Annotated in this window: 53 protein-coding genes, 2 tRNA genes and 1 riboswitch (2 of these 56 cut by a window edge); of the genes, 6 read left to right on the top strand and 49 right to left on the bottom strand. The window is 39.6% G+C overall.

Annotation, left to right across the window (positions count from 1 at the left end; translation table 11 throughout):
* Together FF105_RS04995 and FF105_RS04990 are read left to right on the top strand one after the other, a co-directional pair.
* Positions 1 to 971, top strand: the 3' portion of a protein-coding gene (locus FF105_RS04995) for an MFS transporter (protein ID WP_010295888.1). It extends 310 nt beyond the left edge of the window; 971 of the gene's 1,281 nt are visible here — the last part of the coding sequence; its start codon lies beyond the left edge, outside the window; it ends in the stop codon at positions 969 to 971.
* Positions 972 to 976: 5 nt separating this feature from the next.
* Complete coding sequence (locus FF105_RS04990; RefSeq protein ID WP_010295891.1) at positions 977 to 1,309, top strand: VOC family protein; 333 nt, start codon at positions 977 to 979, stop codon at positions 1,307 to 1,309.
* A gap of 42 nt (positions 1,310 to 1,351) precedes the next feature.
* Here FF105_RS04990 and adhP read toward each other — a convergent pair whose 3' ends face one another.
* The 27 genes from adhP to alr form a co-directional block, all read right to left on the bottom strand.
* On the bottom strand, positions 1,352 to 2,404 hold the full coding sequence (gene adhP / locus FF105_RS04985) for an alcohol dehydrogenase AdhP (protein WP_004911634.1): 1,053 nt from the start codon (positions 2,402 to 2,404) through the stop codon (positions 1,352 to 1,354).
* Between the two features lie 169 nt (positions 2,405 to 2,573).
* On the bottom strand, positions 2,574 to 3,476 hold the full coding sequence (locus FF105_RS04980) for an NADP-dependent oxidoreductase (RefSeq protein WP_010295897.1): 903 nt from the start codon (positions 3,474 to 3,476) through the stop codon (positions 2,574 to 2,576).
* A 252-nt stretch (positions 3,477 to 3,728) separates the two neighbouring features.
* On the bottom strand, positions 3,729 to 5,579 hold the full coding sequence (locus FF105_RS04975; RefSeq protein WP_010295900.1) for an ABC transporter substrate-binding protein: 1,851 nt from the start codon (positions 5,577 to 5,579) through the stop codon (positions 3,729 to 3,731).
* A 124-nt stretch (positions 5,580 to 5,703) separates the two neighbouring features.
* Entirely contained in the window at positions 5,704 to 6,600 is an 897-nt protein-coding gene (locus FF105_RS04970; RefSeq protein ID WP_010295902.1) for an ABC transporter permease, read from the bottom strand.
* A gap of 10 nt (positions 6,601 to 6,610) precedes the next feature.
* Positions 6,611 to 7,576, bottom strand: coding sequence for an ABC transporter permease (locus FF105_RS04965; RefSeq protein ID WP_139967610.1), 966 nt, complete (start codon positions 7,574 to 7,576; stop codon positions 6,611 to 6,613).
* A gap of 2 nt (positions 7,577 to 7,578) precedes the next feature.
* Complete coding sequence (locus FF105_RS04960; RefSeq protein WP_010295910.1) at positions 7,579 to 8,568, bottom strand: ATP-binding cassette domain-containing protein; 990 nt, start codon at positions 8,566 to 8,568, stop codon at positions 7,579 to 7,581.
* Positions 8,565 to 9,578, bottom strand: coding sequence for an ABC transporter ATP-binding protein (locus FF105_RS04955; protein WP_010295912.1), 1,014 nt, complete (start codon positions 9,576 to 9,578; stop codon positions 8,565 to 8,567). Before FF105_RS04955 ends, FF105_RS04960 begins: the two co-directional genes overlap by 4 nt.
* Positions 9,579 to 9,798: 220 nt before the next feature.
* Complete coding sequence (locus FF105_RS04950) at positions 9,799 to 11,016, bottom strand: phosphoglycerate kinase (protein WP_010295915.1); 1,218 nt, start codon at positions 11,014 to 11,016, stop codon at positions 9,799 to 9,801.
* A gap of 93 nt (positions 11,017 to 11,109) precedes the next feature.
* Complete coding sequence (locus FF105_RS04945) at positions 11,110 to 11,955, bottom strand: glycosyl transferase (protein ID WP_010295918.1); 846 nt, start codon at positions 11,953 to 11,955, stop codon at positions 11,110 to 11,112.
* Positions 11,952 to 13,400, bottom strand: coding sequence for a glycosyltransferase (locus FF105_RS04940; protein ID WP_168441509.1), 1,449 nt, complete (start codon positions 13,398 to 13,400; stop codon positions 11,952 to 11,954). Before FF105_RS04940 ends, FF105_RS04945 begins: the two co-directional genes overlap by 4 nt.
* Before the next feature lie 79 nt (positions 13,401 to 13,479).
* Positions 13,480 to 13,551: transfer RNA gene (locus FF105_RS04935), tRNA-Gln, on the bottom strand.
* Positions 13,552 to 13,590: 39 nt separating this feature from the next.
* Positions 13,591 to 13,673 (bottom strand) — tRNA-Tyr (locus tag FF105_RS04930).
* Positions 13,674 to 13,842: 169 nt separating this feature from the next.
* A complete protein-coding gene (locus tag FF105_RS04925) occupies positions 13,843 to 15,735 on the bottom strand; it encodes a M13-type metalloendopeptidase (protein ID WP_010295921.1) in 1,893 nt (630 codons plus the stop codon).
* A 101-nt stretch (positions 15,736 to 15,836) separates the two neighbouring features.
* Complete coding sequence (locus FF105_RS04920) at positions 15,837 to 16,772, bottom strand: ABC transporter ATP-binding protein (protein WP_010295924.1); 936 nt, start codon at positions 16,770 to 16,772, stop codon at positions 15,837 to 15,839.
* A 2-nt stretch (positions 16,773 to 16,774) separates the two neighbouring features.
* Complete coding sequence (locus FF105_RS04915) at positions 16,775 to 17,824, bottom strand: ABC transporter ATP-binding protein (RefSeq protein ID WP_010295928.1); 1,050 nt, start codon at positions 17,822 to 17,824, stop codon at positions 16,775 to 16,777.
* A 15-nt stretch (positions 17,825 to 17,839) separates the two neighbouring features.
* Positions 17,840 to 18,865 (bottom strand): ABC transporter permease, encoded by a 1,026-nt coding sequence (locus tag FF105_RS04910; RefSeq protein ID WP_010295931.1) that lies wholly within the window; start codon positions 18,863 to 18,865, stop codon positions 17,840 to 17,842.
* Positions 18,866 to 18,876: 11 nt separating this feature from the next.
* Complete coding sequence (locus FF105_RS04905) at positions 18,877 to 19,794, bottom strand: ABC transporter permease (RefSeq protein WP_139967604.1); 918 nt, start codon at positions 19,792 to 19,794, stop codon at positions 18,877 to 18,879.
* A gap of 84 nt (positions 19,795 to 19,878) precedes the next feature.
* Entirely contained in the window at positions 19,879 to 21,510 is a 1,632-nt protein-coding gene (locus FF105_RS04900) for a peptide ABC transporter substrate-binding protein (RefSeq protein WP_010295934.1), read from the bottom strand.
* A gap of 204 nt (positions 21,511 to 21,714) precedes the next feature.
* Positions 21,715 to 22,374 carry an amino acid ABC transporter permease gene (locus FF105_RS04895; RefSeq protein ID WP_010295938.1) on the bottom strand — a complete coding sequence of 220 codons (660 nt, stop codon included), beginning with the start codon at positions 22,372 to 22,374 and terminating at the stop codon, positions 21,715 to 21,717.
* A 10-nt stretch (positions 22,375 to 22,384) separates the two neighbouring features.
* The gene (locus FF105_RS04890) at positions 22,385 to 23,026 is read right to left on the bottom strand and encodes an amino acid ABC transporter permease (protein ID WP_010295941.1); all 642 of its coding nucleotides are present in this window, start codon (positions 23,024 to 23,026) and stop codon (positions 22,385 to 22,387) included.
* Positions 23,026 to 23,892 (bottom strand): transporter substrate-binding domain-containing protein, encoded by an 867-nt coding sequence (locus FF105_RS04885; protein ID WP_010295944.1) that lies wholly within the window; start codon positions 23,890 to 23,892, stop codon positions 23,026 to 23,028. The genes FF105_RS04890 and FF105_RS04885 overlap by 1 nt, the downstream gene beginning before the upstream one ends.
* Positions 23,893 to 23,971: 79 nt before the next feature.
* Positions 23,972 to 24,709, bottom strand: a complete 738-nt coding sequence (locus FF105_RS04880; RefSeq protein WP_031941379.1) for an amino acid ABC transporter ATP-binding protein — start codon at positions 24,707 to 24,709, stop codon at positions 23,972 to 23,974.
* Between the two features lie 172 nt (positions 24,710 to 24,881).
* Positions 24,882 to 26,681, bottom strand: coding sequence for an ABC transporter ATP-binding protein (locus FF105_RS04875; RefSeq protein ID WP_010295950.1), 1,800 nt, complete (start codon positions 26,679 to 26,681; stop codon positions 24,882 to 24,884).
* Positions 26,674 to 28,449 (bottom strand): ABC transporter ATP-binding protein, encoded by a 1,776-nt coding sequence (locus FF105_RS04870; RefSeq protein ID WP_010295953.1) that lies wholly within the window; start codon positions 28,447 to 28,449, stop codon positions 26,674 to 26,676. Before FF105_RS04870 ends, FF105_RS04875 begins: the two co-directional genes overlap by 8 nt.
* A 72-nt stretch (positions 28,450 to 28,521) precedes the next feature.
* Entirely contained in the window at positions 28,522 to 29,520 is a 999-nt protein-coding gene (locus tag FF105_RS04865) for a YdcF family protein (protein WP_031941380.1), read from the bottom strand.
* A gap of 92 nt (positions 29,521 to 29,612) precedes the next feature.
* Complete coding sequence (locus FF105_RS04860) at positions 29,613 to 30,710, bottom strand: aspartate-semialdehyde dehydrogenase (RefSeq protein WP_010295958.1); 1,098 nt, start codon at positions 30,708 to 30,710, stop codon at positions 29,613 to 29,615.
* A 9-nt stretch (positions 30,711 to 30,719) separates the two neighbouring features.
* Positions 30,720 to 31,832: an alanine racemase gene (gene alr, locus FF105_RS04855; protein WP_010295960.1), complete on the bottom strand. Its 1,113-nt coding sequence runs from the start codon at positions 31,830 to 31,832 to the stop codon at positions 30,720 to 30,722.
* 109 nt (positions 31,833 to 31,941) lie between these two features.
* A riboswitch (Lysine riboswitch) is annotated at positions 31,942 to 32,109 on the bottom strand.
* A gap of 115 nt (positions 32,110 to 32,224) precedes the next feature.
* Between alr and FF105_RS04850 the strand changes: the two genes are divergently transcribed.
* Positions 32,225 to 33,046 (top strand): serine hydrolase, encoded by an 822-nt coding sequence (locus tag FF105_RS04850; RefSeq protein ID WP_010295962.1) that lies wholly within the window; start codon positions 32,225 to 32,227, stop codon positions 33,044 to 33,046.
* Between the two features lie 58 nt (positions 33,047 to 33,104).
* Positions 33,105 to 33,788 carry an NAD(P)H-hydrate epimerase gene (locus FF105_RS04845; protein WP_031941381.1) on the top strand — a complete coding sequence of 228 codons (684 nt, stop codon included), beginning with the start codon at positions 33,105 to 33,107 and terminating at the stop codon, positions 33,786 to 33,788.
* A gap of 39 nt (positions 33,789 to 33,827) precedes the next feature.
* Here the strand turns inward: FF105_RS04845 and rlmH are convergent, their stop codons facing one another.
* The 15 genes from rlmH to FF105_RS04770 all read right to left on the bottom strand — a co-directional run bounded on the left by rlmH (position 33,828) and on the right by FF105_RS04770 (position 50,527).
* A complete protein-coding gene (gene rlmH / locus FF105_RS04840) occupies positions 33,828 to 34,307 on the bottom strand; it encodes a 23S rRNA (pseudouridine(1915)-N(3))-methyltransferase RlmH (protein ID WP_010295966.1) in 480 nt (159 codons plus the stop codon).
* Positions 34,308 to 34,936: 629 nt separating this feature from the next.
* Complete coding sequence (locus FF105_RS04835; protein ID WP_010295968.1) at positions 34,937 to 36,070, bottom strand: S1C family serine protease; 1,134 nt, start codon at positions 36,068 to 36,070, stop codon at positions 34,937 to 34,939.
* A 63-nt stretch (positions 36,071 to 36,133) separates the two neighbouring features.
* Complete coding sequence (gene yycI, locus FF105_RS04830; RefSeq protein WP_139967595.1) at positions 36,134 to 36,931, bottom strand: two-component system regulatory protein YycI; 798 nt, start codon at positions 36,929 to 36,931, stop codon at positions 36,134 to 36,136.
* A gap of 77 nt (positions 36,932 to 37,008) precedes the next feature.
* The gene (locus tag FF105_RS04825) at positions 37,009 to 38,307 is read right to left on the bottom strand and encodes a hypothetical protein (protein WP_010295972.1); all 1,299 of its coding nucleotides are present in this window, start codon (positions 38,305 to 38,307) and stop codon (positions 37,009 to 37,011) included.
* On the bottom strand, positions 38,297 to 40,162 hold the full coding sequence (walK, locus tag FF105_RS04820; RefSeq protein ID WP_010295976.1) for a cell wall metabolism sensor histidine kinase WalK: 1,866 nt from the start codon (positions 40,160 to 40,162) through the stop codon (positions 38,297 to 38,299). Before walK ends, FF105_RS04825 begins: the two co-directional genes overlap by 11 nt.
* A gap of 64 nt (positions 40,163 to 40,226) precedes the next feature.
* Entirely contained in the window at positions 40,227 to 40,934 is a 708-nt protein-coding gene (yycF, locus tag FF105_RS04815; protein WP_004911084.1) for a response regulator YycF, read from the bottom strand.
* Positions 40,935 to 41,165: 231 nt separating this feature from the next.
* Entirely contained in the window at positions 41,166 to 42,146 is a 981-nt protein-coding gene (locus tag FF105_RS04810) for a ribose-phosphate diphosphokinase (protein WP_010295979.1), read from the bottom strand.
* Positions 42,147 to 42,306: 160 nt separating this feature from the next.
* Positions 42,307 to 42,807 carry a thiol peroxidase gene (gene tpx / locus FF105_RS04805; protein ID WP_010295983.1) on the bottom strand — a complete coding sequence of 167 codons (501 nt, stop codon included), beginning with the start codon at positions 42,805 to 42,807 and terminating at the stop codon, positions 42,307 to 42,309.
* A gap of 44 nt (positions 42,808 to 42,851) precedes the next feature.
* Positions 42,852 to 43,667, bottom strand: a complete 816-nt coding sequence (locus FF105_RS04800) for a Cof-type HAD-IIB family hydrolase (protein WP_290046377.1) — start codon at positions 43,665 to 43,667, stop codon at positions 42,852 to 42,854.
* Between the two features lie 79 nt (positions 43,668 to 43,746).
* Positions 43,747 to 44,979 carry an MFS transporter gene (locus tag FF105_RS04795; RefSeq protein ID WP_290046376.1) on the bottom strand — a complete coding sequence of 411 codons (1,233 nt, stop codon included), beginning with the start codon at positions 44,977 to 44,979 and terminating at the stop codon, positions 43,747 to 43,749.
* Positions 44,980 to 45,042: 63 nt separating this feature from the next.
* Entirely contained in the window at positions 45,043 to 45,564 is a 522-nt protein-coding gene (locus FF105_RS04790) for an NUDIX hydrolase (RefSeq protein WP_010295990.1), read from the bottom strand.
* Positions 45,557 to 46,213 carry an HAD family hydrolase gene (locus FF105_RS04785; protein WP_010295993.1) on the bottom strand — a complete coding sequence of 219 codons (657 nt, stop codon included), beginning with the start codon at positions 46,211 to 46,213 and terminating at the stop codon, positions 45,557 to 45,559. Before FF105_RS04785 ends, FF105_RS04790 begins: the two co-directional genes overlap by 8 nt.
* Positions 46,210 to 47,019: a histidinol-phosphatase HisJ gene (gene hisJ / locus FF105_RS04780; protein ID WP_010295995.1), complete on the bottom strand. Its 810-nt coding sequence runs from the start codon at positions 47,017 to 47,019 to the stop codon at positions 46,210 to 46,212. The genes FF105_RS04785 and hisJ overlap by 4 nt, the downstream gene beginning before the upstream one ends.
* Before the next feature lie 116 nt (positions 47,020 to 47,135).
* Positions 47,136 to 49,589 (bottom strand): phosphoketolase family protein, encoded by a 2,454-nt coding sequence (locus FF105_RS04775; protein ID WP_147651151.1) that lies wholly within the window; start codon positions 49,587 to 49,589, stop codon positions 47,136 to 47,138.
* Positions 49,590 to 49,798: 209 nt separating this feature from the next.
* The gene (locus FF105_RS04770; RefSeq protein WP_010296092.1) at positions 49,799 to 50,527 is read right to left on the bottom strand and encodes a GntR family transcriptional regulator; all 729 of its coding nucleotides are present in this window, start codon (positions 50,525 to 50,527) and stop codon (positions 49,799 to 49,801) included.
* 75 nt (positions 50,528 to 50,602) lie between these two features.
* On the opposite strand from FF105_RS04770, the gene FF105_RS04765 reads away from it, so the two are divergent.
* Together FF105_RS04765 and FF105_RS04760 are read left to right on the top strand one after the other, a co-directional pair.
* Positions 50,603 to 51,103: an aminoacyl-tRNA deacylase gene (locus FF105_RS04765; protein ID WP_010296095.1), complete on the top strand. Its 501-nt coding sequence runs from the start codon at positions 50,603 to 50,605 to the stop codon at positions 51,101 to 51,103.
* Positions 51,096 to 51,644, top strand: a complete 549-nt coding sequence (locus FF105_RS04760) for a hypothetical protein (protein ID WP_147651150.1) — start codon at positions 51,096 to 51,098, stop codon at positions 51,642 to 51,644. The genes FF105_RS04765 and FF105_RS04760 overlap by 8 nt, the downstream gene beginning before the upstream one ends.
* 21 nt (positions 51,645 to 51,665) lie before the next feature.
* Here FF105_RS04760 and dnaB read toward each other — a convergent pair whose 3' ends face one another.
* The 7 genes from dnaB to pepV form a co-directional block, all read right to left on the bottom strand.
* Entirely contained in the window at positions 51,666 to 53,129 is a 1,464-nt protein-coding gene (gene dnaB / locus FF105_RS04755) for a replicative DNA helicase (RefSeq protein WP_010296097.1), read from the bottom strand.
* 1 nt (position 53,130) lies between these two features.
* Entirely contained in the window at positions 53,131 to 53,583 is a 453-nt protein-coding gene (gene rplI / locus FF105_RS04750) for a 50S ribosomal protein L9 (protein WP_010296101.1), read from the bottom strand.
* A gap of 10 nt (positions 53,584 to 53,593) precedes the next feature.
* Positions 53,594 to 55,621 carry a DHH family phosphoesterase gene (locus tag FF105_RS04745; RefSeq protein WP_010296104.1) on the bottom strand — a complete coding sequence of 676 codons (2,028 nt, stop codon included), beginning with the start codon at positions 55,619 to 55,621 and terminating at the stop codon, positions 53,594 to 53,596.
* A gap of 127 nt (positions 55,622 to 55,748) precedes the next feature.
* Complete coding sequence (gene rpsR / locus FF105_RS04740; protein WP_139968539.1) at positions 55,749 to 56,033, bottom strand: 30S ribosomal protein S18; 285 nt, start codon at positions 56,031 to 56,033, stop codon at positions 55,749 to 55,751.
* Between the two features lie 32 nt (positions 56,034 to 56,065).
* Positions 56,066 to 56,629: a single-stranded DNA-binding protein gene (gene ssb, locus FF105_RS04735; protein WP_139968538.1), complete on the bottom strand. Its 564-nt coding sequence runs from the start codon at positions 56,627 to 56,629 to the stop codon at positions 56,066 to 56,068.
* A 31-nt stretch (positions 56,630 to 56,660) separates the two neighbouring features.
* The gene (rpsF, locus tag FF105_RS04730; RefSeq protein WP_004911142.1) at positions 56,661 to 56,957 is read right to left on the bottom strand and encodes a 30S ribosomal protein S6; all 297 of its coding nucleotides are present in this window, start codon (positions 56,955 to 56,957) and stop codon (positions 56,661 to 56,663) included.
* Positions 56,958 to 57,136: 179 nt separating this feature from the next.
* Positions 57,137 to 57,671: the 3' portion of a dipeptidase PepV gene (gene pepV / locus FF105_RS04725; protein WP_290046375.1), read on the bottom strand. The gene runs 911 nt beyond the window's last position; 535 of the gene's 1,446 nt are visible here — the last part of the coding sequence; its start codon lies beyond the right edge, outside the window; it ends in the stop codon at positions 57,137 to 57,139.

The following is a 57,671-nucleotide window of genomic DNA, read 5'->3' as shown; positions in this document are numbered from 1 at the left end:
TTATCGCGCTACTAGTACTTATTTTTTTCGCTGATACCATTGGCTCATACAGTAATCTATTAATGACCCCCGTATCACGATATATTTTAAGCGATGATCAATTACAAAACGCAATGGGATTGGAGCAGGCGGTCAGTATCACGGTGAGTTTAATTGGCGGTTTTGCCGGTGTCGGATTATTGGGATTACTACATCAGGATTATGCCGCTTTTAGCTTGATCAATGCGTTCATGTTCATCGTCGCTTGGTTCATTATGACTGTCAATCGTCACCACTTCAAACAAGCCGAAGCACATATTGAAACAACACAACGTCCAAAACCAACGCAACCCATGTGGCACGACTTAAAAATGACTTTTTCGTATGTTTATCAAGACAAGCTGTTCTTTCAGTTAATGCTATTAGCCACTGCAGTTAATTTTATTGGCACCTCGCTAAATGGCGTATTTAATGTCACACTTTTACACGAAAAAAGCCTGCTCATTGGTAGTTTTGGCACTACCGTCGCGATGTTTGGCGCTATCTTTTCAACCGGGATGTTGTTAGGCTCTCTTCTGCCCATGCCTTTTCTGAGTCATCTAACAACTAAGCAATTACTAGCCGTAGCGCTGACTGGCGTACTAGGCTTAGAGCTCGTACCAATCATTTATCCAAACGGCAGTGTATGGATGCTTATTTCCTTTGTCGTTGCTTATTTTAACGCGCAAGTCAATCCCAAATTTGGTGCCATTTTAATGAAACGCATTGATCAAAACAAGCTGGCAAGTGTCAGTGGTTTGCTCAATACATTTGCTTTGTCAAGCGCGCCAGTTGGTCAGTTATTGTTCCTTGGTATTGCAAATTTGATCTCACCAAATATCTCGTGGTTAATCATGGCAATTGTGACATTGATGACTGTTGTATACATCATTTTAACCCGTCAACATGACATTGAGAAGGTTGAAAAAACCACTGAAACAGCTATACTATAAGTATTATGAAACCAAGAAAACTCAACATTAAAACAATTCCAGCTCAAGATGTCAACCGCGCCTACCGTTTTTGGCGTGATGTATTCGACCTACCACAATCTGGTCACGCAAGTGGTCGCCACTTAATGATTGATGGTGATGATATTATTTTTGTAGCCGGTGAATCAACTGATCAATTAGAAATGTTGATTAGAGACCATCAAGATGAATTAAAGCAACATCTTCGCAATAATTTTATTCCAATTGTAGGCAAGCCCGAGCCACGTTTCGGCAATAAAATCGCCTTTAAAATCCATGACTCCGAAGGTAATTTAATCACACTTGAGGCAAATCAATAGTTAAAAAAACGAGATACAAATTCTGTATCTCGTTTTTTTTAATTATAATGCTGTGAAGTCAAAGACTTTACGTCCAGTAATGTTACCAGCCTTCATCTCATCAATCACATCATTCATATCCTTGAAATCAACTGTTTCGACGATTGGTTTAACTTTACCTTCAGCCCCAAATTGGAAAGCTTCTTTCAAATCGGCACGAGTACCAACAAGTGATCCTCGAACTTCAATGCCGTCTAATACTGTTTTAGCAATATTGAGTGCCATATCACCTTGTGGCAAAGCAACGGCCACTAACTTACCCATTGGGCGCAAAACATTAACAGCTTGTGAGAAAGCTGCATCATTAACAGCAGTTACTTGCGCGTTATGCACACCACCAGTTAGTTCATTAACCTTAGCAACCACATCTTCGGTCTTACGGTTGACCAACACTTCAGCACCGTTAGCCTTAGCAGCAGCCAACTTGTCATCGTTACCATCAATAACGGCTACGTGTGCACCAAATACATTATGAGCATATTGCACAGCCAAGTTACCTAAACCACCGGCACCATGAACTGACACCCATTCACCTGGCTTTGTTTCACCAACTTTAAGTGACTTATACATTGTCACACCGGCACAAGTGATTGATGTTGCTTCAACTGGATCCAAACCTTCTGGTACTTTCACTGCATATTTTGAGTTGACAACAACCTGTTGTGACATTGCACCGTCAATCGTGTAACCTGAGTTACGAACCTTACGGCAGAACGTTTCATTACCTGAAACACAGTAGTCACAAACACCACAAGCATCATAGAACCAAGCAATTGATACGCGATCACCAATTTTAAGATAATCACCGGCACCTTCGCCTAACTTTGAAACACGACCAACGCCTTCATGACCAATAACACGACGGAATTGACCGTTTCGTTCACCAATTTCGTTTGGATTACCAAAGTCACCATTAGCACAGTGCAAATCAGTGTGGCAAAGACCGACGTATTCAACATCAACCAAAGCATCACCGAAGCCTAACGCGCGTGGTTGCCAATCATCAATTAAATCAACATACCCATCATTCACTTCACGGACAACTGCTGCTTTCATATTTAACCTCTTTCATATATGTGAATTTATTTACAAGTAAATTGTAACCATAAAATTCATATTTGTAAATAGTTTTTATGTAAAATTTACATAAAATTCTTTTATAAAGTGACGTGTTTCACTAACAAATATATAGAGACCTTTAAGGTTTCTAAAAATAAAAGTTGGATTACGAGAACTTTAAAACTAACTTGCCTAAAACGTGCTGACGACTATGAAATTCTTTCAGATTAATCACATTAAATGGCGCCACTTCAGCAATATTGACTTTCACATCACCACTGGCAACCATCTGCAACAATTCCGCCAATTGCTGACCATTTGACTTCATAAAACTATGAGTGACTCTTGGGTCATCATTATCATCAACTATGGACACAAGTCGACCTTCGAATTGCAACACGCTCAAAGAATCAGTTAAGGTTTTACCACCGATGGTATCAAGCACGACGTCTACTTTATCTTTAATAACAGTCGCCAAACTTTCTTTCTTATAGTCAATAACATGTAAATGCGGATTGAACGCCTTTAAGAATACGGCTGATTCCCCACTGGCGGTTGTGTATATTTTATCCGCACCGATTGCCTGAGCAACTTGAATCGCAGTAAATCCAACTGAGCCGGCGCCACCGTGAATCAATACGCTCTCACCAGGTCGTACATCTAAATCGCTCGTCATCATTTGATAACCCGTTTGACCACCCAAAACAACTGCTGCGGCTGTTTCATAACTCACACCATCTGGAATTTTAGCTAATTGCTTACTACTGACAGCCACAAATTCAGCGTAACTTTTGAGATGCGGTGATGCAGCAACACGATCACCAACATGAAAATCACTTACTTCACTACCTACTGCAATAATGTCACCAGCCACAGACGAGCCATTAATCAGTGGTGTTGGTGCACTAGTTCCCATGACACCTGCACGAAACTTTACATCATAGGGATCAATAGCTGTTGCACGTTGCTTAACCAGTACCTGACTGGGCTTAATGTCTGGTGTTTTGGCATCTGTTACCTCTGCAAAAACATCGACGTCGCCATAATCTTTCATCTCTATTGCGTACATTTTTTCACACTTTCTTTTCTTCGAAATGTCTGAGTCGTTGTCACATACATTGTATGCTAATTAGCCAATAAAATGTTAATTTTGGTTCAAATTTTTATAAAACAATTAGAAAATGACATAAAAAAACATCACAACATTAGGAAGTCAAAAATCCATGCTGTGATGTTTTTTACTGTTTGGCTCAACTACTGCTTACGGGCTGGAAAAGTAACGTGAGCCATGGGAGGATACCAACCCGTATTTAATTTGTGATTACTTACGTGGATTACCAGAAGTAGTCAATTTGTTTGAAGTAACACTTAATTTAGCATACAAATCATTGACAGGTGCATTTGTCCATCCCTTAACACGACCATTGACCAATTGCACATCAATGTTAGTGTAAGTAGGAATTGTGTAGGCTTCTTTATCAACAACTAACTTTTGGAAGGCCTTGATATTCTTAATCAAACTTGCATCAGAAGTTGAATTCTGTGTGTCAGTCAAATTCTTAGTCAAAGCTGCTGATGTGACATGACCAAAGTTATAAGCAGCATTCTTGCTCCAAAGTTGGTCAAATGTTGGTACTGTACCTTCACCCCAACCACCATCAGTGATATCCCAATCATTGTTCTTTGCTGACAAAACAATTGACTGCCAAGTAGCTGCATCAACTAACTTGTCTTGATAAAGCTTAACTTCAATACCGGCTGCTTTCCATGCAGCGATGTAAGCTTTTGCTTCAGACTCAGCTGTTGAACGACCTGAACGAGCCAAGTAAGTCAACGTTAGACGCTTGCCATCTTTAGCATAGTAACCATCAGAATCTTTCTTATAGCCTGCCTTTTCCAACAAACTATCAGCTTTCTTGATGTCGCCATTTGCTTTTTCTTGATAACCCTTGACATTCTTATCGTAGAACAACTTCTTAGTTTCTGACTTTGAAACTAATGTGTTAGTTGTCACACGTAGACCATTACCATACTTAGCAACAACCGCACCGACGTTTTGTGCATAACCAACTGCCTTACGTACGTCGGCATCTTGCAATGGCGTTGAACGATCTTGAATACTTGTTCCCTTAGAATCTGCGTGTCCTAAGTTAAAGTAAAGTTCCCAATACCCTGCATCAGCTTGACCAGTAGCAGCATATCCCTTGGCATTGTTATATTTTGACAACACTGGCGTATTACCATTCTTCCACAATGTAGCTGGCGCTGTTGTCACAATATCAAACTTTTGCTTTGATAAGTCATTTTCAAGCTTTGACTGATCTTGGTTAACATAATAAGTGATTGTCTTCAACTTAGCTTGTTTACCCCAGTAATCAGTGTTACGCACATACTTAACTGTTGAGTCTGAAGAAACAGACGACACTTTAAACGGTCCAAATGACAGAGGTGTTTTGGTAACTTTTTTAGATGTGTCAATCGTCTTTGAACTCACATCTTTCAAATCATGATATGGCAAAGCATAGGCTGGCACACCGTCACCCCAGTTAACAGCAGCTGGTAGACTTGTATAAGATACTGTCAACTTCTTGCCATCTTCACCATCATCAAACTTGATACCTGAAATTGACTTTGACTTACCATTTTGGAAATCTGTCAAACCTTTAATCTTGGTATAGGCTTCAGTAAAGTTACCTGAAGCTACTGTGTTAGTGGACAAGGTTTCAAGTGAAAATTCAACGTCTTTGGCAGTGACAGCTTTACCATCCGACCACTTCAAGTTATCTCTCAATGTAATCGTGACAGTTTTGGCATCTTTGTCAACTTTCAATTTTGCTGGACCACTACTGATAATCTTCCCATTCTTATCGGTGTAGAACAACTGATTATTACCAGCTGGTTGTAGTTGTTGTTGAGCAGCCGCCCACTGTGCGAATTCCGTATACCCAGCAAATGTGATTGGTGAAGCAGCTTGTCCAGGATAGGTAACTGTTAAATTACCGCCCTTAATCGCTGCCTTTGAGTTAGTATAATCACCCTTAAATGAACCAACACTGACTGCCTTTGGTGTAGCGTCCTTATTGGACGTTGCTGACAATGCTGCCCAGCCACCTCCTACAACAACGACTAGGCCAACAACGCCAAAGCCAATTTTTGCACCTGTGCTTACCATATATATTCTCCCTTTTTGTGTTTCTTCATTGGAATGTTCTTTTTTAAAACACTCATCATGTTAAGCAATATATCACTTATTTATTTTGCTGTCAACATCATTTTCTCATTTTTATATTATTATTTTAAGAAACTGATTGTCGCTGGTCACTCGCACGTCGTGCAACTTGACCCAAAATCACAACACCAACTGTCAAAATAATCAACACAATAGTTTCTGGCAACCATAACCACCATTGCGTATAGATAGTTGAGGCTGAGTTCTGGCTTAACACAGTCAACATCATTCCGATTGAGTTAGTGCCTTGTTTTAAACCAAAGCCAAGGAATGTCAAACTTGTCTCAATACCAATTGAAGTAGCCAATGTTAGTGCAAAATCCGATATAATCGTTGGTGAAATATTTGGAAAAATACCTGTAAAGAGTATTTTGTACCAAGGGGTTCCCGAAATTTTGGCCGCATCAACATAATCACGATTAACTTCAGATAACGTCAATGTTCGAACCAAACGCACGCTCGCTGGCCAACTGGTTAGTCCCAAAATCAATATTAAATTCCAAATCGACAAGCCCTTAGCTGTTGAAAAAATAATTGCTAAAATCATGATAAGTGGCATAATCAACCAGAAATCAATAATACGCATTGATAACCAATCTATCCAGCCACCAAAATAGCCGATAATCATACCAGCAACAACTGAAATAACTGTAATAATGATTGCAACGCCAAAACCAATAATAATTGAGTTTTTAGCTGAGGCAATCAACGTTAAAATAAAGTCAGCACCAGAATCTGTTGTGCCTAAGATATGACCACCACTCATGGGTGGTAGATTAGCATTCAAAATATCACTCATAGTCCCAATGTTACTTGGCACAAAGAATTGACCAATGACTATAAATAAGAATAGTGCAATTAACAAGACAACTGTCACTAATGCTAAGTTATCTTTTTCGAGTTCACGCCAGAAATTTTTAATAAAGCGTGCACCAAACCGTTGTTTTTTCATTTTAGTTTCCATGGTTCACTCCTTATTTCACTCGAATACGTGGATCAACCCAAGCTGAAATAACATCAGATAGTAAGCCACCCAACAATGCTAAGAATCCTTGCAATAACATAACTGCTGTGATGACTGTATAATCACGACTAGTCAGAGCTTGGACGAATAATGCACCAATACCGGGATAACCAAAGATTGTTTCAGCAAACATTGCACCACCCAGCACACCAGTAATTGAGTAACCAATTCCCGATGCAATCGGCAGAAAGGCATTTCGTAAGATGTGTTTTCTAAAGACATCCTTAATTGTGACACCTTTAGCACGTGCAGTTCTAACATAATCTTGTGCTTGTTGATCTAATAAGTTTGATCTCAAATATTGAAAAATACTGTTCGTACTGAACAAGGCAATCGTGAACGCAGGTAAAAACGCATAACGCAAATTACTGAAAAAACTCGTCGTAAAACTCTGAGAGTCATCTATTCCCGTACCTGAAGCTGGAAAAATTGGAATCAAGTAAACAAACAAAATCATCATCAAAAAATAAAAAACAAAGGATGGTACTGCTGAGGTGATTGTATTCCACACCATCAAAATGCGGTCAATTGTTTTGTTTTCGTGTCGTGCTGATAATAAAGCTTCAGAGATTGCAAAAACATAAGTTAATATCGCTGCAATAATTCCCATTGAAATGGTTGGCCAAAGACGCGAAGCAATAATTCGCGTCACAGTCCAGCCTTTGTTAACGGCGTATGATGTGCCTAAATCACCGTGAAAAACACGATCAATCCAGTGAATATATTGTTGATATAGTGGTTGGTCCAAGCCAGCCGCATGTCGCATGCGCGCAATGGTAGCTGGATCGGAGTTAGGATTTAAATTTCCATAGAATGGATCACCAGGCATTAACTGTGCCAACATAAAAATCAGTATTGAAACCAAAAATAACTGAGGAATCATAATCAAAACACGCCGTAAAATCGTTCGCCACATAATTAAGCCTCTCCTTTCTTAAGTGCCGCAGAATGGGTTGGCGTAATTTGCTTTAAATCGTACGCACGTGCCCGTAAGCCATCCTGCTCATAATATGCAGCTTGATTTTCAGCAAATTCAGCTTCAACCCGCTTGCGATAAGCGCGGTTAGCATCACGTTTGCTAACATCTAGACTTGGAATTGCGGATAGTAATCGCTTAGTATAAATATGACGCGGATCATCGAAAATATCTGCCGTCGTACCTAACTCGACAAAACGCCCATTATGCATAATCGCAATGTTATCCGTCATGTACTTCACAACACCTAAATCATGGGAAATAAATAAGAAACTAATGCCGAAGTCACGTTGTATTTTTTTCATGAAATTCAAAACTTGCGCTTGAACTGATAAATCTAACGCTGAAACTGGCTCATCTGCCACAATTAATCGTGGATTGGTTGCTAAGGCGCGGGCCACACCAATACGTTGCCGCTGACCACCCGAAAACTGGAACGGATATTGCGTCACAGTTCGTGCTGGCAAACCCACAATTTCTAATAATTCTAATACACGTTTATCAATATCATCTTGATCAAATGAACGTTTATCTCCGGCTCCCGCACCAATTGCGTTAGGTACACCAAAGCTCTTCAAAGGTTCAGCGATGATTTCTCCGATGGAACGACGTGGGTTTAGACTAGATTGACTATCTTGAAACACCATTTGGACATCTTTGTTATAATTTAATTTCTTTTTCTGCTTGATTGTTGTAGCTTCCTCGCCATCAAACAAAATTGTCCCGCTAGTGGGATCTTCTAATCCCACCAATGATTTGCCAATCGTCGTTTTGCCTGAGCCTGACTCACCTACTAACCCGTATGTTTGTCCTGCTTTAATGGAAAATGACACATCATCAACAGCCTTAATGTTATCCGTTACACGATTAAAGAAACCAGAACGTACCGGATAATAGACTTTCAAATTTTCAATTCTAATTAAGTCGCTCATACCTGATTTTCTCCCTCAGTAACGTCATTAAATTCAAAATTTTGCCACGCTGTACCACGAACATAGTGATGATCCCCAACTTGTTGTAGCTCATCTTTTACGTTGGCATTTACTACTGATTCATCTAACCAAGGCACACGCTGCAAAAACAAATCTTTATTGTGATCCATATCTTTTAGAGCTGGCACTGTACCTGGAATAGCATATAGCGTTTCACCTGGTTTAACATCTGAAGGATCAGCTCGCAATAACGAACGTGTGTACGGATGTTTCGGATGATTAAATAATTCCTCAACACCAGCTTTTTCAACAATCTGACCCGCATACATAACCGCAACAGTATCAGCCATTTCAGCCACAACACCTAAATCATGGGTAATGAGTAAAATACCGGCATTCTTTTTTTGTTGGATTTCCTTAATCAAATCCAAAATTTGTGCTTGAATCGTAACGTCCAAAGCGGTTGTCGGTTCATCAGCAATGATCAAATCTGGCTCGTTAGCCAATGCAATTGCAATCATCACACGCTGACGCATACCACCAGAAAGCGCATGCGGATATTGCTGTGCGACACGTTTAGCGTCGACAATACCAACGTCATCAAGTAATCCTAACACGCGATTTGACACTTGTTGCGTGTGTTTATCATGAACAGTCATGGCTTCCGCAATTTGATCGCCGATTTTCATAAGAGGATTTAAACTTGATAGTGGATCTTGAAAAATCATGCCGACCGAAACACCACGATACTGATCGAATTGTCGTTCGGTTAAACCGATTAATTCATTGCCATTAAGTTTAATGGACCCAGTGACTTTTGTCTGGTCAGGGTTATGAAGTCCCATGACACTCATTGCAAACGTTGATTTGCCTGAACCGGATTCACCCACAAGGGCAAGAACTTCACCATGATTGATTGATAAATTAACTTTATGCAATGCTTTTTGATATTCACCGGCAATCTTAAATTCTACCGAAACATCTTGAGCATCTAACAATTTTTCTGCCATGTTACTCTTCCTTAATTTTAACCTGGGTAATATTATATCATGTATATCTAATCTTTGTACATGGTTTAGAAATCAAATTAACATATTTCTCATATAAACGACATTATAATATAGAAAAATAGCTATTTCATAAATGGTAAAGAAATTACTAAAAATGTGACAAAAAAAACACAGGCTCCTAGTAGAGCGCTGTGCCTTTAATCAGGTTTAACTGATAAATTTATTTTTCAGAAATTGAAGCAATACCTGGTAATTCCTTACCTTCAAGGTATTCAAGTGATGCACCACCACCTGTTGAAATATGTGTCAATTTGTCAGCAACACCCAATTGTTGTACTGCGGCAGTTGAGTCACCACCACCAACAATTGTTGTACCACCATTTTCAGTCACCTTAACCAATTCTTCACCAATTGCCAATGTACCCTTGGCGAAGTTAGGCATTTCGAACACACCCATTGGGCCGTTCCAAACAACTGTCTTAGCGTCTGACAAAGTATCTTGCAACAGCTTAACTGACTTAGGACCAATATCCAGTCCCATGTAGCCATCAGGAATACCAGCTGTGGCATCAACAACTTCTGTCTTGGCATCATTTGAAAATGCGTCAGCAGCAATTGAATCAACCGGCAAAACCAACTTGTCACCAGCTTCAGCCATTAATTCCTTAGCCAATTCAACCTTGTCGGCTTCAAATAATGAGTTACCGATTTTTTCACCCTTAGCAGCGTCAAAAGTATAAGCCATACCACCACCAACAATAACCTTGTCGGCTTTAGACAATAGTGACTTCACAATCTCAATCTTATCAGAAACTTTTGCACCACCAATAATAGCAACAAATGGACGAACTGGGTTAGCCACAGCGTCACCCAAGAACTTAATTTCCTTTTCCATCAAGAAACCAGCGGCTGCTTGTGAAACATTTGAAGCGATACCGACGTTTGAAGCGTGGGCACGATGTGCTGTTCCAAAGGCGTCGTTGATGAACAAATCATCACCCAATGATGCCCAATACTTGCCCAACTCTGGGTTGTTCTTTGATTCGTTTTTGACTTCAACGCCGTCAACAACATCCTCAAAACGTGTGTTTTCAACCATCAAAACTTCGCCATCTTGCAAAGCATTAATTGCTGATTCTAATTCTGCACCACGTGTAAATGGTACGAACTTAACGTCCTTGCCTAATAATTCGCCCAATCGCGCAGCAACTGGTGCCAATGACAATTCTTTTTTATCATCTTCAGACTTAATACGTCCCAAGTGTGAAAACAAAATTGCACGACCGTTGTTTTCCAACACGTACTTGATTGTTGGCAATGCTGCCACAATACGGTTATCGTTTCCGATAACGCCTGCTTTGATAGGCACGTTGAAATCAACGCGCATCAATACTTTCTTACCTGAAAGTTCCAAATCTGAAACAGTCAATTTAGCCATGATAGCCTCCAATTTTTTATTGTTACAAACTCTATTATAAAACAAAACGCTTTAATTGTCTTGCTTGGTGTGTGAAAAAATGCACGATAATAACTACTTATGGCGTTCAGTCCTAATGACATGAACCTTTTGCCCCGGTAACCCAGACATTTTCAATGTTATTGCGTCTTGTGGCTTAACCCAGACTGATCCAATCGGATGATGTTTATTCTTTAAAATAGCAGACACTTCTTTCAAAACATGCCCATTCTTATCTGTCACATCATTAAATAATGTCAGTTTGGTTTTTTGTGGTGCAAAGTCAATTGAACGTCCAAGCTGTGTCACATTATACTGATTATCGACATGTTGGTTACCAACATCTGCAATATAATCACTCTGTCGCCGGAACTTTTGTCCAAAAGCCACCACTAAGTTGCAGTGCCCATCAGCATAAAAATCTTGAACAACCACCTTATTATTACCAAGATAAAAGTCAGATTGCAACAATTCACCATCACTAAAATACTGTTTAGCAAATAGTCGCCCGTCACGTCGATAAATATCTTTATAGTCAATTTTGCCGTCGTCATCATACCATGTCACAGCTTGTACTAGTCGTTTAGATTGACTAAACCATCTCACCTTTGCCAGCTCACGCCCAAAACTCATGATACTTTTAGTACCATCTTGATTGACGACAATTTGACTTTCATTTGGCACAATCAAGTCTGACCACCAAATACCTTTTGTGTCATCAATTGTTGAAAAATATTGTTGTCCATACATGTCAAACACCTTATCAGGTGACAATCCCATCTTTTTGATGAGGTAAACAGCATCTTCATGGGGTGTGGCAACCCATAATTCATCACTACGCCCGAGCTTAACTTGTTCGATTTGCCAAGCAATACCATCCAATTGCGTGATCGATAAAGAATTGATGATTTCAATTTTCATGATAGCCCCTCAACAACACGCGCCCACTGATCCGCTATTTTTTTAATTTGAAAGTTTTCAGCAGTCAATGTAGCGCCCTCCGATAACGTATCATAATCTGTGAAAATAAGTTGCATCGCTGCTGACAAATGAGCAATATTGGTAGCTTCATTTTTGTTATGACGATCAAATTCTGCTAAATGACCATTTTTACCATCTTTAATCAATGATTGTGCACCGTACAAATTAGCATAGGAGGCAACTGGTAGTGCTGCTCCCAATGCTTCAATATATGTCAGACCGAAACCTTCTGAATAAGACGCGGAAACATAAGCATCATAATTCAGCAGCTCGCGTGTAATCGACTGACAAAATCCCTTTAAAGTGATTTTGTCATTCAAATGGTAGTCGTTAATGAGCTGTTTTAATTTATCTTCTTCATTTCCCGTACCATATATTGACAAAGTGGCAGCAAAGCCCTTTTGATTAAGTTGCGCAATCGACTCAACAATGTGCGCTATCTTTTTTTCTGGATGCAGTCGTGAAACCGTGACGAATTTTGCAACATTACCAGCCCATTTTTTTGGCGCCGCAATTTGATTAACACCACCGACTGGAATCGCTATTATTTTATGAGGATCGACTGGTAAACCGCTATCACGCAATTGTGACAATATATCTTTTTGTTGTAAGGTTGTCGCCACAATCACTCTGTCAACATCATCTAAGTGATCAAACATATATTGATAATAGTTATTCCATACCGGTCGATTATTTTGATAAGAAACCAAGTGAGCTGCATGCACAATGTCAACAATTTTCAACTGATAACCTCGATTTTTCAAGGTAATAAGCACTTCCTCATTGTCAGTACCACGATCAATGAAGTAACAATTATGAGTAAATTCACGTTGCAATTCTAGTAAAAAAAACATGAGTAACTCTTCAAACGTCGCAAACAAATAATCACGGTCATGAAATCCCGAAACATGAATGTTAGTCATGATTTTACCAAGCGATTCAGAATGACGATAATGCCAAGCCACACGATGTTGTCCATTTTCTAAAATGACGCGGTCATCCCCAACTAAATAAACATTTTTTTTGCTATCAAACCGTTTACTTTTCAGTATCGTCGCCTGATATTGACCCGTCGTTTGTTGATGCACTACTCTTTGCGTGTCCACAAAATCTACTAAAGTTTGCTGTCGGTACACATTTGTGTGCGCTAATCCGTTTTGCAAATATTCTGAAGGATTATCGCTCAATAAATAGTCATACAAACCAATAACTTCATTTTCCTTTAAGCGCCACTCTTTCATGTGTTCATGCAATTGTGGTAGGTAATCAGTGTAAATCAACTTGAACACCATGTTTTTTTCACGAAAACATTGGGCGCGATAAAATTGCGCATGTTCCACACCGCTATTACTATGCCCAATCCGTTTGTTCACAAAAAAATTCATCATTGATACCTCTTACTAGGCTATTCTTATCATGATAATTATATACAAAAAAAGGAACTTTCCCAAGTTCCTCTAGCAATTGCCCCTGCTGGATTCGAACCAGCGCATGTCGGTACCAAAAACCGATGCCTTACCGCTTGGCGAAGGGGCAATAGTTAATTTATTTTGCCGTTAACTATTAAATCGGCAATGGGAGCGGTAGGATTCGAACCTACGAACCCGAAGGAACGGAGTTACAGTCCGTCGCGTTTAGCCAGACTTCGCTACACTCCCATATCTCAAACAACTATATTATAATACCAGAAAATGAGAGTGATAGCAAGCAATTTTGACATAAAAGACAAAATAAACGACGATTCGCTATATTGCACCCATTAACTAACCAAAACATATAATTGTTTGAGAACAAATCAGATGACTAATGTGTCATTTAGACCAGTCATCACCAGATTTGAACGCGTTTATCTGGCGCCAACCACATGCCATCAGTTTCTTTAACATCAAATGTCGTGAAAAAGTCGTCAAAATTTTTTACTTGTACGTTAACACGCGCCTTAGCAGGACCGTGTGGATCCACTGCCGCTAACAATTGCATGTACTCAGGACGTGCTTTCATACGCCAAATAGCAGCCCAATTGGTAAAGAATGCCTCCGATGAAAAATCCTCATCTCGTTTGGCAGCGGCCAAAGCAGCAGCTAATCCACCCAAATCAGCCACGTTTTCTGACACTGTCAACTTACCATTCACTTTAGCGCCATACGAATCTAAGCCATCAAATTGATCAACAACTTGCTGTGTACGTTCTTTGAAGGCAGCATAATCCGCATCAGTCCACCAATTATTCAAACTACCAAATTCATCAAATGACGCGCCATTGGTATCAAAAGCGTGAGAAATTTCATGAGCAATCACTGCACCAATCCCACCATAATTGGCTGATGAAGATTGATGTAAGCTATAAAAAGGTGCTTGTAAAATAGCTGCCGGAAAGAAAATTTGATTTTGTTGCGGATCATAGTAAGCATTGACCAAGTGTGCTGGCATTTGCCATTCATTTTCATCAACTGGTTGATGCCATTGTTGCCAAGTATGGGTAATCTCAATTTGCCTAAATTTAGCTGCAGATTCAAACAATGTCGCCCCTTCATCAACTGTCTTTTGTGACAAACGATCTGGCAGTTTATCAGGATAACCAATGTGAGGCACAATCGCGTTAAGTTTGATAATTGCTTTATCCCGTGTCGCCTGCGTCAACCAAGTAACGTTCTGCAAACGATTTTTATAGACATCAATCATCGTCGCTACCTTTGCTTCAACGTCTGCCTTTGCCTCTGGAGAAAATTTCTCATGTGCATAATACATACCAATCGCTTGGCTAAATGGTCCTGCTGCCAAGTAAAAAGCTGCTTTCTCGGTGCTTTTAGCTTCAGGCAAGCCTTGCAAAGCTCTCGCATAAGCGCCACCCAAGACACGCAAATCATCACTCAACAAATCAGTATATTCATTAGCAACATTTATAAGCAGATAGTCTTTCAATAATGGCCATGCATCCTCAGAATAAAATTGATCTGCAGAAGCCCAAAAACGCTCTGCAGGTACAATGATTTTATCCGGCATCTGTCCAATCAAAGCTTTGATAATATCATTTAGTGGCAAATCCGACGCTTGTTGAACAAAATTATCCCATTGATAAGGGTGATACAATTTGGCATATTCGTTTTGTTCCTCTCGGCTCAATGAAACACTTGCAATTCGGGCGTCCAAAGCAATGTAATTGTCAATCATTGTTTCCGCTTCATCACTTGAAAAACCAAACTGAGGCAATAATGTCATTTGCTGTTCACGAAATTTCGCGAGTAATACTTTAGCTTGCTCATTGTCGGGAGTGTAATATGTCGTGTCTGGCAGCAGTAATGGCAGACTACCAGCCCACAAAACATTTAGTTTGGCATTCTTGAAATCTGGGTCAATCCAAAAAGGCAATGCGTTTGGCAATCCCCTTTGCTCAAGTTCAGCAATATGGGATGCAAAATCAGCAAACGATTGATAACCTTTATATTGTTCCAGCAAAGGCAATACTGGCGCGACACCAATTTTATCCCGTGTTTGTGTATCGGACGTCAAACGATGATAAGCAATAAACTGCTGCAATATATCATCATCTGGTACGTTCTCACCGTTTTGCCATTCGTTAGTCGTTGACAACAACCACTTTTCAATCCCTACTGCTAAATCATTAAAACCCCCAGTTGAGGGCTTATCAGCTGGTATTTCAGCTGTTTTTGCCCACTCACCGTTAATTGCATCATAAAAATCATCTTGTAATTTTGTCATGTCAATTCTCATTTCTTTATCTTAATTAACTAATAAATATTATACACTTTTCGTTTTTGTTTACAAAAAAAGCCAACCAATAATGGTCGGCTAACAGGTGTTCATTTTTGTTGTTGCTTATATAGTTCTGCTTCTTCAGGCGTAGCCAATACAAAATGTCCTGGATTAACTTCAATCATGCTACGCTCTTTACCATCAGTTTCAATGGTTGTATCATAATCAATGTGCTGCCTCAAACTTTCAGCTTCAGGATCTGGTACTGGAATAGCAGATAATAGACTCTTTGTATAAGGATGTAATGGATGATTATAAACGGCATCTGAAGTACCAATTTCTAATAACTTACCCCAATGCATCACACCAATACGGTCTGAAATATATTTCACCATCGACAAATCATGGGCAATAAACAGATATGTTAATGAATGCCTTTTCTGCAATTCTTTCATTAAGTTAACAACTTGTGCTTGAATTGACACATCCAAAGCGGAAATAGGTTCATCTGCAATGATAAACTTTGGATCAACTGCCAACGCACGTGCAATCCCAATTCGTTGTCTCTGACCACCAGAAAATTCATGTGGATATCTCGTGGCGTGATCTTTGTTTAGACCAACCAAATCCAACAAATCCTGAACTTTAGCATTTCGTTCACTCTTTGACTTGGCCAGATGGTTGATATCGATGCCTTCAGCAATAATATCACGCACCTTCATTCGACCGTTCAAGCTAGCCTGTGGATCCTGAAAGATCATTTGTGCGTCTTTGCGGAAATTAGATAACTGTTTGCCCTTAAGTTTAGTGACGTCTTCACCATCAAAGGTAATCGTACCATCATTTGGTTCATATAACTTTAAGATAGTACGACCAATCGTCGTTTTACCAGAACCAGACTCACCTACTAAGCCAAACACTTCACCTTCATAGATGTCAAAACTGACATGGTCAATAGCCCGTACTTCATTGGCCTTTCCCTTGTTGAAGTACAATTGCAAATCATTCAGCTCAACCAATTTTTTTGGTGTTTCTTCAGTCATGATTAAGCCTCCTGTCCTTGTATTTCTTCCCATCGTGCCCAACGTTTCAAAATCTGTTCGGGTGGGGTCACTTTAGGTGCTCGCTCATCAAGTAGCCAAGTGGCTGCATAATGTGTATCACTAATTTTAAAGAAAGGTGGCTCTTCTTTACTATCAATGGCAAGTGCATACGAATTTCGCGGGGCAAAAGCATCACCTAGCGGTGGCTCCAACAAATCTGGTGGTGTCCCCGGAATAGCCTGCAATGACCCTTCAGCCGTATCCGTGGTTGGCATTGAATTTAACAGTCCCCATGTATAGGGATGCTGTGGATTAAAGAAAATTTCATCAACTGTACCATACTCAACGATTTTACCAGCGTACATGACAGCTACTCGATCAGCCATACCAGCAACAACACCCAAATCATGTGTGATAAAGATAATTGAAGAGTTTGACTGCTTTTGTAACTGCTTCATCAAATTCAAAATTTGTGCCTGAATCGTAACATCCAAAGCAGTAGTTGGCTCATCAGCTATCAAAATTTCAGGATCCGCAGCCAGCGCAATTGCAATAACAGCACGCTGCCTCATACCACCAGACCATTGATGAGGGTAATCGTTAATATGCTCTTCAGCGTTAGGAATACCAACGCCCTTCATCAACTCCAAAGCGCGAGCCAAAGCATCTTTTTCGCTCAACTCTTGATGTTTAATTAATGGTTCAGCAATTTGCTGCCCAATCTTCATTGTTGGGTCTAAACTAGTCATTGGATCTTGGAAGATCATCGCAATTTCATTACCACGAACATGTTGCCATTCTTCTTCGGACAATTCCAACAAATTTTTGTCTTTGAACAAAAGACGACTATTCTCAGGTATCACAGCATTTTTAGCATTCAGACCCATCAATGTCTTTGTTGTGACTGACTTTCCTGAGCCAGACTCACCAACAATTGCCAACGTTTCGCCTTGATTTAAATCAAATGACACGTCTCTAATGGCTTGCACCGTACCAGCATAGGTATTGAAATTGACGTGCAAATTTTCAACTCTTAATATAGGATTACTCATAAGTACTTGCACCTCTTAATCTTCACTAGCACGTGGGTCAAAGGCATCTCGTAACCCATCACCCAGCAAGATAAACGCCAACGAAATCAACACCAACACACCAGAAGGAATCAAAACCTGGTAAGGGTAGAATTGCAACATACTTTGAGCATCAGAAATCAATGAACCAAGTGAAGCCGTTGGTGGCTTAACACCCAAGTTAATGGCAGACAAGACCGCTTCAAACATGATTGCGCTTGGCACTGTCATCATGATTTGAACAATGATTGTACCAGCCATATTAGGAATCAAATGCTTAATCGCAATCTTAGTTGAACTTTCACCAAGAGATTTGGCAGCCAAGACGTAGTCACGCTCTTTCAATGAAAGTGTCATGTTACGTACTTGTCGTGCCATACTTAACCAACCCGTAATGGCAATCGCAATAATGATTGATGTGACACCGTTTCCCAGTAACAAACCAAACATAGTCACAACAATCAAATTAGGTACAGAGGAAAGAATTTCAATGATACGCTGCATGACAACGTCAACCCAGCCACCTTTCCAACCGGAGAATACACCGTAAGTAACACCAATTAACAAATCAATAAAAGTTGCTGAAATAGCGACTAACAATGAGATACGAAGTCCCACAATAACACGTTTTCCTAATGAACGACCAAGATTATCAGTTCCCAAAATGAAATTTTCTTTAACGTTATTGTTTTTATAGGGATCAGTAGTATCTGTGGCACCAGGCTCTTTCAACTTACCATTCCACCCTGGAATTGGTAACCCTGAGTTTGGTGGTAAGTTTTTATATTTACCAACGTTATCAGAATCAAAAGCGTTAGCTTTGTTTTGTGTTACGAAAAAATTTGATACTAATGCAAAGCCGAGAATAAACACCAAAAACCAAAGTGAAATCACAGCTAGTTTATTTAATTTTAATCGACGCCAAGCATCTTGCCAAAATGACAAGGCAGGCTTAGAAATATGTTCGTTGGCTTCGGAGTTTTGTGCGCCAACGATGACAAAGTCTTCTGTATTTGCAGCCATCATGAGCCTCCTTATTGCAACCGAACACGTGGATCAACAATTGCCGTCAAAATATCCGTAATCAAGATCATAACCATCAGCATCAATGCATATACGATAGTAGTTCCCATGATGACTGGAAAATCTTTAGTGGGAATTGAGGAAACGAATTGTTGCCCGATACCTGGAATTGAGAAAATATTTTCAATCAATGTGGAACCGGTTAACAAACCAGCCGCCATTGGTCCAATCAATGTTAGAACAGGAATCATAGAGTTACGGTAGGCGTGTTTATTAACAACCTCTTTCTCACTCAGACCTTTAGCTCGAGCCAACTGCACATAATCAGAACTCAATGATTCAATCATTTCAGATCGAACAAATCGTGTCACAACAGCTGCTGGTGAAACAGCCAGTGCCAATGTTGGCAATACTGATTGTGAAAACGAGTCTCCCCAGCCTGATACTGGGAATAATGGCCACTTGAAACCAAACAAGTACAAGAAGATAATACCTAATATGAAACTAGGCACTGAAATACCAAGTGTCGAAACAACACCCAATAGGCCATCAATTTTGTTGTTTTTATTACGCGCTGATGCGGCACCCATGAGCAAACCAGCAATAACGCCCACAACCAAGGCTTGTGCGCCAAGTTGTGCAGAAATTGGTAGACGCTGACCAATCAGCATACTAACACTTTGGTTTTGATATTGGAATGATGTTCCAAAATCACCACGAAAGGCGTTTACCAAGTAATGAAGATATTGTTGCCAAAGCGGCAAATCCAATCCATATGCTTTGTTCAATTGGGCAATCATTTGTGGCGTTAGCTTAGGGTTATTGAACGGTGTTCCTGGCATAATTTGCATCAGGAAAAAAGTTGCAGTAATCACTAAGAATAACGTGAAAATCAAAAGCGCCAATCGCTTTAAAATGTATTTCACCATAGTCTTGACTTCCTAATAAATAAGAATTGACATATGTCAATTCTCATTTTTAATTAAATGTAGTTTAATTCTATCATAAATCACTTACTTACGGTAGGCGTATTTGAAATCAATGTTCAATCCAGTCGTGTTAATGATAATGCCCTTAACACTTGGACGAGCCAATGAATATCCTGCACGGAAGTACAATGGGTTGAAGTTAGCATCCTTATACAATGCGGCTTCAGCAGTCTTATAGTCTGAGTCACGTGCTGAATCATTCAAAGCATCTGTTGTCTCTGCCTTTTTAACAGCTGCAGTATAAGCATCATTCTTGAATTGACCATCATTGTATGAAGCGCCATCCTTAAACAAATCATAGAATGTTGAGCCTTCTGGATAGTCACCACCCCAAAGCGTTACGACAGCCTCAAAGTTTTGTGTCTGTGAATCTGACAAACGTTGCTTGAATGGTACAAACTTTTCTTCAACCTTCAAACCTGGCAAAGCTTTTTGTAGTGATCCTTGTAAGTAGTCCAAAGTTGTCTTTGCAACTGGGCTGTCAGCATCAGAAGTGATTGTCAAAGTCATCTTTGTTTCACCAACTTCTTTCAAACCTTCAGCGAACAACTTAGCAGCTGCCTTAGCATCGTACTTGTAGCCAGGTGCTACGTACTTAGCTAAATCTTCACCTGATGCAGTCTTAGCCAAACCTTGTGGTGCCAAGCCAGTAGCTGGTGTTGAAATACCAGATGTTACTTGATCAACCAATTCTTTACGGTTAGTTGCAAGGTTCAAAGCCTGACGAATCTTTGTGTTAGCTAAGAACTTGTTCTTACCGGTTTGGTTATATTCGATATAAGCTGTGGTTGCTTCAGGAACCTTCACCTTATCCTTATTGCTCTTGTTGGCAGCATATAGTTCAGGTGTTGAGATTGAAGCGCGGTCTAGCTTGCCTTGCTTATACAATTGAACGGCCGTTTCTGGCTTTTTAACGACAGAGTAGTCGATTTCTTTTGTCTTAACACTCTTGGCATCCCAATAGTTATCATTTTTTACTAACTTAAAGCTGTTGTTAGTACCATTCCATCCTTCAAACTTATAAGGACCTGAATATAGTTGCTTTGCAGAAGTAGTACCATACTTCTTACCTTGCTTTTCAACAAAGCTTTGCTTTTGTGGCATGAAATTAGCAAATGTCAACAAATAGTTAAATTGTGGCATTGGACGTTCAAGTTGGAATGTAATAACATTACCTTTTGCTGAAACACCCAAAGTGCTAACTTTAGCTTTACCAGCAGTAATGGCATCAGCATTCTTCACACCCGAAGCAAGGTAAGCATATTGTGAAGCTGTCTTTGGATCAACAATACGTTGCCATGAATAAACGAAGTCTTTTGCTGTCAAAGATGAACCATCAGACCACTTCAAGCCACTTCGTAAAGTTGCTGTATAAGTCAAACCATCTTTTGAAACCTTAACTGACTTAGCCAATTCAGGAACAGCCTTACCCTTGGCATTCACACGCAACAAGTTAGCGCCCGTGTTACCGATGACTGTTCCAGAATAAGTATCCGTATTCTTTGAGATATCCAATGTTTGGATTTCTGTTGGGAAAGAAAACTTAAGTGCATTTGATGATCCATTTGAACCACCCCAGAGGCCAGCGGCGCGTGTTCCGCCACCTACCACAACGACAACGGCGGCGCCGATTGCCCATTTTTTCCATGTATCCATGTTAATATATCCTCCCGATATACTTTTTTGCTAACAATGGTATTAGTTTACCATGTGTATTTCTCATTTGCAATTCATTTTGTTATCTTTTAAGATTTTACTGCGATTTAACGTACAATATAACATTTATAGTAGAAATACACTGACAAACCGATCCTTATTTGGTCTGATTACCTCAATTAGCGTCAATTCTCTCTCATCAATTTAAGCTAACTTACTATCAAACCATCTTGCGATTAAGGACAAGCCGTAATTTAGTAAGAAATAAATTAGGGTAATCACAATCAACACAGGAATGATATACGTTGAATTCTGTGCATAGATAATTTGACCACGATAAGTCATTTCTGACAAGACAATTCCCATTGCCAAACTGGTATCTTTAACCAATGAAATCAACTGTGAAATAATTGGCGGAATCATTTTCTTATAAGCTTGTGGCAATACAATATAAAACATTGTTTGCAAATTGGAAAGACCATTTGCGCGTGCGCCTTCAAATTGCCCTTTATCAATCGACTCAAGTCCGCCACGAACAATTTCAGCCAACATTGAAGACTCAAACGTGCTCATAGCAACCACTGTTGCCCAGAATATCGGCAAGTGAATGCCTAATTTTGGTAAGGCAAAATAAACAAAGAAAATAATCAATAGCAAGGGTAAGTTACGGATAATATTATTAATTGTCCCAACGAACTTTGAAAAATATGGTAATCTCTCAAATTGAATAATACCGATCACCGAACCTGCAATGAAGCTTAAAATAACTGAAATAACTGAGACACCCACTGTAATGCCTAAACCACCCAACAAATATTGGACGTTCTGTGGTGTAAAGGCGTCAAAAATTCCTAATGTAACCATAATGTCCTCCTTAAGCCGCGTGCTTTAGTTTACGTTCAAGATGCTGCATGTAGTAACTCAACGGCAATGTAATCACTAGATAGAAAAGCGCCACAATAATATATGTGCCAAACGTGTCAAAAGTGTTAGCCGCAACCATATTGCCTTGATACATTAAATCAAGACCACCGACAAAAGCCAAAATAGATGAGTTTTTTACTAAATTAATGAATTGATTACCCAGCGATGGCAAGGCTATTTTAAACGCCTGTGGCAAGACAATGTGTTGCATCGCCTGCCAGAAAGATAAACCATTAGCACGAGCACCTTCCATTTGTCCACTGTTCACTGATAAAATACCCGCGCGGACGGTTTCTGCAATAAAGGCTGATGTGTATAGTGATAGGGCAATTGTTCCAGCAGTGAACCCATTCATTGGTATCACTTTTGCAACAACTAAGAAGAAAAAGAAAGTGATAATCAACAAGGGAATATTACGAAAAACCTGAACGTAAATGTTACCAACTTTTTGTACCCATTTTTGGGGTAAAATTTGCAAAATGGCAAAGAAAGTACCCAGAATCATTGAGACAACTAGCGCAATAACGCTTGATAATAACGTATAACCGAATCCTTGCAAAAATGTCGAAAAATTATTCTGTAATAAATCCATTATTTCGCCTCCAATTCATGCCAATCGAGACCAGGCACATTACTGAACCATTTTTTAATCAATTTATTGTATACACCATTTTTCTTCAATGTAGCCAAGGCTTTATTGGTCTCTCGAATCATTGGTCCTTGATCATTATCAAAAGCAATACCATAAGGTCCGTGTGTAAATGTGCCACCAACAATTTGATAATCAGGGTTTTCAGTTGCAAAACCATATAAGATTGCATTGTCGGTCGACATTGCTTGACCTTGTCCGGCCTTTAATGCTTGCATGCCAGTTGCATAGTCTTGAACGGCCAACAATTTCGCTTTAGGTGCGAACTTTTTAGTTTCTTCCGCAGCTGTTGTACCTACGACCACAATAATCGTGTACTTTGAGTCATTCATATCCTTAATTGACTTGATGCCCGAATCCTTTTTAACTAGAATTGATTGTCCGGCATCAAAATACTGTTTTGTAAAGTCAATAATTTTTTCACGTTCTGGCGTGATAGTCATTGTTGAAACAGTACCATCAATATTGGTATTTTTTAAAAGTTGAATTTTTGACGATGATGAAACGGGTACAAATTCAGCAGACATCGGTACACCAGTTTGCTTGGATAACTGTACCGTCAGTGCTTTGGCGATATCAACATCAAATCCTTTAGAAACACCAGTTTTTGTATCCATCAAACCAAATAATTTTGTATCTGCTTTAACACCCCACACAATCCGGCCTAGTTTTTCAACACGCGCCAAAGTGTCTTGATGTTCTTGATTTTTCTTAGCGGTAGCTGTTGCCCACATTAGACCGAGGACAATAACGGCAGCTAAGACGATTGTGGCAATAATGCCGAATTGTCTTTTTTTAGCTTTTTCCATAATAATGTCGCATTAAAAATTTTACCGATTATTGTTGGCATCAATAAAGTTTTTAACACTTTTCCTCCCAATCTAAATTTTAGTGATGCTCAACCTGGCTCAAGAATTGTTGCGCTCGTGGTTCAGTTGGATTATTAAAGAATGCTTCTGTTGAGCTATCTTCAAGGATTTGACCGTCAGCCATAAAGATAACACGGTCAGCAACTGCTTTAGCAAAACTCATTTCGTGCGTCACAACTAGCATGGTCATTGACGAATCTTTAGCAATGTCACGCATAACATCCAAAACATCCCCAATCATTTCTGGGTCCAACGCTGAGGTAGGTTCATCAAATAAAAGCGCCTTTGGTTGCATAGCCAGTGAGCGAGCAATCGCAACACGTTGCTTTTGACCACCAGAAAGTTCGGAAGGCATATTAGCAGCCTTGTCTGCCAAGCCAACTTTTTCTAACAATGCCATTGCCATTTTTTTGTTTTCAGCTTCGTCTCTTTTTAAAACAAGACGTGGTGCTAACATGATGTTTTCAATTGTTGACTTGTTATCATACAAATTAAAGTGCTGGAACACCATGCCAACATTCTTACGAATACGGTTGATGTCAGTTTTAGGATCATGAAGATCAAAGCCGTTGACAAGTAACTGACCTTCTTGAATTTCTTCCAATCCATTAACGGTACGAATTAAAGTTGATTTTCCTGACCCAGATGGTCCAATCAAAACAACTGTTTCGCCCTCATCAATTTCCAAATTAATGTTCTTAAGCGCATGAAAATTCCCGTAATATTTCTCAACATTCTTAAATTCAATCATTGACATGACCTAATTCTCCTTTTCACTTGTTGTGATTGCCTTAAGCACTCACGATATCAAAAAAAACTGGACGAACGTAGAGTTCTAGTCCAGTCTGTTCTAGTTCCATTTTACGCACATTTTGTCAATTTAGTCAAAGTTATGTCAGGTTTTATAACAAATATATTAATTTCAACTTTTATTCAACAATAGCATCATTGGCGCCTTGCAAACGATACAAGTCATAATACCGTCCTCTCTGTGCTAACAACGACTCGTGCGTACCACGTTCAACGACACGTCCTTCATCCAAAACAAGGATTAAATTAGCATCTTTAATGGTAGATAGTCGATGGGCAATAGCAATAGTTGTCCTATTTTCGCGCATTTTTTTCAGTGACTTTTGAATCAAGGTTTCAGTCTCAGTGTCGACATTTGCCGTTGCTTCATCCAAAATTAAAATTTTTGGGTCTTGCACAATAGTTCGTGCAAAGCTAATTAATTGTTTTTCCCCGGCAGAAAAACCAGAACCGCCTTCTTGAACTTTGGCTCTATATTGATTATCTAATTTTTCAATGAAAGTATTGGCACCTACAAATTCGGCAGCTTCCCTCACACGCGCGTCAGAAATACTGTCATCATACATTCGGATATTAGAAGCTACATCACCAAAAAACATAAACGGTTCTTGCAAAACTAATCCCATTTTTTGACGTAAGTTTTTCATGCTAACATCTCGAATATCCTGCCCGTCAATCAAGATTTCGCCACTTTGAAACTCATAAAAACGCATCAATGTATTAATCGTTGAGCTTTTCCCAGATCCTGTATGTCCCACCAAGGCGATCGTTTCCCCTGGATTAGCTGTAAATGTCAGGTCCTTTAGAATTTGATGCTGACCATCATAACTAAAATTGACGTGCTTAAATTCTATCTTGCCATCGGTAATATCACCTTGCGCATTTGTATTTTGAGCAGGGGAATATGTTTCATCTGCTAAAATGCCCAAAATTCTGTAGCCAGACACTAATCCTTCTTGAAATGGACTGAACAAACTCATAATATTTTCTAATGGTCCAAAAATGTTATTTAAATAGGTAGTAAATGCATAAATTACACCAGCGGCTACCACTGTATGCATTGACAATTCACCGAAATACCAAAGGATTAGCACTGTTGCACCACCTAATAACATGTCAATCATAGGCTCGAGTAATAATGCATCTGCCTTAACCATTTTAAATCTAGCATTAAAGTATTCACCGTTAATTCTTGAAAACTCTTTTTTAAAGCGGTCTTCTTGGTAAAACTCTTGAATCACATCAATACCAGTAATACTTTCAGCAATTTTTGCATTCAGTGCCGACAACCTTTCTCGCATGTGCCGAAAAAGGCTCGATGAAAATCGCTGATAAGCAATGATACTAGCAACAATGAATGGCACAACGACTAACATAAGTAGTGTTGCCTTCACATCAACTGTCCACATACCGATATAGGCACCAATCATACTCATGACAGCAAATGTTAATTCCATAAAAAATCGCCAAAAGTCAGCAAGCGACGCTGTATCATTGTTCACACGCGTCACTAATGATCCCGCAGGTACTTGATCAAAAAATCGCATCCCTAGCGTGTGCAATTTTTTAAAGACACGAACTCGAATATCCTCTAAAGCATATTCACCCGCCACCGAAAAATAATAGGCATTCAAAGCATCCGTGATTGCCTGTAAAATTCGAATGACAGCCACCAATACAGCAAAACTAATTGTTATCTGTAAAGGGACACTCGTCGTTTGATGCAAATAGTTTGTCATATAATAAGAAATCACACGTGGTGCGGCGGCCTGCAATAATGCAAAAGCGGCCCCAATTGACAAAGCCCAAATGAACATCGCTCGAAATGGCTTAGCCATCTTGATTAACGTCCAAATAACATGAAGTTGTTCTTTTACGGGAATACTTTTAGCCCAAACTGATTCATTTTTTTCAGGCATTATTTTCCTCCTTTGCTGACAACTGTTCATCTAATTGTGTCGCTAATTGCTGTTGCGCATACATATGCGCGTACCAACCGTTTAACGCTAACAATTCAGCATGCGTACCGCGTTCCTTGATTTGACCATCGTCAAAAACAATAATTTCATCAGCATTCATGACCGAACTAATACGATGAGCAGCAATAATAGTCGTTTTATCTTGTCGTTCTGCTTTTAACGCACCCAAAATTTGTTTCTCCGTGCGTGCATCAACAGCTGATAAGGCGTCATCTAGTATCAAAATTTCTGGATCAACAATTAAAGCGCGCGCAATAGCCAAGCGTTGCTTTTGCCCACCAGATAAGCTAACACCATGTTCCCCTACCTCTGTTTCATAGCCCGCTGGAAAACCTAAAACATCGTCGTGAAAGGCAGCTTTTTTTGCAGCTGCCTCAACTTCTTCCCTTGTTTTAGTCAAATCTGCAAAACGAATATTATCCAATACTGTCGTTGAAAACAAAAAGTTTTCTTGTGCCACATAGCCAATTGCTTTCAGATAAGCTTTTAACTTATATTGTTTGATATCAAAACCACCCACAGTGATATTTCCTTGATAATCGTCAAACTGACGCAGCAGCAATTTGATTAGTGTGGTTTTTCCGGCACCGACACGGCCAACTAGCCCTAGCGTTTCGCCAGCTTTGACTGTCAAATGAACATCAGATAAAGCAGTTGTTGTCTCGTCATCAGGGTACTTAAATTCATCAATGTTTATGGTAACATCCCCATGAGCTAAAGTTTCACGACCTGATTCATCTTCAATAATAGCCGATTTTTCTGCCAGAATTTCCTGAACTCGCATGTATGATGCGTTGCCACGTTCCAACACATTGAATAACTGTCCCAAACCAAACATTGGCCAGACTAACAAACCCAAATAAGTAGAAAAAGAAACCAGTTGGCCAATCGTGATTGTCTGATTTGTGACCAAAGAACCACCATACGTTACCATAACCACATAACTAATTGTCATCACAAGCGTTGCCATGGGCCCAAACATTGAATCAATTCTAGCCACCTTTTTATTGATTGCAATTGTGTTTTGGACTTCACTTGTAAAAGATGCGACGTCTTGTTGTTCTTGCCCTAAAGTTTTAATCGCTTTGATTCCAGCAATTGATTCTTGTGATTTATTAGAAAGCCGTGAAAAAGCTTCTTGCGAGGCAGTAAAAGCACGTCTAATCTTTGGTGACAAATAGCGGACACCCCAAGCCAGCAAAGGTAATGGCAAAACACCGATCAGTGTCAAGCGCCAATCGACAACAAAGGCCATTGAAATGACTGTGAATATAATAATAACGATCGAATCAACTAGCATTAACACACCACCAGAAGCAACTCTTTGAATTGCCGAAAGATCGTTAGTTGCATGTGCCATCAAATCACCGGTACGACGACGTTGGTAGAATGTCGTATCCATTTGCATATAATGATCAAATAATTGTTGCCTTAATGTGCGCTCCAACAAAGCTGACCCTTGAAATATATGTGTGATCCATGCATAACGAAAGCCATACATCAAAATAGAAAATAGTAGAATGCCACCACCATAAATCAATAAATTTTGACTGGTGACTTCTCGCGCTACTAAAATATCGGTAAACCGCCCAATAAGCGCCGGCGATACCATTTGTGAAATTTCCGTCAGCAACAAAAAAGACAACCCTAAGATGTAGAGCCGCTTATTGGCCTTGAAAAACCACATTAACTTACTAAAAATACTCATTTTCTCTCCAAACTAAGCAAAATTAAAGTTATCTAATAACATATCATACTTTTATAACAGTTGTATATATTTTTATCTAAAAACTATTATAACTACTGCCATTGCTACAAAGAATAAAAGACTACCCCAAACAATCTGTGCTTTCTTTTTAATATTCATCACACCAGAAAACTCGCGCAAAAAAGCAATAATTCGATATGGGAAAGGGCTCTTACCACCACGCCCACTAGCAGTTACCTTTTGTTGTTGTGCTAATGTTGCACCCCGCAAAATGTGATAATCACTACTATAAAAGGTAAATGGCGTGTGTAACATTTCTGATGAATTTCTGATGTTTTCAAACGTATTGCGTGATTGATCTTCTAGCCTTGTCTTTTCAATCGGGACATGAAGCTCTTTCACAGCATAATCTCGCATGGCTTGAGCCTCTGATATCAGCTCATCTTCCCCCTGACCACCTGAAAAAACAATCATCGGATAGGGCGTCATTTGTTTAGCATCTTTAACAGCTGCTTTAATACGTTGACTAACAATGCGACCAACAAAATAGCCATCAACCAATCCACCGCCCAATACCACCAATGGACCTACTTCGGGACGCTTGACAACCAATCCGTAAATCATACTCGTAATGAAAAAACGTAAAAATTGCCATAACACAAATAAAGCCAACCATGAAATGACACCGCGTAATTGCCAGATATCTGATGGCAGCCATTGTGGTAAATAAATAGAGACATTAAGCACAACATAAAAAATAATCATGCCAGACAAAATGATGTTAGTCACTGTATGCCCGGACTCATGCCACTTTTTATAACTATAAAACAGTAACACTAATAAAAGACTCAATCCCAAAAAGTCCCCAATCACGCCAACTATCAGTGCAACACGATAAACGACATTATTATCAGTTCTAAAAAGTGTATACATGAAATACCCAAAAACGGCGAGCATAAAAAGCACGTATGCGCCAACTTGTAAAGAAGCCACATTCGTCCTGATTTGGTAATTCAGCAATATAGCTAAGCTGAAAAATACGATGATTATAATGATTTCATTGATTATCATGCCTCAATTGTAACACGCCACCCACACCGATATTGCATGATCTTAATCTTTAAAAAATGAATGATAATAAAAAAGCGCTTACTGGCACTTTTTTATTTTGTCACTGGAAACTTCTCGGACGCACCTTCCGGCACCTTAACTAAGTTGAGTGCTACAAGACGCTCTGCAATTTGAACCGTATTCCATGCCGCACCTTTTAGTAGATTGTCTGACACAACCCACATGTGGAAACTATCATCATTTTCCAAATCAGGACGTACACGACCAACAAATGTCTCGCGTTTACCAGCTGCATTAACTGGTTGTGGATATAATTGTTCTGCTGGATTATCCTCTAGCACAACGCCAGCAGCTGAACGCAAAGCTGCTTGAATGCTAGCAGTTGTTGCTCCAGCGCCGTCATTAGTTTCAAAATAAACCGTTTCCCCATGTCCAATAGGTACAGGAACGCGCACAGCTGTACCAGTTACTTTGACAGCTTTTGAATTTTTGTCACCAAACATGATTTTCTTAGTTTCATGAATCATCTTCCATTCTTCATGTGTATAGCCATCATCTTCAAAAACGTCGATTTGTGGTAATAAATTATATGCCAATGGATAATGATGTTGCGCCCCTTTGACAGGTAAAATGTTAGCGTGTACTGGTTCACCAGCATTATAAGCAGTTGTTTCGGCCACCAATTCATTCCAAGCAGACTGACCAGCACCTGACGCCGCTTGATATGTTGATACTATGACCCGCTTCAAGCCAAATTGTTGTTTAATAGGTGCTAATGCGACCACCATTTGAATGGTCGAGCAATTAGGATTTGCGATAATGCCATTATGCGATGATAATGCGCTTTCATTAACTTCAGGAACAATGAGAGGCACATCATCATTCATGCGCCAATAACTCGAGTTGTCAACAACCACTGCCCCGCGTTTAACCGCTTCTGGCGCATATTGGGCTGAAACTGAGCCACCACCACTTGCCAAAACCAAATCAACACCATCAAAGCTGTCTGGCGCGGTCGCTTCAACAGTAATTTTTTCACCTTTAAATTCTAATTGTTTACCTGCTGAACGTGGTGAAGCCAATAATTTCAACGAATTCACTGGTATTGTAGACTGCTCCAGTTGTTCAATAAGTCTCGTCCCCACAGCACCCGTGGCACCTAAAATAGCGACATTATATGATTTTGTCATGATTTTCTCCTAATCTACTAAAATACGATGTATCCGTTCATGGAAACCTGTGGTGATTTCCCACGGTGCTAATTTGGCATATTGCGCCACATCTTCTACCGTGTTTTCTAAATCACCGTCCACGCCGATAAATGTTACTGTTGTGCCAAGTGGATATTCATGTGGCAAACGAATCATCAGTTGATCCATGGCAATTTGTCCTACAATTGGTACATATTGTCCGTCAACAATCACATTAAAACCAGTTAATGAACGCAACCACCCATCCCCATAACCAATTGGAACTGTCCCAATCCACTCGTCTTCGGAAGTGGTATAAATATGAGAGTAACTAATGCCTTCTCCAGCTGGTAATTTTTTAACAAAATTCATCTGACTACGTAACGATAATACAGGCATCAAATCATGACCATCAGCTAACTCACCACGCGATGGTTCAATACCATAAATCACAGTGCCAACTCGAATAACTTCATGTGGTACTTCATTTGGATGATACAGCGCTGCACCAGAATTCGCTACATGATAATACTCAGGCTTTGGTAAACCGTCAGTCAAAGCATGCCAACGTTTGAGCTGCTTCTCAAAATAGCGTGTGTCAGATGAATCGGATTCAGCAAAATGGGTGCATAAACCGACATATTCGAATTTATCTGCATGTGCCTGTACAAAAGCAATTGCTTCAGCAACTTCTGCACGTTCTCGAAAACCAATGCGCCCCATTCCCGTATCTAGCCCCAAAGTTACTGGTAAACGCTGTTCACCACTCAAGTGTTGTTCTGCTATTTTCAGCCAATCTATCGAGACAACTGTCGCCATAATATGTTGCACAGCCATTAATTCGGCGTACTCTGCTGGTGAAATGCCTAGAATCAAAATAGGAACTGTCAACCGTTGATGTCGTAGTGCTAGCGCTTCATCAATGATAGCAACAGCAAGGCCGTACACACCACCGGCCACTGCAGCTTCAGCCATTGTATGCAAACCGTGACCATAACCGTTTGATTTTACAGCTAGAAAAACTTTATCAGCACCAGAAGTGGCTTTCACCACTTCAATGTTATTTTTAACTGCCGCCAAAGAAATTGTCATCTCAGTTGGTCTTGTAATTGCTTCTACCATCAGTCCCTTTAAGCACGTCCATTAAATCAATGTCGCACATTTGCCTTTCTATATAGAAAAAATCCACAGCACACAAACTAGTAGCCATGGATTCCAATTATATTGCAATCAACCACATAGCACCCCGCTTGCGCGACAGTTCGCCAGTTATTGACTAACGACCCAGCTAACTAACCTTACAGTACTAGTGCTTCGGCTATTTCCCCTTTGACTTGCTTCCTCGTATCTGTAAATACTCCACAAGCTACTGATGTCAATAGCAACCTCTATGATTTTTAAATTGTTATTATTGTATTCTAATTTTTCTTATTTGTCAAATAGCCAATTTAAATTCCGTTTAATATTTTTGAATTATGATATAGTTAAAATAGTGCGATATTAAGGATTATTTTATGCGTAAAATACTGATTATCTTTTTAGCCAGTTCTTTCATAGTAACGCCAGCAAGCGCAAGTACCATTCAAAATCCAACCATTAGTTGGAAAAAAGTCATCAAGAAAACTGACAGCGATGTAACTGTTATTGCTAGTATTCGTGATTTATCAACTGGTAAGACTTATACCTATCGCAATAGCAAAACTAAAAAAATCATGATGGCGTCAACCATTAAGGTTTCCATTTTGGAAGCACTCATGATTCAAAAACAAAATGCTGGCGAAACCTTAACTGCTGATGAAAAAGAAAATGCAACACAAATGATTACTAATTCTGACAATGATGCTGCTACGGCATTATGGACAGAAATTGGTGGTGATGATGGTCTAAATAATTTTTGGCACAGCATTGATGTTAAAATCACACAGGCCACTTATTTCGGTGAAACAATGGCCACTGCTAGCCAACAAAATAAAATACTTGATCAACTGTATAACAAAAATTCATTATTAAATACAACCTCAAAAGCCTATATCTTGTCCTTGATGAGTAATATTTCAGATACACAAGACTGGGGTGTTAGTACCGGCGCTAAAGATGTCGCTTTAAAAAATGGTTGGATGACAGATTACAATGCCGATAACGGCACTTGGATTGTCAACTCTAGCGGTAGTATTGATGACAAATATATTTTAACAATTTATACAACAGGCAACAGTGATTACCAAACTGGGGTTACCTTAGTCAATAATTTAAGCAAAGCTGCAAACAAACAACAAAATAAAAAAATGACAACACCTGCTAGTATTTGGGAAAAAATAAAGGCTTTACTCGTTTGATTAGCCGCTCAATTCCTCGTATAATAGATTTAACGACTATGAAGAAATGATGGAAATTATGACACAACTTGTAACTGCAAACGAAATGCAACAAATTGATCAATATACGATTGATGTCATTGGCATGCCACAAGATGTTTTAATTGAACGTGCTGCTATGGCGGTAGTTGATGTCGTTGGTGCTGGCCACTTTGATCTCAATCATGTTCTGGTATTGGCTGGGCTAGGCAATAATGGCGCTGACGGCGTTGCCATTGCGCGACTACTCTATGCACAGGGCATTAACGTTTCGCTACAATTTGTAGGCAACGTTAATCGGGCCAAAGATAGTGTCAAACGACAACTGTCTATTATTGAGGCCTACGGTGTTGTTCGCTCTGAAAAAAGTGACTTCAACGAAGCAACGCTGATTATTGATGCTATTTTTGGCGTCGGCCTTAATAATGATTTACCAGAAGGTCTGCAAAAAATGATTAAAGCAGCCAATCATATTGAAAAACCGGTTATTGCTGTCGACGTTCCCACGGGGGTCGACGCAACTACTGGCGAGGTCAGAGGAGCAGCATTAAAAGCCCATACAACAGTTACCTTTGGTTTTAAAAAAGTCGGCCTAACAAAACGCGTAGGTGGCTACCTGTCTGGTGATACTATCGTGAAAGATGTTGGTATGCTTGTACCTGATGATTTTGAGTTTAGTCTGCCAATAATGCAAGCCACAGTAACCGAGAACGCAACTATTTAAGTATTACACAAAAAGCCACCTAGTAGGTGGCTTTTTTTGCTATTTATGATAGGGAGACCCTTGTTGAATCATAAAAGCACGGTATACTTGTTCAACCAAAACTAAACGCATTAACTGATGTGGCAAGGTTAACAGCCCAAAACTAATCTTAAAATTAGCGCGATGCTTCACCTCCGGTGACAACCCCAATGAACCACCAATTATAAACGTTACATCTGAGTAACCATCCACCGTAATTTGATTCATTTTTTCAGCAAAAACCTCTGAAGGTAACTGCTTACCTTCAATGGCTAAAACGATAACATAATCACGTTCACCAATTTTTTCCTGAATACGTTGCCCCTCTTTAGCCATAATCTGCGTATTCTCTGCTTCACTAGCCTTTTCTGGTGTCTTTTCATCAGGCACCTCGATTAAATGAACTTTAGCAAACCGAGATAACCGTTTGGTATATTCTGCAATGCCATCTTTTAAATATTGCTCTTTTAATTTGCCTACTGTGATAATTTTAATATTCACTGTCTATTACTTATTTAACCTTTCTTAATTATTTTTAGATTATTGTAATTACAATTCTGATCGAGTTATCCACACGAACAAATTTTATTTGTTTTTTATAAAATGCCTATATATCAAGCTTTGTTCTGTTCGCTTGTAATAATTATCCACAGTTTTTAACTTTTTTTGCTAATAAGTGGATAACTTTATAAACGCATTTTGTATTAAATTAACTGAATTTCTGTCTTTAAAGCACCACTTTTCCACAGTTATTCACAACGTTATCCACAGATGTGGATAAGCACATTTGTTCGCTAAACATTACTTCAATATTCATCTCAAATGTTCGTTAATTTAAAAATTAAAACTCCTTATCAAGGATAAAAAAAATAAATTGACATTTACACGAACATTACAATATTTACTCATTATTCGTGTGGATAAGTCTGTTTTTGATTACCTAATCACCAATAATTTACTCTTTTTTAAAGAACAGGCTTTCTTATCCACTATTATACTGGATTTTTCCACATTTTTCAGGAGTTTTCCCCCAAGTTATTAACATTTACACACGGTTTTCAACATTTTCTGAAAACACACGTTGTCGTCTCGCTGTCAACTAAAAGTAAAGAAAAAGCTAACGATAACCGTTAGCTTGCTAATTTTTGAGTTAATTTAACTTTAACTGTTTTCTTATTACTGTGGTGGTAATATGTCAGTGTAACCGTATCACCTAATTTATGTTTATACAGCTCTTCACGTAGGTCAGCTTGTGTTGTCACTTTCTTGCCATCAATACCCACAATTACATCATACTTCTTCAACCCAGCAGTATCAGCCGGTCCTTTTTTCGTCAAACTCATAACAACCACACCACCAGTGACACTATCAGGAATTTTGAGTGTAGACTTTTGATCGTCAGCAGTCACTTCTGACAAATTAACTAAACCAATGCCAATGGCCGGCCGCGTAATCTTCCCATCCTTAACCAACTTATTGACAACGTCTACCACTTGATCTGAGGGAATAGCAAATCCCATTCCCTCAACACTTGTACCTGATGACGAAGTAGATAACTTCATTGAATTAATTCCAATAACTTGACCAGCAAAATTAATTAAAGGCCCACCGGAATTGCCCGGATTAATCGCGGCATCTGTTTGAATAACAGTTGAACCACCATAATTTTGACCATTTTCAGAAGTGGCTTCGACTAATCGTTTTTTAGCTGAAATTATGCCTTGCGTAACCGAAGAGGCATATTCTGATCCTAGAGGAGAGCCAATCGCTAACACATTTTCTCCAACCGCTATTTTACTAGAATCACCAAACTCAGCAGTTGTTGTCACATTGTCACTCGCAATCTTTAGAACCGCTAAGTCAGTCATAGCATCTTTACCAACCAAGGTAGCATCCACTTTTTTACCATTGTGGAGCATTACTTGAATTTTAGCTGCACCATCAATGACATGATTATTTGTTACAATAAACGCTGATTGATCTGCTTTTTTGTAAATGACACCAGAACCTTCAGATGATTCTTCATAATTTTGTCCCGATTTACTAAAATTCAATACAGACACAACCGCATCTGAAACTTTATTATACGCTGTTGTGGCAGTGGCATTTTTCGCAATTGACGACGTTTTGGTTGCCGTTGTACGCACTGTCGTTTGTGTGGTACTCTGTTCGATTCCTTTTTGTGCGTATAAAATAACGCCTCCGCCAACTAGCCCTGCAATGACGCCAGTTAACACTGTTTTTGTTAATGTTGATTGTGCCATATATTACACCTCTTCATGTCGTTATGTTTTACTTTATCAAGTTGAAATTAACCTAAAATTAAATTATTCGGACAAATTATCGCCAGTAAAGGCGTTGATTTTTAACGCATCTCTCTCACCATCACTATGAGTCACCACAAACAACCAAACTGGTGTATAGATATCATAACCATTTACTTTCAAAGCGGAGTCATAGGATAACATACCTTTTGATAATTTATCACCAGAATTTAATTCATTAAATCGATACAAACTAACAATTGCATCTTCTTCACTCAACGTAACACGCTCATCTCTTAATTCGGTGACATTTGATATTTTCGTTTGTGTAAATCCAGTAGCTTTACCATCCTTGTCATAGTTCACAACAAACAACCCTTGCTGTGAAACAACCGGTAACTTATCAATTTCCTGTGAATAAATACCCTGTTTGGCACCCTGTTCGTAAGACAAAATTTTATTATATTGATAGCCAGCACTATATGCTAGCGCCGTAGGATCAATCTGACTACCAATATATTTACTTGTCTCATTTTTGCTGCCACTGTTTTTGATACTTTGTGGCGTGTTGAAGTTGACTGACAGCTTCTGATTTTTGATATTAGCCTCATAACCAGTTACTTTGCCCGACAATGAGATCAATTTGTTGGATTGTTTACCAGCTAAATAATTTGCATAGGGTATCTTGGTGCTAAACTTGGATAACTGGATGTTCTGATGCTTCATTTCAGCAATAATGCTGGTGTTTGCATCGGTCACTTGGACATTATCTGGACGATTACTTCGCCACCACACAAAAAGAAAGGTATCTAAAGAAATAAACAAAATAATCATCAAAATTTTCAATCTTTTAAATTGCATTTTTTAAATTGCCACTGATACTAAGTATCAATCACAGCCTTCCTTTCTTAAATGTAGTGATGCTCTGATTCAACCGCCTATTGATTAGCGCGACTCTTTAAATAATCATCCACACTCTGCCAGCCACTTGACGTTTCAATCATCCAAGTTGGGCGCATATTAACCGCCGCACGACTATCCTTGTTCACCATCCACTCGTAGCCAGGTGTTACAAAATAATAGTCGGTCTCTTTGACACCAGCCTGTCGTAACCGGCTAAGAATATCTGATGTCTTGGGTAGCGTCACCTCTTTTTGATTATTTGGCACTGGCACACCCAATTCGTTTAACGAGTATGTGCTAATCAAGTTACCATGATTGTCTAAGGTCATGTGGATTGCGCCACTTTCAGATTGATAATATACCGGCATCCCCTCAACAAAGGTCCGATAAGTAACGTTTTTGCCGTCATTACGGCTTTCATAAAAACGTGTGTCTGTTAAGTTAAGCTGCAACAAATTAATCTGAGAAAAACCAATGTTTAATCTAGCAGCATAAGTTTTATCTAATTTACCATCAGCCTTGTTGTCTTTAAACGTAACCGTATCAAGATCTGGATCATAAGTTACTTGCTGGTCGCTAAACTTATTCGTATAAATAACTTTATTGCCATCTGTTGTTGTTGTTAATTGGTTCGTTGTGCCTAATAGTGTTGACACATACGTCGTTGGATCACGATGATTCACCAAATAAGAATAAACAGGTAATTTGATATTTTTTGGAAAATTTAGTCGCACACGATGGTTTAAAGATTTAAAATTAACGGTCAGTGATTTAGGCAACTTTTCGGCTACTTCCCACATCTTGGTCGTATTAATTTTACTCAAGCTCACCGTGACCATCGTCTTGGTTTGGGTATTTATAAAGTAAGCCAGATTAGATTTATCAAGCGGTAATACAAAGTAATCAAAATTAAAGCCCTTAATCGCCGCGATATTTTGATTATATCGTGCATTGAAGTAGTCAATAGGTACCACATCCGGATAGCGATATACGGCAGATTGCTTTTTGCTTATGGCAGCAATAATTGTCGCATTTGAAACCTTTTTCTGATGAGGATTTTTAATATCGGCAGATGTCAAATAACCACGCATTGTTTTGATTTGCTGGTTATCAGCGTGCATCACCATATTTTGAGTGCCATATTTGTCATTGATAATATAGTTTGTAGGTCTAAACGCCGTCACAGACTGTTGATCCTGCTGATTAGAAGAACTCACATTTTGTTGTTGTCCAATGGACATAAAAACAAATGCTGTCAACACGATCGAAATTAAAATAGTTATTGTCAGTATGACATTCAGCGTGATTCCTTGCACAGATCGATTATTCCGCATCCCAATCGTCCTCCGGCACTTCATCCACATAGGCTAGAGAAATATAGAACGTCGAGCCTTTGTTTTCAACAGAATCAACCCAAATTCGACCATTGAATTTTTCAACAACTTCCTTAGAAATTGCCAGTCCTAAGCCAGTTCCTCCTTGAGCACGCGAACGAGATTTGTCCACTCGGAAGAACCTGTTAAAAATGTTGTCCAAATCCTTGCGCGGAATACCCAATCCTTGATCTGAAATACTCAAAATAGCACGTGTTTTAGTCTTTATTAAACGTGCTGTGATTGTGCCACCATCTGGCGAGTATTTCACAGCATTATTCATGATATTGTCTAGTACTTGCGTAAACTTATCTGGATCCACTTCAACCCAAACATCTTCTTTCGTAAATTCACGTAAAATATTGTATCGCTTTGACGGTGATTCATCATTTTTAGCATCGTTTTCCAAGATCATATCAAAACGATTCAGCACAAAGTTAAACAAGCTATTTAAATTAATGACTTCTAATTTAACATCCATCGTGCCCTGATCAAGTCTTGATAATTCAAGCAAATCATTAATCATACGAATCATACGTTGCGTTTCATCTTGCACAACACCCAAAAAATTCTGCGCCATGTCAGGATCATTAATTGCCCCTTCAGCAAGTGCGTCCACATACGAACGAACAGAGGTTAACGGTGTTCGTAATTCGTGAGACACGTTAGAGACAAACATTCGCCGTTCAGAATCGATACGTTGTTGTTCAGTAATGTTATGTAAAACCACCACTAGTCCAGAAATGAAACCAGATTGGCGCTTAATCAATGATACATAGGCTTGTACCAATAAATCTTTACTATCGTCAGATAAATCAACCCGAAAATCATCTAGGTTTTCAAGCATTTCACGTAATGTGCGCTTATTTTTCAGATGTAGTAAATCAATAACATTTTTGCCTAAAGCTTCTTCACGATCAACACCAACAAAATCAGCTGCAGCTTGGTTAATAATGGTCACTTCGCCTCGTCGATTAGCTGCTAAAACACCATCAGCCATGTGTGTCAAAACCGAATCCAAACGGTTGCGTTCCGCGTTCACCGTTTCCGTCGATTCTTCAATACGCATTGAAAGTTCATTCACTGACATCGCTAATTGACTCAATTCATCAGAACCATAAATGTGGTTGACCATTGAATAGTCACCGTCAGCAATTTTGGTTGTCTGTTCATTAATTTGCTCAATTGGTCGTGTTAGCGTTCGCGCCAAAAAGAGAGCTAACGCAATACTAGCAATCAGCGCAACTAACCCGGCAATAATAAACAACTTCATAACGTTGTTTATGTTTTTATAGACTGGTGAAAGACTTGCTTTCACCACAATCACACCGGGTATATCCTTGAGCCGACCATTAGTCGCACCAAGCGGTGTCGTCATCAACTCTTTACGATCACCACCTTCATTAATGGTACGCGTTTGCAAATAGGATTGATCACCAGCCAATGCTTTTTGAGCGTTAATATCAGTCGTTTTTTGTCCAATCGTTTGTTGCCCAGAGACAGAAATTGTGCCCCGGATAGTTCCAGTTTTGTCAATAACTTGCGCTTCTTGTATGTTTGTATTGTTTAGTCCTGACAAAACATCCTGAATTTGATGGTTACCAGTATCTGTATCTTTGTCGCGGAGCGCTGTTGTGATTTGATCCGTCAAATATTTTGGGAGGGTAATTTGCTGCTGAAAAGTCGCCAAATTTTGCTGTTCCATTTGCCGTACGAAAAACGCACCCAGTAATTCGAGTGCGATAATCATTAGCAACACGAATACGAGTGCAATACGAAAGCGAATAGATTGAAAAAATTTAGTCATTGCTGTCATGTCAGTTATGCTCAGCTGAGAGCTGCGATCTCCCTAATTATGTATGCGGTCTAGCCGCTTATTCTTACTCTTCTGATGGGCGCAAATAATAGCCAACACCACGTCGAGTGGCTAGCCAATTAGGATGGCTGGGATTATCTTCGATTTTTTCACGCAAGCGACGCACGGTAACATCAACTGTGCGAACATCCCCAAAATAGTCATAGCCCCACACTTGTTGTAGCAAATGTTCACGCGTCATAACTTGACCAATATGTTGTGCCAAATAGTAAAGCAATTCAAATTCACGGTGAGTCAATTCAATATCAGCGCCGTTTTTAGAAACCATATAGGCTTGCGGATGAATAGTCAAATCCCCCAAGTGAATGTCTTCCGTACTATTAAATGATTCTTCTGTACTTTGAGCAACTGATTTACGACTACGTAAATTAGCTTTCACACGTGCTACAAGTTCACGGTTAGAAAAAGGTTTAGTCACATAATCGTCAGCGCCCATTTCAAGTCCTAGGACTTTGTCAATTTCACTATCTTTAGCCGTTACCATGATGACTGGAATGTCTGATTTTGATCGAATTTGGCGCAATACCTCGATGCCATCGACTTCTGGTAACATTTGATCAAGCAAAACAAGATCAGGATTTTCATCGTTATACATGTCCAACGCTTCACGTCCGTCAGCCGCTGTCACAACATCGTAGCCTTCTTTTGTTAAATTAAATTTGATAATATCTGAAATTGGCTTTTCATCGTCTACAACTAAAACTTTACTCATGCAGAACTCCTATCATAATAAGTGTATTCTAAGTACATTATAACATTTTCAACAGCTAAATGTGTTTATCGTTGATATGTCCTACATTATAAACAAGCTTGTCATTACTATAAAGCAATCATGATAACCTTAAATGCCCACATTTGGTCCAAATAGTAACACTATTATCGCAAATTCACGCTGATAAAAAAAACCAATCACATCAAATGATTGGTAAACTTGAGACAGAACTTAATGGCTTCTGCGATGGAAACGTGTTTTGAAAAGAGAACTGATTGCTTCATTGTTACTAATACGACGAATCGCTTCGCCGATTAATTCACCAACGGAAACAATTTCTAGTTTTTCAAACTTCTTTTCTTCCGGTAAATTAATTGAGTCTGTCAAAATAACCTTTGTGAATACTGAATTTTGTAGGCGTTCCACTGCTGGACCTGAAAATACAGCATGCGATGCCACAACATACACTTCTTTAGCACCATGCGCCATAATTAGCTGTGCACCCTGTGTAATGGTTCCTGCGGTATCAATCATGTCATCAATCATGATTGCCGTTTTTCCTGCGACATCACCAACAATGCTGCCAATTTCAGCAACATTTGGCTTTGGGCGGCGTTTATCAATTACTGCCACCGGTGATTCTAATCCCAGCATGTTATTAAGGTTACGCGCACGCGTCATACCACCATGATCTGGTGACACAACCACCGCATTTTGCTTGTTGGCTATTCCTGATTCAATCAAATAATCGGCTAATAGCGGTGCCCCTTGCAAATGATCCATTGGAATATCAAAAAATCCTTGAATTTGGGCAGCATGTAAGTCAAGTGCCAGCACACGCGTTGCGCCAGCACGTTCCAGCATATTAGCGACAAGCTTGGCAGTAATCGGTTCGCGAGAACGTGCTTTACGGTCTTGACGGGCATAACCATAGTAAGGTAATACAACATTAATTTGATTAGCGCTGGCTCGACGCAAAGCATCGATCATAATCAACAACTCCATCAAATTATCATTGACAGGCGCAGAAGTGGACTGAATCACGAATACATTATCACCACGAATACTTTCTTCAATGTTAATTTGTACTTCACCGTCAGCAAAGCGTTTAACAGAAATTTCACTCAACGGCACGCCTACTGAATCGGCGATTTTTTGAGCAAGTGGCTCATTTGAACTCAACGAAAAAAGTTTCAATTTAGGTTCCGGCATGTCTAACTCCAAATTTTTATAGGTAAAATATCACTACTACACCCATTCTATCAAAAAAAACGTCTTAAATACATAGCTAACCGAATTTTAAAATCAGTTGATTACCCCACAATAAAACGACCACAGGTGAAACTGTAATCGTTCATTCAAATGACTATCTTTATGCTTCTAAAGCTTTTGATAGGGCTTTCAAAGCGTCATCATAGTCTGGCTCTTCAGATATTTCTGGTACGATTTGTGCATAAATCACAGTCCCTGTTGCATCCAAAATATAAACAGAACGTGTATCAAAGCCAGTGTCCGGTACATATAATTTTGTTGCATAGCCAAATGATTCTTGTTCATCCGACAACATTCTCAAATTATGCACGCCTTCCGCAGCACACCAATCGCGTTGTTCTGAAACTGTGTTTGTTGATACAGTGATGAAATTAACACCATCGAATTGATCAACAGTTTGATTAAAATGGCGTGTTTGCAATGAACATGTATCAGTATTCAGGTCTGGTACAACAGAAATAAGTGTGACTTTACCTAGTAAGTCAGCTGTTTTAACCTTTTCACCTGATTGGTCTAACAACTTGAAGTGTGGCATTGCCTCACCAACTTTTGTTGGTTCCCCTTCTAATTCAACTTCTTTTCCACTTAATGTAACTTTCATCTTCTGCCTCCTTGGCTTATATCAGTAATCATTTTTAGATGGCACTATTTTAGAACATACTTCTCAAGTGCTCTTGCAACGCCGGATTCATTATTGGACACTGTCTCAACATCAGCAATGTCTTTAATCTTTTTAATGGCGTTACCCATCGCAACGCCCAGACCAGCAACTTCGATCATTGAAAAATCATTTTCTTGATCGCCGATTGCCATTGTATCTTTAATATCAATATTAAGAGACTGTGCAAGTGCGGCTAAGGCATTTCCTTTTGAAGCTTTCTGATTGATAAATTCCAAATTATTTGCCGTTGATCGAATGACGGAAACTGCTTCAGTAATCGCTGTTGGAATTAATGCCTGAACACGGTCTAATGCATCAGCCTCATCGTTAGCAATGCCTTTAATGATTTCAACTTCTGCCAAATCCTTAACATCATCAACGACATGGAGTGGTAATTTGACTAAAGCATTTTCAAAGCTTGCCCAACGGTGAACCAAATGGTTGGTCGTATAAGCAGCATTTTGACTTTCTGCCTGAATATAGGTAGTTTGTTCGCGCATGAAATCATTAATTTGCTGATATTCTGATAAACGCAGTGCCGCCTGAAAGAGAATACGAGAACCATCAGCAGTTTGCATTAAACCACCATTGTGTGTAATGACAAATTGCTCACTGCCAGCAATCTCTAGTTGATCGAAAATATCTTGCACACCTGGTAGGGGACGTCCCGTTGTAATCACGATTTTAACGCCTTGTGCCATGGCTGCTTGAATAGCTGACTTCACGTCAGGGGTAATTTGTCGATCATCGTTTAATAGCGTGCCATCAATATCAATGGACACAATTTTTATTTCTGACATGTCTGAGCTCCAATTTTATTGTAACTACATTATAGCAAAAAGTAATCGCTTTCAAAACATTGATTGTTATTTTTATCAATTAAACGGTTCTTTTCTCACGCAACATCACAACAGATAAATACGTAAACCAAATGCTGATGCCAGTAGCAATCAGTAAAATCATTGCGGCGCCAATATTGCCGATAAACGCAGAAACACTAACGATAGCAGACGAAATAATAAAACCAACTGGTCGCATTGCAGCACTGAAGCCACTATAAGTGCCAATTTTTTGCTGGTTCATCATTTCCGCACGCAACGATTGCTGTGCCGGTGTCACAATCATTTCCCCTAGTGTCAGAAAAATTGCCACCAAAAATAGTGGCCAAAAATCATTCAATAGAAATGATAGTGCAAAACCTGCGCCTTGCATCGCAGTCCCTACGGCAGTTGCTTTCATGTTTGACCACTTCTGAAAGAGTTTGGTCATGGTTCCCATCAATAACACAATCATCAAGGTATTGGTTACAGTAATTACAGAAAGCATGCGTTGACCAAAAATTGTTACCCCAATTAGCGTTGTATTGTGGAAACTCTGTCCTAAGTGCGCCGCTAAATAATAATCTGGTGACGAAAAAATGACCGTCGCTCCAACAGCAGCAATCATAAACTTAAGATAACGTTTATCAGCAAAAACTTCTCGATAACTTTTAACTACTGACCAGACTGATTGACCATGCACGGTTCGCTTTGAAGCAGGAAATGTTTCAGTAATCCATATGACAACAATGACCAAACTCAATAGCGCCCCTAATGCTGTGCCCAGAAGCAGCTCGAATCGGGCTGTTTTGAAAAACCAGCCGCCCAAAGCCGCTCCAATCATGACCGCCAAATTAATGACCCAATAAATCATGGCATAGATGAATTTACGATTTTGTAATGTTGATACATCAATCATCATTGCTTCTTCGGCAGGTGAGGCAAAGCTAATACCCAAAGTCGCCATTAAAAAACCAAAAAACGTTAAATATGGATTAATATATAATGGTGAATTCATGGCAGCTGCTAGAATATAGCCAACCGTCATAACCGCAATGCCACCAATCATCACTCGTTTTCTGCCCCAAGTATCAGCCAAATGACCACCATATAGACCAGCTATAAAGCCTGCCACTTGGACTGCCACTAATAATATCCCAGTTACAAACGGACCGAAATAATCTACATAATATATTGTCATATTTGGGCCCACTGAAGAACCAATTGCAATTGTGATAAACATCATCACGATTCGCAATTGAATATTGCGATCTAACTTAAAAAAATCAGACATAGTTTCTCCCTCGAGCCTGTGAGTTATCACCAGACAATTTATAATTAAAATAATAAAAACAAATTATATCATATTAAGGGCTATGCGCTGTGCTTTTATTAGAATATCGTCGTCTAAATAATCAGGGTCACTGCTTATCCTTTGTGCGGCAGGAATTGATAGCCAAGTCACTTGCTCAACTTCAGAAGTCTGAATCTTCAAGCTGTCCAATGGCTGATTAATTCGGGTAACATACAAGTCATCGAACCAATCTTTTTCCCAACTAGTTCGGATTCTTTCAAAGTGAGTTGCTTGTGCGCCTAATTCTTCGACGACCTCTCGTTGAATACCCTCTAATGATGTTTCTCCTTGCAGAACTGACCCACCGGTCGCCAAAACCCAGCCACCTGGTAATGCCATTTTTTTAAACGATCGCTGCTGAACTAGTAACTCTCCGTCTTGATTAAAAACAAGCGCATTAGCAACCATATGATATTCTCCTTGCGCTAGCGGTTCCCCTCGTCGATGTGTTCGCCCAGTTAATTGTCGTTGGCGGGTATAAACGTCCCACAACTCACCCAATTTATCGGCACGTTGATCACTCATTGATAATTATCTCCGTTAATTGTTTTGCGTCACTAATCAGATAATTAGGTCGAGATTTTTCTAAAATCGCCTGGTCATGTGATCCCCACGTAACTGCAATTGTATCAATTCCAGCCGCATTACCAGCGTCAATATCAAAAGTTGCATCACCTATCATCACAGCTTGCCTGTAATCAATATTGTGCTCCCTCATAGCTTGTAATAAACCACCCGGTAGTGGCTTAAATGCAACGACACGATCCGAACCATAAATGTCGCTAAAATATTGGTTAATGTCCAGAATCGCTAGATTACGTTGCGCTACGGCAGACTTTTTGCTGGTCATAATAAACAACTCAACACCAGCAGTTTGGAGTTGTGCTAATGCCGATGCAATTCCTGGAAATGCTGTTATAGTGTCTTCAGATTCGCCATTTTGATAGGCAGCACGAAAATACGTATATAATATCTGCAATTCTGACGAATTTAAATCTTTTGCACCTAATTTTGAAAATGATGTTTCAATTGGAACGCCTTGATAATGGACAATATCTTGCGCGTCGGGTACAGGTAAATTAGCTTGTTTAAAGGCCTGTTGTGTTGCCAATACAGATAATTTTTCGGTATTTGCTAAAGTACCGTCAAAGTCAAAGAATGCTGCTTTTTTCATTTGATAACCTCTTCTATTTCATTGAAAAACTGACCCACCTCACTGACACTGTGGGCATGAGAACTATAAATCACTTCAATCCCCATATCAAAAGCTGAAGCAGCTACTTCCAGCGCTGGATAAGTATCTCCATAACCCACATCATTGAAGCCAGCAGCATTAATTTCCAACTGGTAGCCACGCGTCATCATCATTTGAAATATATCACCTATCTGCTTGTAAATATTGTCATCAAAATCAGGCAGATTCAATGTCTTTTGGAAACGCTTAATAATCCCAAAATCACCAATTCGAATGGGTTTGTTGACACCAAGGATTGCTTCAATACTCTGAGCCATCAATGCAAAATAACGTTGATAGAACTCTTGAGGTGTTGTTAGCGTTGTTGCAAAATATTTTTTAATGATATCAATATCATCAATACGCCGTAATATACCCATATCATCTGGTATAAAATGCACTGACAAAATTACCTCATCAACCCAATCTATTTGCGAACGCAAGAACTGACGCATCTGGTTTTCATAAGGCGAAAAATAATTGATCTCAAAAGCACGTTTAATAACGATTTGGTTCTGATACTGATCAACTACTCGATCCACTTCTAATTTGTAAGTTGACAAATCATCTGACGTGAGACCTGGATGTGGTTGGATTACATTTGCTTCATCTGGTAAAGGCGCCATTTCAGCGATGGTATATTCTTTAAATCCGAGTGAAATTGCACGTTCGATTAAATCGTCTAAGCTATCTTGGCTTTCATAATCTAAATTAGGAACGTGTGTCAAGCCGTCTTTTTTTAACATGATTTTTCACCTTAATTTTACTCAATACAACCATTCTACATATTTACAAACAAAAAAGCGAACCAGAATTAACTGATTCGCTTATTCTTTCACCAATGGCAAAGTCGCACTTTGTCTTACTTAAGTGCTGACCACTTCCAGTCAGTGAATTCTGCAATATCGCGTCCTTCATTACGAGTGACTTCGAAGTGCTTTGCCAATGTGTCATCCATCTTAGCGATAAATGTATCAGCGGCTGCTTGATCAATCTTACCATTTGCTGACAAGATTTCTGCTGCTTCCTTAGCTTGGTGGAAACGATCCAAGTGTGAGTACACACGCATGTCGTATGTCGTTGTGATGTCACCATCTTCACGATAACCATGAACGTATACATCACCTTCAAACTTACGTTCGAAGAAGAATGATTCAATCAAATCTTCATACGCGTGGAAGCCAAAGATAACTGGTGTTTCTGGTTGGAAGAACTTGTTAAATTCTTCGTCTGACAACTCACGTTCGTCGTTCATGTTAGGTTCTGACTTCTTCTGCAAACGTAGCAATTCAACAACGTTGACATAGCGGAACTTAACTTCTGGGAACGCTTGGTTGATTAACCACAAAGCGGCCAAAGTTTCGATTGTTGGTTCTGTACCAGCAGATGCAAATGTAATATCAACATCACCTGATGGAGCAGTAGATGCCCAATCAATAATCTTCAAACCTTCGTTAGCCAATACATCAGCTTCGTCAGCTGTAAACCATTGTTGACGTGGTTGCTTTGAAGCAATCAACAAGTTAACCTTATGACGTTCTGAGAAGGCACGTGCTTGAACAGCCAACAATGTGTTACCATCGGCTGGCAAGTATTCACGAATGAAGTTTGACTTCTTTTCAGCCAAGTGAGTCAATAGACCTGGATCTTGGTGAGTGTAACCATTGTGATCTTGTTGGAACGCAGTTGACGTTGCAATCAAGTTCAATGATGGGTAATCATTACGCCATGCTTGTTCTGAAGCGTGACGCAACCACTTGAAGTGTTGTGTAATCATTGTGTCGACAACACGTAAGAATGACTCGTATGAAGCAAAGATACCAACACGGCCAGTCAATGTGTAGCCTTCCAACCAACCTTCTGCTTGGTGTTCTGACAATTGCGCATCTAAGATACGTCCTTCAGGACCTTCATATTGATCATTTGGTTCTTTAACTTCTTCCATCCATTGACGGTTAGTTGTGTTAAAGAGGCTCCACAAACGGTTTGACATTGTTTCGTCAGGACCAAAGACACGGAATGATGTTGGGTTCAACTTCATAACTTCTTCCAAATAGTTTGAAAGTGTTGTCATGTCCATGTTTTGTGTTTGCTTTGGCAATTCTGTACCACGATTATCATCTGTGATATCGTTGGTAAATTGACGCCAATCAGGCAAAGTCAAGTCTTGCGCCTTTTCGCCACGACGACGACCGCCGTTGGCAATTGGGTTAGCTGACATACGCTTGTCACCCTTAGGTGCAATTGCTTTCAATTCATCTTTCAATGAACCGTCTGCGTTGAACAATTCTTCTGGCTTGTATGAGTTCATCCACTCTTCGAATTGTGTCAAAGTTTCAAGCTTGTTTTGTGCCAAAGGCAATGGCACTTGGTGAGCTCGGAATGAGTTTTCGATTGGATCACCATTCTCATCATGTGTTGGACCACCCCAACCCTTTGGCAAACGAGCAATGATAACTGGCCATGCAGGAATTGTACCGTCTTGGTACTTGCCATTTTCACGCGCATCCTTTTGGATAGCTTGGATATCTTCAATTGCTTGATCCAAGACCTTGGCTGCTAATTCGTGATAAGCAGTGTAGTCATGAATGTCATCGTTTTCGATAAAGCGTGGTGAATAACCCAAACCTTCAAAAAACTTTGTGATTTCTTCATCAGACATACGTGAGAAAATTGTTGGGTTAGAAATCTTAAAGCCGTTCAAATCCAAAATAGGCAATACAGCACCATCGTTCTTGGCGTTCAAAAACTTTGTTGAGTGCCATGATGTCATTGATGGACCTGTTTCAGCTTCACCATCACCAACAACTGCAAAAGCAATTTGGTCTGGGTTGTCCAAAACAGCACCAAAGGCGTGTGATAATGAATAACCTAATTCACCACCTTCATGCAATGAACCTGGTGTTTGAGCTGTCATGTGCGATCCGATTCCACCTGGGAATGAGAAGCGCTTGAACAAACGGCTCATACCTGCCAAATCTTGTGTGATTTCTGGGTAATCTTCTGTATATTCGCCATCCAAATAAGCGTTTGTGACCATAACTTGACCACCGTGACCTGGACCACCGATATAGAACATGTTCAAATCATACTTGTTGATCAAGCGGTTTGCATGGGCATACAAGAATGTTTGACCTGAAATAGTTCCCCAGTGACCGATTGGCTTTACTTTAACGTCTTCGGCTTGGATTGGTGTGTTTGTTACTGAGAACAATGGGTTGCTCTTCAAGAAGATCATCCCTGCTGACAAGTAGTTGGTTGCACGCCACCACTTATCAACGAGTTCTAAGTACTCTTTTGAATCGAAATCTGCCATGAGATTAAGTACTCCTTATTTTTTGAGAGAATCGTAAACCACGAATCTACTTCCGCTATTTACTCTTACAGTATAACTGATTTTAGTAGTGAGTTCAAGAAGAAAGATTAGATTGGTTCAGGTCTATTGTTATTTTGGTTGGCGCACATACATTTTTGGTACGGTCCAATTGATTGAAATGCCATAAAAAAACTGCTAATCGCAGTATTTCATTCTGAGTCAAGGCTGACAAAGGCATTATAACGAAGATATTTATAGTGCAAACGCATTGTTGAAAATTCTAATGGCGTGCCGTCATCCATGAAAAAAATGCCTTCCATAATACCAACTGGTTCTTTTTCAGTGAGTTTTAACAGCTTTTGATCTTCTTTATTTGATGGTTCAGCCATAATTGTCATAAAGGACTTTGTGACCGAGCGATGTTTATTTTTTTCAATATATTCATACACTGAACCTGAAACAATATCACGATTTAAACCGGGTAAAACACTAATTGGCACATAGCCACGCTCAATCATAAATGGCACACCTTCTAAGCGACGCAATCGTTTTATTTCATAAACAAAATCACCCTCATTTAAGAAAAGCGCTTGCTGTTGTTCTGGTGTTGCCGGAATGACTTTGAAATCTATTAATTCGATTGCCGGTGCTTTGCCGTCGACACGAAAAGAATCAGAGACACCAAGATTTGATCCTTCATGCTGAAAAATAGCGTGGTTCTTCAAATATAATGGATTGACAAAGGTACCACTACCTCGTTTTTTGAAAATAACCCCTTGTTGAACAAGCACATTGAGTGCTCTTTTGATTGACGAACGGGAAACATTGTACTGTTCAGCTAGTGATCGCTCATCTGGTAATTTCAAATTAGCAAATTCGCCTTGATAAATTTTTTGTTTTAAGTCCGCTTGCACGGTCACATATATAGGTTCTGACATAATGTTAATAAGTATATCACATATTGGTCTGACCAGTCATTTCATTGGTTGTTCCAATTGTGGTAAAATATGAGCATGAGTAAAAAGAAAATGAAAAAAACATTGCCTGAACAGGTAATGGAGAAGCATAACATTCCATATGAAGCACTGTCTCTCAACATTCTTGACAAATCAGAAGCCGAACGTGATGCTATTTTGGAAACGTTTCACGTGAAACATGATGATATCTACAAGACGTTAGCCGCAGAAGGTGACAAAACTGGTCCAATTGTTGCTGTTCTCCCTATTACATCACATTTATCGTTAAAAAAATTAGCCGCTGCTTCCGGTAATAAAAAAGTTAGCATGTTGCCACTAAAAGTATTACAAAAAACAACCGGCTACATTCACGGCGCCAATAATCCTGTCGGTATTTGGCAAAACAAGCACTTTCCAATTTTCTTCGAACAAACTGCTCAAAAAGCACCATATATTTTGGTCAGTGGTGGTGAGTTAGGTCGCTCTGACAAAATTAATCCCGTAGATGTTGCATCGCTGGTTGGTGCCTCATTCGTAGATTTACTAGAAAATGACTGATTGGCTAAACACGGTGGGTGAGCAGCTACTTTTTTTCTTTATCCTGCCAATTACTGTTGTTTATTTAGTAGGCAGTCTCTCATCTTACTTAACGGATCAACTCAATCGGTGGCTAGGTTATGCCCTCACAGCTATTTTAAGTTTTTTTGGCGTCGTCATACACGAATTAAGCCACTTGACTGTCGCCTTGATTTTTCGACATCACATTGTCAGCTTTTGTCTCTGGCAAATCAGTGATGATGGCATATTAGGCTATGTTAATCGCGAATATAATCCCAAAAGCTACTATCAACGACTGGGTAATTTTTTTATTAGTTTAGCACCAATTCTCGGAATATGCCTAACTATTTGGTTCTTGTTATCTTTTGGCTGGGTTACTGGTTGGCACATTAGAAACATCATTATTATCTTCATTTTAGTCAGTCTGTTGTTAGGATTCCATCTTTCTCAGGCTGATTGGCAAAATTTTTGGCGAGGAACACCTTTCTATTTGGCTCTCATCCTTATCATTTCGACCGTTAAATATATATTTTTCCAATAAAAAAGCGCAGATGCGCTTTTTTTACCAACCAGAACTCATGTCTGGAACGCCAGCATTCATATCATCACGATACAATGGTGCCATGGCATTAAATTTGAAAGTTGGCTTATTAAACATCAATGTTGCAGTTCCTCGTGCACCAGCACGATTCTTTTCAAAAATTACTTCAATTGGTACTGCTTCTTGTTCTTCACGTGGATCCCCTTCGCCATCTTCACCGTCATCACGAGAATAATCATCACGATACAGAAAAGCAACAATATCAGCATCTTGTTCGATAGAACCTGAATCACGCAAGTCAGAAAGAATTGGACGTTTATCTGTACGTTGTTCCACGCCACGGCTCAACTGGGCAAGTGCTATGATGGGTGTGCTTAATTCTTTTGCTAATTTTTTAATCGATCTTGATACTTCAGAAACTGCTTGTTGACGGCTTTCGGTGTTATTTGACTCAATCAAGCCTAAATAATCAATGACAACAAGTCCGATTGGGTGTGGATTTTGCACACGTTCTTCCGGTGACATTTCATTCAACAAATCACGTTCAAGTTGATGCAATTTTGCACTAATTTGATTGATTTTAATACCTGCGGTATCGTCCATGTAGATTTGCATTTGTGCCAAAGATTGCATCGCCAATGTGAGTGCTTGCCAATCTTCTTGCGTCATTTGTCCCGTTGTCAAATGGTTAGAATCAATAGATCCTTCACCAGCTAATAACCGACCAACAATGTCTGTCGCACTCATTTCCATTTCAAAAATAACGACAGGTACTTGTTCATTTTTTGCCACATTACGCGCAATATTAAGTACAAACGCTGTTTTACCAACTGCTGGACGAGCACCAAAAACAATCATTTGATCATTACGAAAACCGTGTGTTATTTTATCCATTTCTGGAAATCCTGTGGATAAACCAACAACATCACTGTCATTTTTCACAGCCTCATCTAGATTAGCCTGATATTCGCGGATAACATCTTTAATTTTTCGAAAATCCTCACTACCTCTATTTTCGGCAATGGTATCGATACTACGCGATAATTGGTCTAGTAGATCTTCACTTGGTTCTGCTGCATCATAAGCTAACGACATGCTACGTGTTAACGTATCAATCATTTTGCGTAAAATTGCTTTCTCTCGGACGATATTAGCATAATGTTTTAAGTTGGCTGCAGAAGCCGTCGATTCAGATATTTCTGCCAAATAGGGCATGCCACCAACATTATCAAGTTGCTGCATGCTGTTCAATTTGTCCTGCAATGTCAACATATCAATGGGACGGTTATCCTCAATCAAGGATTGCATTGCCTTAAAAATGGTTTGGTTGGCTTGTCGATAGAAATCGTCCGGTGCCAAAATTGCACTTGCCTCAATCATGGCGTTCTCTGATTTGACATCAAAAAAGATGGCGCCAAGCACTGCTCGTTCAGCGTCAATATCTTGTGGCACCTGCCGATATTCATTTGATACCGGATTATCCATCTTAACCCTCGCTTACATGCACACGCAAGTTAGCTGTCACTTGACGATGAAGCTTAACAGGGACATTCGTATAGCCCAAAGCATGAATTGGTTGGTTGAGTACCATCTTACGTTTGTCAATCTTAATTTGATATTGCTTTTCCAGTCCGGCAGCAATTTGTTTGGTGGATATTGCACCAAATAAACGCCCATCAGCGCCTGACTTACCAGTCAATTCAACAACTGTTTTCTCGTCCTCAAAGAACTGAGCCAACTTTTGTGCTTCTGCTAACTCTTCCGCAGAGGCTTTTTCTTCTGCCTTTTGGCGGCCCTTAACTGCACCTAAATTCTTGCCCGTCGCCGGCTCAGCTTTTTTATTTTTTATCAAAAAATTATTGGCATAACCATCAGGAACATCCTTGACTTCACCTTTTTTACCGCGACCTTTAACATCTTCTAAAAATACAACTTTCATTTTTAAAACCTCATTCTTCTTTTTGTTCAGTCAATACGTCTAACAATTGTTGTTTCACTTCATCAGTCGTGACATCAGCAATTTGTGTGGCAGCATTAGATAAATGGCCACCACCACCGAGGGCCTCCATCACACGTTGAACATTACGCTCACCAGTTGAACGTGCGGAAATTCCAACACGACCATCTTGACGCTTAGTAATCACAAATGAAGCATCAACGCCGCTGATTTGCAACAGTTCGTCGGCTGCTTGAGCCGTAATTAGCCCCGAATAATTATTCTGGTTTTCACCGGTCACAATCGCATTACCATCCTGAATCTCTGCTAAGTTAATCAAGTGGGTTCGTGCTTTGAAATCCGTAAACTTTTCTTTCATAAACGACTGAATTAGATTACTATCCGCACCATTGGCACGCAAATAACTTGCTGCATCAAAAGTACGTGAACCGGTACGTAAAGTAAAGTTTTTTGTGTCAATCTGGATACCACCAAGCATTGCTGTGGCTTCAATTTTTGTAATTGGCGCATTTGACTGATCTTGGTACTGCAACAATTCAACCACTAACTCCGAAGTTGATGATGCGTATGGTTCAATATAAGACATTAACGGTTTATCTTTTAACCCTTGCTCAGCCAGACGGTGATGGTCAATAACAACGACACGATTTCCTAGTCGTGCCAATAATTGTGATGCACCCGATATATTAGTGTTAGCGTGATCAACCAAAACGAGTAACGTATTATCGCGTACTAATTTAAGCGCGCGCGTTTCATCAATAATGGAATCATTAATATTTGATCCGGGTGCTACAAAGTCAGCAGGACTTTTTCTAAGTTCGGCCAGTAATAATTTGATATCACTGTATACTTGCTTTTCATCTATCACGAGAAACGCCGGTTTGTTTTTGGTTTGGGCTAGTCGCCATACGCCTAATCCAGCACCGACTGAATCAAGATCTGGCATCGCATGACCCGCAATCATAATGTTATCAGCCTGTTCAATTAACTCAGATATGGTCTGCGAAACCATGCGCGCACGAACGCGAGTCCGCTTTTCCATAGGGTTGGTAGCACCACCATAAAAACGTGCTGCCGAATCCTCAGCCTTAACGACGACTTGATCGCCACCACGCCCCAACGCCAAGTCAAGATTAGTTTGCGCTAGTTTTGCCAGCTGATTAATATCTGGCGTGCCATAGGCAATACCAATTGATAAAGTGACCGGTAAGTTTTGTTGGGCTGTTGCTTCACGAATCGCCTTCAAAACACTGAACTTGTCAGCTTCCGCCTCTTCCAAGGCAGATTGATAACCAAACATCACGTAATGCACTGTGTTTAAGCGACGAATATAGATTTGATGATCTGCTGCCCAATCGGATAATGAGCGCGTGACAAATGTGCGTAACGTTGAGGTCTCTGATTCACTCATCCCCTCAGTTACTTCCTCATAATTATCCACCGATACCAAACCGCTGAACAATTGATGATCCTCATATTGTTTAGCAATGGCAGCATATTCACTGATGTCCATTAAATAAATAACCCGTAAATTTTGTTGAACAAATAATGAAAACTGTCGCTCTTGCCAAGTAATGGTGTTCGTGTCAGACGAATCAGCATAATTGTTAATTTCCTGCGCAAGCGTACTATCAAGTTCTGATAATTCCAAACCTAGCACATCTCTTTTGTCCAAATAAGACTGCATATAGGGGTTAATCCAGTCAATTTTTTGGTCTTGGTTCAGTAATATAATACCAATTGGCATACGAATCAAAGCTTCTTGTTCACTACGGGCAATACGATAACCTAATCCTGATAAGTATTCTTGCGCGTTTTCGCTAACCTCTTTGAACGCTTGCCCACTGAAGACAAGTCCAATCACAACTACCACCAACCAAATTAAACCAAATATCCAGTTAATGATTACCGCAAAAACAACACTCATCACACTCGCCACTAATAGCAGCAAGGCAACCGTGCCTAATTTTGTATTCTGGAAAAAAATAGGTAAATTTTTAAAATTAAAAAATCGTTTCACGCGTTACTCCTCGTAACTTTCATATCTACTATTTTACCACAGGGTGGCCTGTGGTTAAAATGAGATAATCTCGTCAAAAATACAACAAAAAAAAGCCCAAGAATCACTTCTTGGGTTTTAAGCTGAATTAGTCTTCCGTAACGAAAGGCAACAAAGCCATGATACGAGCACGCTTGATAGCAGTTGTTACCTTGCGTTGGTTCTTGGCAGAAGTACCAGTTACACGACGTGGCAAAATCTTACCACGTTCTGAAATGAAACGCTCCAACAATTCAGTGTTCTTGTAGTCGACGTATTCGATGTGATTAGCAGCGATAAAATCAACCTTACGACGACGACGTGGGCCGCCTTGTGGACGACGTGAACGTTGTGGACGTTCAGAGTTTTGTGGACGTGAGTTTTGTTCTGACATAATAAAGCTCCTTTCTTAGTGTTTAATTTAATTTAAAATGGTAAATCATCATCTGATATATCAATTTCAGTGTTGCCACTAGCCGCAAATGGGTTAGGTGCATCTTTTTCAGCGGCTGCTGACTTGTTAGCTGAACCTTGGTTCGCACTAGCAAAAGGATCAACACCACTAAACGAATTATCATTACCGCCAAATGAATGATCATTTGAACCATTATTATAGCCACCCGCATTGCTATTTGAAGAGCCGTTTTGTGCACGACGCTTTTCACTTTCAGCACGGGATTCTAGTAATGAGAAATTATCCGCAACAACTTCGGTCACGTAAACACGTTGACCTGCATTGTTTTCATAATTTCTTGTTTGCAAACGACCTTCAATCGCAACAAGTGCGCCTTTTCCAGTGAAGTTAGCAAAATTTTCAGCTGCTTTACGCCAAATAACTGCGTTAATAAAGTCAGCTTCGCGTTCACCACTTGCGTTAGTGAACTGACGGTTAACCGCCAAGCTAAACGTGCCGACAGCTACACCCGATTGGGTATAACGTAATTCCACATCGCGGGTCAATCGCCCAATCAATACTACTCGATTAATCATTTAAAAGCTCCTTTCCCAGTGGAAATTCAGATTACTCTGCGTCGCGCTTAACAATCATGTGACGTAAGATATCTTGTGAGATCTTAGCCAAACGATCAAATTCATTAGTAGCAGCATCGCCTTCAGCTGTAAAGTTGATAATGTGGTAAGTACCTTCACGGTAACCAGCAATTTCGTAAGCAAAGCGGCGTGTTGCCCAATCTGCTGACTTTTGAATTGTTGCACCGTTGTTTGTCAAAATGCCGTCAAAACGCTCAACAAGCGTCTTTTTTGCATCCGCATCCAAGTCAGGGCGAACAATATAAGTCAATTCGTATGATGTAGCCATTGTATTTCCTCCTTTTGGTCTCTGGCAGCCTTAGCTGCAAGGAGTGCACGCATAATTTTATGCATTCACAGGTATTAATGATACTACATATCGCCTATTATTATCAAGTGTTTCGCAAAATTATTTCCACAGGTAACTTATTTTACGTTTTGTACTCAATTTTTACTCATACCTCAATTTCATCGAGAAATTTCATATAACGCATGGGCAAAAATCGCTTGAGTCTTGGGAATATTGTCAATCAGAACATACTCATTAGGTTGATGACTAGTGACAGGAACATCGGGAAATTGACCACCAAAAGCGACACCGCGCTTGAGCAAACGTGCATAAGAACCGCCATTAGAAATTTTGTATTGTTTGGCTGTGTGTGTATGTTCGGCGTAAACATTTTCTAGTGTTGTCACAATTGGATCGTTCAAATCGACCATGTGTGGTTGATTACCAAAAGACTCTTGCTTAAATGTTTTGCCGATCAAATCACCCATGTGTCGCTGCACCTGTGTTAAAATTGCCGTCTCAGTAATACCCATCGGATATCTGAAATTGATCCTGATTTCTGATTCAGCGTTTTCATTAAACGTCATCTGCCCAATGTTTAATGTCAAATCACCCATAATGTCATCGTGATACACTAGCCCCAACTTCTCACCAAAGACATTTTGGTGGTTAGCAATCCCTAAAAATTCCAGAAATGCGTGGGCTTGCTGGTTG

The sequence above is a fragment of the Leuconostoc sp. UCMA20149 genome (assembly GCF_030400235.1).
In the GTDB taxonomy this organism is placed as follows: Bacteria; Bacillota; Bacilli; order Lactobacillales; family Lactobacillaceae; genus Leuconostoc; species Leuconostoc pseudomesenteroides.
This window is presented reverse-complemented; position numbering and strand designations above follow the sequence as displayed.

Bases quoted from the DNA above. Each gene is read 5' to 3' on its own strand.
- FF105_RS04860 (WP_010295958.1), bottom strand. From the start codon at position 30,710: ATGACAAAATCATATAATGTCGCTATTTTAGGTGCCACGGGTGCTGTG.
- walK (WP_010295976.1), bottom strand. From the start codon at position 40,162: ATGACAGCAATGACTAAATTTTTTCAATCTATTCGCTTTCGTATTGCA.
- FF105_RS04925 (WP_010295921.1), bottom strand. From the start codon at position 15,735: ATGACAAAATTACAAGATGATTTTTATGATGCAATTAACGGTGAGTGG.
- FF105_RS04785 (WP_010295993.1), bottom strand. From the start codon at position 46,213: ATGAAAAAAGCAGCATTCTTTGACTTTGACGGTACTTTAGCAAATACC.
- FF105_RS04900 (WP_010295934.1), bottom strand. From the start codon at position 21,510: ATGGATACATGGAAAAAATGGGCAATCGGCGCCGCCGTTGTCGTTGTG.
- FF105_RS04905 (WP_139967604.1), bottom strand. From the start codon at position 19,794: ATGGTGAAATACATTTTAAAGCGATTGGCGCTTTTGATTTTCACGTTA.
- rplI (WP_010296101.1), bottom strand. From the start codon at position 53,583: ATGAAAGTTGTATTTTTAGAAGATGTTAAAGGTCGCGGTAAAAAAGGT.
- FF105_RS04990 (WP_010295891.1), top strand. From the start codon at position 977: ATGAAACCAAGAAAACTCAACATTAAAACAATTCCAGCTCAAGATGTC.
- FF105_RS04950 (WP_010295915.1), bottom strand. From the start codon at position 11,016: ATGGCTAAATTGACTGTTTCAGATTTGGAACTTTCAGGTAAGAAAGTA.
- alr (WP_010295960.1), bottom strand. From the start codon at position 31,832: ATGGTAGAAGCAATTACAAGACCAACTGAGATGACAATTTCTTTGGCG.
- FF105_RS04790 (WP_010295990.1), bottom strand. From the start codon at position 45,564: ATGAGTGATCAACGTGCCGATAAATTGGGTGAGTTGTGGGACGTTTAT.
- ssb (WP_139968538.1), bottom strand. From the start codon at position 56,629: ATGATTAATCGAGTAGTATTGATTGGGCGATTGACCCGCGATGTGGAA.
- hisJ (WP_010295995.1), bottom strand. From the start codon at position 47,019: ATGTTAAAAAAAGACGGCTTGACACACGTTCCTAATTTAGATTATGAA.
- FF105_RS04955 (WP_010295912.1), bottom strand. From the start codon at position 9,578: ATGGCAGAAAAATTGTTAGATGCTCAAGATGTTTCGGTAGAATTTAAG.
- FF105_RS04875 (WP_010295950.1), bottom strand. From the start codon at position 26,681: ATGCCTGAAAAAAATGAATCAGTTTGGGCTAAAAGTATTCCCGTAAAA.
- FF105_RS04940 (WP_168441509.1), bottom strand. From the start codon at position 13,400: ATGAATTTTTTTGTGAACAAACGGATTGGGCATAGTAATAGCGGTGTG.
- FF105_RS04845 (WP_031941381.1), top strand. From the start codon at position 33,105: ATGACACAACTTGTAACTGCAAACGAAATGCAACAAATTGATCAATAT.
- rpsF (WP_004911142.1), bottom strand. From the start codon at position 56,957: ATGGCTACATCATACGAATTGACTTATATTGTTCGCCCTGACTTGGAT.
- dnaB (WP_010296097.1), bottom strand. From the start codon at position 53,129: ATGGATAATCCGGTATCAAATGAATATCGGCAGGTGCCACAAGATATT.
- FF105_RS04970 (WP_010295902.1), bottom strand. From the start codon at position 6,600: ATGGAAACTAAAATGAAAAAACAACGGTTTGGTGCACGCTTTATTAAA.
- FF105_RS04980 (WP_010295897.1), bottom strand. From the start codon at position 3,476: ATGTACGCAATAGAGATGAAAGATTATGGCGACGTCGATGTTTTTGCA.
- FF105_RS04800 (WP_290046377.1), bottom strand. From the start codon at position 43,667: ATGTCAGAAATAAAAATTGTGTCCATTGATATTGATGGCACGCTATTA.
- FF105_RS04975 (WP_010295900.1), bottom strand. From the start codon at position 5,579: ATGGTAAGCACAGGTGCAAAAATTGGCTTTGGCGTTGTTGGCCTAGTC.
- FF105_RS04850 (WP_010295962.1), top strand. From the start codon at position 32,225: ATGCGTAAAATACTGATTATCTTTTTAGCCAGTTCTTTCATAGTAACG.
- yycF (WP_004911084.1), bottom strand. From the start codon at position 40,934: ATGAGTAAAGTTTTAGTTGTAGACGATGAAAAGCCAATTTCAGATATT.
- FF105_RS04835 (WP_010295968.1), bottom strand. From the start codon at position 36,070: ATGGCACAATCAACATTAACAAAAACAGTGTTAACTGGCGTCATTGCA.
- FF105_RS04765 (WP_010296095.1), top strand. From the start codon at position 50,603: ATGAGTAAAAAGAAAATGAAAAAAACATTGCCTGAACAGGTAATGGAG.
- FF105_RS04965 (WP_139967610.1), bottom strand. From the start codon at position 7,576: ATGTGGCGAACGATTTTACGGCGTGTTTTGATTATGATTCCTCAGTTA.
- rpsR (WP_139968539.1), bottom strand. From the start codon at position 56,033: ATGTCAGAACAAAACTCACGTCCACAAAACTCTGAACGTCCACAACGT.
- adhP (WP_004911634.1), bottom strand. From the start codon at position 2,404: ATGAAAGCAGCAGTTGTCCGTGAAGTGAATGATGGGTATGTTGATTTA.
- FF105_RS04870 (WP_010295953.1), bottom strand. From the start codon at position 28,449: ATGAGTATTTTTAGTAAGTTAATGTGGTTTTTCAAGGCCAATAAGCGG.
- FF105_RS04775 (WP_147651151.1), bottom strand. From the start codon at position 49,589: ATGGCAGATTTCGATTCAAAAGAGTACTTAGAACTCGTTGATAAGTGG.
- tpx (WP_010295983.1), bottom strand. From the start codon at position 42,807: ATGAAAGTTACATTAAGTGGAAAAGAAGTTGAATTAGAAGGGGAACCA.
- yycI (WP_139967595.1), bottom strand. From the start codon at position 36,931: ATGCAATTTAAAAGATTGAAAATTTTGATGATTATTTTGTTTATTTCT.
- FF105_RS04910 (WP_010295931.1), bottom strand. From the start codon at position 18,865: ATGGCTGCAAATACAGAAGACTTTGTCATCGTTGGCGCACAAAACTCC.
- FF105_RS04915 (WP_010295928.1), bottom strand. From the start codon at position 17,824: ATGAGTAATCCTATATTAAGAGTTGAAAATTTGCACGTCAATTTCAAT.
- FF105_RS04795 (WP_290046376.1), bottom strand. From the start codon at position 44,979: ATGTCTGATTTTTTTAAGTTAGATCGCAATATTCAATTGCGAATCGTG.
- FF105_RS04810 (WP_010295979.1), bottom strand. From the start codon at position 42,146: ATGCCGGAACCTAAATTGAAACTTTTTTCGTTGAGTTCAAATGAGCCA.
- FF105_RS04890 (WP_010295941.1), bottom strand. From the start codon at position 23,026: ATGGATTTATTACAGAATAATTTTTCGACATTTTTGCAAGGATTCGGT.
- FF105_RS04960 (WP_010295910.1), bottom strand. From the start codon at position 8,568: ATGAGCGACTTAATTAGAATTGAAAATTTGAAAGTCTATTATCCGGTA.
- FF105_RS04885 (WP_010295944.1), bottom strand. From the start codon at position 23,892: ATGGAAAAAGCTAAAAAAAGACAATTCGGCATTATTGCCACAATCGTC.
- FF105_RS04920 (WP_010295924.1), bottom strand. From the start codon at position 16,772: ATGACTGAAGAAACACCAAAAAAATTGGTTGAGCTGAATGATTTGCAA.
- FF105_RS04865 (WP_031941380.1), bottom strand. From the start codon at position 29,520: ATGATAATCAATGAAATCATTATAATCATCGTATTTTTCAGCTTAGCT.
- FF105_RS04880 (WP_031941379.1), bottom strand. From the start codon at position 24,709: ATGTCAATGATTGAATTTAAGAATGTTGAGAAATATTACGGGAATTTT.
- FF105_RS04770 (WP_010296092.1), bottom strand. From the start codon at position 50,527: ATGTCAGAACCTATATATGTGACCGTGCAAGCGGACTTAAAACAAAAA.
- FF105_RS04895 (WP_010295938.1), bottom strand. From the start codon at position 22,374: ATGGTTACATTAGGAATTTTTGACGCCTTTACACCACAGAACGTCCAA.
- FF105_RS04825 (WP_010295972.1), bottom strand. From the start codon at position 38,307: ATGCGGAATAATCGATCTGTGCAAGGAATCACGCTGAATGTCATACTG.
- FF105_RS04945 (WP_010295918.1), bottom strand. From the start codon at position 11,955: ATGAAAATTGAAATCATCAATTCTTTATCGATCACGCAATTGGATGGT.
- FF105_RS04760 (WP_147651150.1), top strand. From the start codon at position 51,096: ATGACTGATTGGCTAAACACGGTGGGTGAGCAGCTACTTTTTTTCTTT.